General features: G+C 69.0%; 53 protein-coding genes, 4 tRNA genes, 3 rRNA genes and 1 pseudogene. 20 read left to right on the plus strand and 41 right to left on the minus strand.

Features of this window, described 5'->3' with window-relative positions:
• The 12 genes from AC5YDV_RS01930 to AC5YDV_RS01985 form a co-directional block, all read right to left on the minus strand.
• Positions 1-362, minus strand: a 362-nt coding sequence (locus AC5YDV_RS01930) for a hypothetical protein (protein WP_496192324.1), incomplete at its 3' end; no start/stop codon positions are given.
• Between the two features lie 219 nt (positions 363-581).
• Positions 582-698, minus strand: a 5S ribosomal RNA gene (gene rrf, locus AC5YDV_RS01935).
• Between the two features lie 125 nt (positions 699-823).
• Positions 824-3929 (minus strand): 23S ribosomal RNA (locus AC5YDV_RS01940).
• Positions 3930-4298: 369 nt separating this feature from the next.
• Positions 4299-5811 (minus strand): 16S ribosomal RNA (locus AC5YDV_RS01945).
• The 16S, 23S and 5S rRNA genes sit together here, the layout of an rRNA operon.
• Before the next feature lie 571 nt (positions 5812-6382).
• The gene (rplA, locus tag AC5YDV_RS01950) at positions 6383-7087 is read right to left on the minus strand and encodes a 50S ribosomal protein L1 (protein WP_496182061.1); all 705 of its coding nucleotides are present in this window, start codon (positions 7085-7087) and stop codon (positions 6383-6385) included.
• Between the two features lie 81 nt (positions 7088-7168).
• On the minus strand, positions 7169-7600 hold the full coding sequence (rplK, locus tag AC5YDV_RS01955) for a 50S ribosomal protein L11 (RefSeq protein ID WP_496182060.1): 432 nt from the start codon (positions 7598-7600) through the stop codon (positions 7169-7171).
• Between the two features lie 94 nt (positions 7601-7694).
• Entirely contained in the window at positions 7695-8510 is an 816-nt protein-coding gene (gene nusG, locus AC5YDV_RS01960) for a transcription termination/antitermination protein NusG (RefSeq protein WP_496182059.1), read from the minus strand.
• Between the two features lie 31 nt (positions 8511-8541).
• Positions 8542-9054 carry a preprotein translocase subunit SecE gene (gene secE, locus AC5YDV_RS01965; protein ID WP_496182058.1) on the minus strand — a complete coding sequence of 171 codons (513 nt, stop codon included), beginning with the start codon at positions 9052-9054 and terminating at the stop codon, positions 8542-8544.
• Between the two features lie 52 nt (positions 9055-9106).
• Positions 9107-9179, minus strand: a tRNA-Trp gene (locus AC5YDV_RS01970).
• Positions 9180-9313: 134 nt separating this feature from the next.
• On the minus strand, positions 9314-10405 hold the full coding sequence (locus AC5YDV_RS01975) for a UDP-N-acetylmuramate dehydrogenase (RefSeq protein ID WP_496182057.1): 1092 nt from the start codon (positions 10403-10405) through the stop codon (positions 9314-9316).
• Positions 10398-10811, minus strand: coding sequence for a MaoC/PaaZ C-terminal domain-containing protein (locus AC5YDV_RS01980; RefSeq protein ID WP_496182056.1), 414 nt, complete (start codon positions 10809-10811; stop codon positions 10398-10400). Before AC5YDV_RS01980 ends, AC5YDV_RS01975 begins: the two co-directional genes overlap by 8 nt.
• The gene (locus AC5YDV_RS01985) at positions 10808-11239 is read right to left on the minus strand and encodes an FAS1-like dehydratase domain-containing protein (protein ID WP_496182055.1); all 432 of its coding nucleotides are present in this window, start codon (positions 11237-11239) and stop codon (positions 10808-10810) included. Before AC5YDV_RS01985 ends, AC5YDV_RS01980 begins: the two co-directional genes overlap by 4 nt.
• Before the next feature lie 33 nt (positions 11240-11272).
• Here AC5YDV_RS01985 and AC5YDV_RS01990 point away from each other — a divergent pair, with 33 nt between their 5' ends.
• Positions 11273-12487, plus strand: a complete 1215-nt coding sequence (locus AC5YDV_RS01990; RefSeq protein WP_496182054.1) for a glycosyltransferase — start codon at positions 11273-11275, stop codon at positions 12485-12487.
• Between the two features lie 79 nt (positions 12488-12566).
• Here AC5YDV_RS01990 and rpmG read toward each other — a convergent pair whose 3' ends face one another.
• The 4 genes from rpmG to AC5YDV_RS02010 all read right to left on the minus strand — a co-directional run bounded on the left by rpmG (position 12567) and on the right by AC5YDV_RS02010 (position 13165).
• The gene (gene rpmG, locus AC5YDV_RS01995; protein ID WP_496182053.1) at positions 12567-12737 is read right to left on the minus strand and encodes a 50S ribosomal protein L33; all 171 of its coding nucleotides are present in this window, start codon (positions 12735-12737) and stop codon (positions 12567-12569) included.
• A gap of 39 nt (positions 12738-12776) precedes the next feature.
• Positions 12777-12849 (minus strand) — tRNA-Met (locus tag AC5YDV_RS02000).
• A gap of 26 nt (positions 12850-12875) precedes the next feature.
• Positions 12876-12948, minus strand: a tRNA-Thr gene (locus AC5YDV_RS02005).
• A 135-nt stretch (positions 12949-13083) separates the two neighbouring features.
• Positions 13084-13165, minus strand: a tRNA-Tyr gene (locus tag AC5YDV_RS02010).
• A 71-nt stretch (positions 13166-13236) separates the two neighbouring features.
• On the opposite strand from AC5YDV_RS02010, the gene AC5YDV_RS02015 reads away from it, so the two are divergent.
• The 5 genes from AC5YDV_RS02015 to AC5YDV_RS02035 are packed head-to-tail and all read left to right on the plus strand — an operon-like array spanning position 13237 to position 16236.
• Entirely contained in the window at positions 13237-13728 is a 492-nt protein-coding gene (locus tag AC5YDV_RS02015; RefSeq protein ID WP_496182052.1) for a YajQ family cyclic di-GMP-binding protein, read from the plus strand.
• Positions 13725-14192: a hypothetical protein gene (locus AC5YDV_RS02020; protein ID WP_496182051.1), complete on the plus strand. Its 468-nt coding sequence runs from the start codon at positions 13725-13727 to the stop codon at positions 14190-14192. The genes AC5YDV_RS02015 and AC5YDV_RS02020 overlap by 4 nt, the downstream gene beginning before the upstream one ends.
• On the plus strand, positions 14185-14823 hold the full coding sequence (locus AC5YDV_RS02025) for a DUF2461 domain-containing protein (RefSeq protein WP_496182050.1): 639 nt from the start codon (positions 14185-14187) through the stop codon (positions 14821-14823). Before AC5YDV_RS02020 ends, AC5YDV_RS02025 begins: the two co-directional genes overlap by 8 nt.
• Positions 14824-14844: 21 nt before the next feature.
• Positions 14845-15402, plus strand: coding sequence for a hypothetical protein (locus AC5YDV_RS02030; RefSeq protein ID WP_496182049.1), 558 nt, complete (start codon positions 14845-14847; stop codon positions 15400-15402).
• A 9-nt stretch (positions 15403-15411) separates the two neighbouring features.
• Positions 15412-16236 (plus strand): exodeoxyribonuclease III, encoded by an 825-nt coding sequence (locus AC5YDV_RS02035; RefSeq protein ID WP_496182048.1) that lies wholly within the window; start codon positions 15412-15414, stop codon positions 16234-16236.
• Positions 16237-16269: 33 nt separating this feature from the next.
• Here the strand turns inward: AC5YDV_RS02035 and AC5YDV_RS02040 are convergent, their stop codons facing one another.
• Positions 16270-17211: an enoyl-CoA hydratase/isomerase family protein gene (locus AC5YDV_RS02040; RefSeq protein ID WP_496182047.1), complete on the minus strand. Its 942-nt coding sequence runs from the start codon at positions 17209-17211 to the stop codon at positions 16270-16272.
• The gene (mptB, locus tag AC5YDV_RS02045; RefSeq protein WP_496182046.1) at positions 17208-18746 is read right to left on the minus strand and encodes a polyprenol phosphomannose-dependent alpha 1,6 mannosyltransferase MptB; all 1539 of its coding nucleotides are present in this window, start codon (positions 18744-18746) and stop codon (positions 17208-17210) included. The genes AC5YDV_RS02040 and mptB overlap by 4 nt, the downstream gene beginning before the upstream one ends.
• An 89-nt stretch (positions 18747-18835) precedes the next feature.
• On the opposite strand from mptB, the gene AC5YDV_RS02050 reads away from it, so the two are divergent.
• From AC5YDV_RS02050 to AC5YDV_RS02070, 5 genes are read left to right on the plus strand one after another with little or no spacing between them, the layout of a single operon-like run.
• Positions 18836-19219: an NADH-quinone oxidoreductase subunit B gene (locus tag AC5YDV_RS02050; RefSeq protein ID WP_496182045.1), complete on the plus strand. Its 384-nt coding sequence runs from the start codon at positions 18836-18838 to the stop codon at positions 19217-19219.
• Positions 19212-19763, plus strand: a complete 552-nt coding sequence (locus AC5YDV_RS02055) for an NADH-quinone oxidoreductase subunit C (protein WP_496182044.1) — start codon at positions 19212-19214, stop codon at positions 19761-19763. Before AC5YDV_RS02050 ends, AC5YDV_RS02055 begins: the two co-directional genes overlap by 8 nt.
• A gap of 14 nt (positions 19764-19777) precedes the next feature.
• Complete coding sequence (locus tag AC5YDV_RS02060) at positions 19778-20074, plus strand: 4Fe-4S binding protein (protein WP_496182070.1); 297 nt, start codon at positions 19778-19780, stop codon at positions 20072-20074.
• Positions 20075-20133: 59 nt separating this feature from the next.
• Positions 20134-21984, plus strand: a complete 1851-nt coding sequence (locus AC5YDV_RS02065) for a 2-oxoacid:acceptor oxidoreductase subunit alpha (RefSeq protein WP_496182043.1) — start codon at positions 20134-20136, stop codon at positions 21982-21984.
• Positions 21984-23012 carry a 2-oxoacid:ferredoxin oxidoreductase subunit beta gene (locus tag AC5YDV_RS02070; RefSeq protein ID WP_496182042.1) on the plus strand — a complete coding sequence of 343 codons (1029 nt, stop codon included), beginning with the start codon at positions 21984-21986 and terminating at the stop codon, positions 23010-23012. The genes AC5YDV_RS02065 and AC5YDV_RS02070 overlap by 1 nt, the downstream gene beginning before the upstream one ends.
• Here AC5YDV_RS02070 and AC5YDV_RS02075 read toward each other — a convergent pair whose 3' ends face one another.
• Positions 23013-24281 (minus strand): glycosyltransferase, encoded by a 1269-nt coding sequence (locus tag AC5YDV_RS02075; protein WP_496182041.1) that lies wholly within the window; start codon positions 24279-24281, stop codon positions 23013-23015.
• 137 nt (positions 24282-24418) lie between these two features.
• Between AC5YDV_RS02075 and AC5YDV_RS02080 the strand changes: the two genes are divergently transcribed.
• On the plus strand, positions 24419-27457 hold the full coding sequence (locus tag AC5YDV_RS02080) for a S8 family serine peptidase (protein ID WP_496182040.1): 3039 nt from the start codon (positions 24419-24421) through the stop codon (positions 27455-27457).
• Positions 27458-27528: 71 nt separating this feature from the next.
• Here the strand turns inward: AC5YDV_RS02080 and AC5YDV_RS02085 are convergent, their stop codons facing one another.
• A complete protein-coding gene (locus AC5YDV_RS02085; RefSeq protein WP_496182039.1) occupies positions 27529-28005 on the minus strand; it encodes an HD domain-containing protein in 477 nt (158 codons plus the stop codon).
• A 231-nt stretch (positions 28006-28236) separates the two neighbouring features.
• On the opposite strand from AC5YDV_RS02085, the gene AC5YDV_RS02090 reads away from it, so the two are divergent.
• The gene (locus AC5YDV_RS02090) at positions 28237-28965 is read left to right on the plus strand and encodes a type 1 glutamine amidotransferase domain-containing protein (protein ID WP_496182038.1); all 729 of its coding nucleotides are present in this window, start codon (positions 28237-28239) and stop codon (positions 28963-28965) included.
• An 87-nt stretch (positions 28966-29052) separates the two neighbouring features.
• On the opposite strand, the gene AC5YDV_RS02095 is transcribed toward AC5YDV_RS02090, so the two are convergent.
• Genes AC5YDV_RS02095 through AC5YDV_RS02110 form a run of 4 tightly spaced genes read right to left on the minus strand, consistent with a single transcriptional unit; the run spans position 29053 to position 35622 of the window.
• Positions 29053-30195 carry a Wadjet anti-phage system protein JetD domain-containing protein gene (locus AC5YDV_RS02095; protein ID WP_496182037.1) on the minus strand — a complete coding sequence of 381 codons (1143 nt, stop codon included), beginning with the start codon at positions 30193-30195 and terminating at the stop codon, positions 29053-29055.
• A complete protein-coding gene (locus tag AC5YDV_RS02100; protein ID WP_496182036.1) occupies positions 30192-33530 on the minus strand; it encodes an ATP-binding protein in 3339 nt (1112 codons plus the stop codon). Before AC5YDV_RS02100 ends, AC5YDV_RS02095 begins: the two co-directional genes overlap by 4 nt.
• Positions 33530-34165 (minus strand): DUF4194 domain-containing protein, encoded by a 636-nt coding sequence (locus AC5YDV_RS02105; protein WP_131168528.1) that lies wholly within the window; start codon positions 34163-34165, stop codon positions 33530-33532. The genes AC5YDV_RS02100 and AC5YDV_RS02105 overlap by 1 nt, the downstream gene beginning before the upstream one ends.
• Positions 34162-35622, minus strand: a complete 1461-nt coding sequence (locus AC5YDV_RS02110) for a DUF3375 domain-containing protein (RefSeq protein ID WP_496182035.1) — start codon at positions 35620-35622, stop codon at positions 34162-34164. The genes AC5YDV_RS02105 and AC5YDV_RS02110 overlap by 4 nt, the downstream gene beginning before the upstream one ends.
• A gap of 170 nt (positions 35623-35792) precedes the next feature.
• On the opposite strand from AC5YDV_RS02110, the gene AC5YDV_RS02115 reads away from it, so the two are divergent.
• Entirely contained in the window at positions 35793-36947 is a 1155-nt protein-coding gene (locus tag AC5YDV_RS02115) for a Fic family protein (protein ID WP_496182034.1), read from the plus strand.
• Between the two features lie 46 nt (positions 36948-36993).
• Complete coding sequence (locus tag AC5YDV_RS02120; protein WP_131168522.1) at positions 36994-37407, plus strand: hypothetical protein; 414 nt, start codon at positions 36994-36996, stop codon at positions 37405-37407.
• Positions 37408-37482: 75 nt separating this feature from the next.
• On the opposite strand, the gene AC5YDV_RS02125 is transcribed toward AC5YDV_RS02120, so the two are convergent.
• Positions 37483-39219, minus strand: coding sequence for a DNA/RNA helicase domain-containing protein (locus AC5YDV_RS02125; RefSeq protein WP_496182033.1), 1737 nt, complete (start codon positions 39217-39219; stop codon positions 37483-37485).
• Entirely contained in the window at positions 39200-39529 is a 330-nt protein-coding gene (locus AC5YDV_RS02130) for a nucleotide pyrophosphohydrolase (protein ID WP_496182069.1), read from the minus strand. The genes AC5YDV_RS02125 and AC5YDV_RS02130 overlap by 20 nt, the downstream gene beginning before the upstream one ends.
• Before the next feature lie 56 nt (positions 39530-39585).
• On the opposite strand from AC5YDV_RS02130, the gene AC5YDV_RS02135 reads away from it, so the two are divergent.
• Positions 39586-40290 (plus strand): hypothetical protein, encoded by a 705-nt coding sequence (locus AC5YDV_RS02135; RefSeq protein WP_496182032.1) that lies wholly within the window; start codon positions 39586-39588, stop codon positions 40288-40290.
• A gap of 23 nt (positions 40291-40313) precedes the next feature.
• Here AC5YDV_RS02135 and AC5YDV_RS02140 read toward each other — a convergent pair whose 3' ends face one another.
• From AC5YDV_RS02140 to AC5YDV_RS02150, 3 genes are all read right to left on the minus strand, one after another.
• Positions 40314-40730: a hypothetical protein gene (locus AC5YDV_RS02140; RefSeq protein ID WP_496182031.1), complete on the minus strand. Its 417-nt coding sequence runs from the start codon at positions 40728-40730 to the stop codon at positions 40314-40316.
• A complete protein-coding gene (locus AC5YDV_RS02145; protein WP_496182030.1) occupies positions 40730-41350 on the minus strand; it encodes a nucleotidyltransferase family protein in 621 nt (206 codons plus the stop codon). The genes AC5YDV_RS02140 and AC5YDV_RS02145 overlap by 1 nt, the downstream gene beginning before the upstream one ends.
• Positions 41351-41431: 81 nt before the next feature.
• Positions 41432-41566 carry a hypothetical protein gene (locus AC5YDV_RS02150; RefSeq protein WP_496182029.1) on the minus strand — a complete coding sequence of 45 codons (135 nt, stop codon included), beginning with the start codon at positions 41564-41566 and terminating at the stop codon, positions 41432-41434.
• A 40-nt stretch (positions 41567-41606) separates the two neighbouring features.
• Here AC5YDV_RS02150 and AC5YDV_RS02155 point away from each other — a divergent pair, with 40 nt between their 5' ends.
• The 4 genes and pseudogenes from AC5YDV_RS02155 (at position 41607) to AC5YDV_RS02170 (ending at position 45475) form a co-directional block, all read left to right on the plus strand.
• The gene (locus AC5YDV_RS02155) at positions 41607-41732 is read left to right on the plus strand and encodes a hypothetical protein (protein ID WP_496182028.1); all 126 of its coding nucleotides are present in this window, start codon (positions 41607-41609) and stop codon (positions 41730-41732) included.
• A gap of 16 nt (positions 41733-41748) precedes the next feature.
• Positions 41749-42102 (plus strand): annotated as a pseudogene (locus AC5YDV_RS02160) (DEAD/DEAH box helicase); the annotation flags it as partial.
• 100 nt (positions 42103-42202) lie between these two features.
• Positions 42203-43738: a helicase-related protein gene (locus AC5YDV_RS02165; protein WP_496182027.1), complete on the plus strand. Its 1536-nt coding sequence runs from the start codon at positions 42203-42205 to the stop codon at positions 43736-43738.
• Positions 43739-43798: 60 nt separating this feature from the next.
• Positions 43799-45475, plus strand: coding sequence for a nuclease-related domain-containing DEAD/DEAH box helicase (locus tag AC5YDV_RS02170; RefSeq protein ID WP_496182026.1), 1677 nt, complete (start codon positions 43799-43801; stop codon positions 45473-45475).
• A gap of 34 nt (positions 45476-45509) precedes the next feature.
• On the opposite strand, the gene AC5YDV_RS02175 is transcribed toward AC5YDV_RS02170, so the two are convergent.
• From AC5YDV_RS02175 to AC5YDV_RS02230, 12 genes are all read right to left on the minus strand, one after another.
• Positions 45510-45839, minus strand: coding sequence for a NifB/NifX family molybdenum-iron cluster-binding protein (locus tag AC5YDV_RS02175; protein ID WP_496182025.1), 330 nt, complete (start codon positions 45837-45839; stop codon positions 45510-45512).
• Positions 45840-46034: 195 nt separating this feature from the next.
• Entirely contained in the window at positions 46035-46706 is a 672-nt protein-coding gene (locus AC5YDV_RS02180; RefSeq protein WP_496182024.1) for a DUF2202 domain-containing protein, read from the minus strand.
• Positions 46707-47018: 312 nt separating this feature from the next.
• A complete protein-coding gene (locus AC5YDV_RS02185) occupies positions 47019-47699 on the minus strand; it encodes an ATP-binding protein (protein WP_496182023.1) in 681 nt (226 codons plus the stop codon).
• 138 nt (positions 47700-47837) lie between these two features.
• Positions 47838-48761 carry a MerR family transcriptional regulator gene (locus tag AC5YDV_RS02190; RefSeq protein ID WP_496182022.1) on the minus strand — a complete coding sequence of 308 codons (924 nt, stop codon included), beginning with the start codon at positions 48759-48761 and terminating at the stop codon, positions 47838-47840.
• 123 nt (positions 48762-48884) lie between these two features.
• Positions 48885-49202, minus strand: coding sequence for a hypothetical protein (locus tag AC5YDV_RS02195; RefSeq protein WP_496182021.1), 318 nt, complete (start codon positions 49200-49202; stop codon positions 48885-48887).
• Between the two features lie 117 nt (positions 49203-49319).
• Positions 49320-50630, minus strand: coding sequence for an ArgE/DapE family deacylase (locus tag AC5YDV_RS02200; RefSeq protein WP_496182020.1), 1311 nt, complete (start codon positions 50628-50630; stop codon positions 49320-49322).
• 96 nt (positions 50631-50726) lie between these two features.
• A complete protein-coding gene (locus tag AC5YDV_RS02205; RefSeq protein WP_496182019.1) occupies positions 50727-51332 on the minus strand; it encodes an NAD(P)H-dependent oxidoreductase in 606 nt (201 codons plus the stop codon).
• Positions 51329-52162 carry an ABC transporter permease gene (locus AC5YDV_RS02210; protein ID WP_496182018.1) on the minus strand — a complete coding sequence of 278 codons (834 nt, stop codon included), beginning with the start codon at positions 52160-52162 and terminating at the stop codon, positions 51329-51331. The genes AC5YDV_RS02205 and AC5YDV_RS02210 overlap by 4 nt, the downstream gene beginning before the upstream one ends.
• Entirely contained in the window at positions 52159-53313 is a 1155-nt protein-coding gene (locus AC5YDV_RS02215; RefSeq protein WP_496182017.1) for an ABC transporter substrate-binding protein, read from the minus strand. The genes AC5YDV_RS02210 and AC5YDV_RS02215 overlap by 4 nt, the downstream gene beginning before the upstream one ends.
• Positions 53306-54124: an ATP-binding cassette domain-containing protein gene (locus tag AC5YDV_RS02220; RefSeq protein ID WP_496182016.1), complete on the minus strand. Its 819-nt coding sequence runs from the start codon at positions 54122-54124 to the stop codon at positions 53306-53308. The genes AC5YDV_RS02215 and AC5YDV_RS02220 overlap by 8 nt, the downstream gene beginning before the upstream one ends.
• Positions 54100-55182, minus strand: a complete 1083-nt coding sequence (locus AC5YDV_RS02225) for an acyl-CoA dehydrogenase family protein (RefSeq protein WP_496182015.1) — start codon at positions 55180-55182, stop codon at positions 54100-54102. The genes AC5YDV_RS02220 and AC5YDV_RS02225 overlap by 25 nt, the downstream gene beginning before the upstream one ends.
• A complete protein-coding gene (locus tag AC5YDV_RS02230) occupies positions 55179-55736 on the minus strand; it encodes a DUF4242 domain-containing protein (RefSeq protein WP_496182014.1) in 558 nt (185 codons plus the stop codon). Before AC5YDV_RS02230 ends, AC5YDV_RS02225 begins: the two co-directional genes overlap by 4 nt.
• Positions 55737-56037 lie beyond the last annotated feature (301 nt).

The raw sequence follows: 56037 nt of genomic DNA on the forward strand, positions 1-56037 counted from the left end.
ACGGAAAGCCGGCCGATCACCCTCACGACGCGGACGATCCTCACCCGAGCGGAACCCACCCCGGCGATCGTCGTTGTTACGGAACCCGCCACGCTCACCGGACGGACGATCCCCGTCCCGACGGAAAGCCGGCCGATCACCCTCACGACGCGGACGATCCTCACCCGAGCGGAACCCACCCCGACGGTCATCGTTGTTACGGAACCCGCCACGCTCACCGGACGGACGATCCCCGTCCCGACGGAAGCCTTGGCCGCTGCCCTGAGGCCGATCACCGAAGGACCTGCCCCGATCCGAGCCGCTCCCTCGCGGCACTCCCTGCGGACGATCCTGGCCACCACGCCCGCGGGGGCCCTTGTCACGGTTCTTATCGATCACCGGACAAGTCTGCCGTTGTCTCACTCACAAGGCAAAGAATCACAGCAACCAGGCCACGGACGGAACCTCTCGAGCGCCTGCAGGTCCGGCTCAAGACAGCACGCCACTGAGCCACCATCAGCCAAGGGGCGTGGGTGGGGATGAGTAAGGGGCCCTGACACATCGTGTCAGGGCCCCTTGGTTCACCCCTTTTCGGGGGGTGTGTTCGGCGGTGTCCTACTCTCCCACACCCTCGCGAGTGCAGTACCATCGGCGCTGCAAGGCTTAGCTTCCGGGTTCGGAATGGGACCGGGCGTTTCCCTTGCGCAATGGCCACCGAAACAATCTGTAATTGTCGTCCCACACCTGGGTGTGGGGGGAAACAACCAACTGTTTGCTGGTCAAGATATCGTATAGTGGACGCGAGCGTTAGCAGATATTGTTGGGTCTCGTCACTGTTTGGTGTAGTGACAAGCCCTCGGCCTATTAGTACCAGTCAGCTCCACACATTACTGTGCTTCCACATCTGGCCTATCAACCCCATGGTCTGTAGGGGGCCTTACCCACTCAAGGTGGTGAGAGTCCTCATCTTGAAGCGTGCTTCCCGCTTAGATGCTTTCAGCGGTTATCATTTCCCAACGTAGCCAACCAGCCGTGCCCTTGGCAGGACAACTGGCACACCAGAGGTTGGTCCGTCCCGGTCCTCTCGTACTAAGGACAGCCCTTCTCAAGACTCTAACGCGCGCAGCGGATAGGGACCGAACTGTCTCACGACGTTCTAAACCCAGCTCGCGTGCCGCTTTAATGGGCGAACAGCCCAACCCTTGGGACCGACTCCAGCCCCAGGATGCGACGAGCCGACATCGAGGTGCCAAACCATGCCGTCGCTATGGACGCTCGGGCAAGATCAGCCTGTTATCCCCGGGGTACCTTTTATCCGTTGAGTGACGGCGCTTCCACACGCCACCGTCAGATCACTAGTCCCGACTTTCGTCCCTGCTCGACATGTCTGTCTCACAGTCAAGCTCCCTTGTGCACTTACACTCAACACCTGATTGCCAACCAGGCTGAGGGAACCTTTGGGCGCCTCCGTTACCTTTTGGGAGGCGACCGCCCCAGTCAAACTACCCATCAGGCACTGTCCCTGAACCCGATCAGGGTCCGAGGTTAGATAACCAGAACGACCAGAGTGGTATTTCAACGATGACTCCACCATCACTGGCGTGACAGCTTCAAAGTCTCCCACCTATCCTACACAAGTCGTACCGATCACCAATACCAAACTATAGTAAAGGTCCCGGGGTCTTTCCGTCCTGCTGCGCGTAACGAGCATCTTTACTCGTAATGCAATTTCGCCGAGTTCGTGGTGGAGACAGCGCCCAAATCGTTACTCCATTCGTGCAGGTCGGAACTTACCCGACAAGGAATTTCGCTACCTTAGGATGGTTATAGTTACCACCGCCGTTTACTGGGGCTTAAGTTCACCGCTTCGCTTGCGCTAACAGTTCCCCTTAACCTTCCAGCACCGGGCAGGAGTCAGTCCGTATACATCGTCTTTCAACTTCGCACGGACCTGTGTTTTTAGTAAACAGTCGCTTGGGCCTGGTCTCTGCGACCCTCACCGCTACCCTGCGCAAGGCAGTTGACGGATCAGGTCCCCCTTATCCCGAAGTTACGGGGGTATTTTGCCGAGTTCCTTCACCACGATTCTCTCGATCGCCTTGGTATTCTCTACCTATCCACCTGTGTCGGTTTGGGGTACGGGCGGCTCACAACTCGCTCACGAAGCTTTTCTAGGCAGCATAGGATCACCCACACCAGGGACAAGTCCCCAGTGCCATCACGTCTCAACCACACAGCACACGGATTTGCCAATGTGCCGGCCTACACGCTTAGCCCACGACAACCATCGCGTGGGATGGGCTACCTTCCTGCGTCCCTCCGCAGCTTGCCTACTACCGGCTCAGGTCACAGACTCAACCAACCAGACACCCCGAAGGGCACCACGGAAGGCCTCGCGTGCTTAGTATCACCGGCCTCGACACGGGCGTTGCTTCGCCGGTACCAGAATATCAACTGGTTGTCCATCGACTACGCCTGTCGGCCTCGCCTTAGGTCCCGACTCACCCAGGGCAGATTAGCTTGACCCTGGAACCCTTGGATATTCGGCGGACGGGTTTCCCACCCGTCTTTCGCTACTCATGCCTGCATTCTCACTCGTGTGCACTCCACGACTGGGTCACCCCGCCGCTTCACAGCACACACGACGCTCCCCTACCCAACCACACACCTGGCCCGAAGGCAGGTACACGCATGATTGCCACAGCTTCGGCGGACTGCTTGAGCCCCGCTACATTGTCGGCGCAGAATCACTTGACCAGTGAGCTATTACGCACTCTTTCAAGGGTGGCTGCTTCCAAGCCAACCTCCTGGTTGTCTTCGCAACTCCACATCCTTTTCCACTTAGCAGTCCCTTAGGGGCCTTAGCTGGTGATCTGGGCTGTTTCCCTCTCGACTATGAAGCTTATCCCCCACAGTCTCACTGCCGCCCTTCACTTACCGGCATTCGGAGTTTGGCTGATTTCGGTAAGCTTGTGGGCCCCCTAGACCATCCAGTGCTCTACCTCCGGCAAGAAACAGGCGACGCTGCACCTAAATGCATTTCGGGGAGAACCAGCTATCACGGAGTTTGATTGGCCTTTCACCCCTATCCACAGCTCATCCCCTCGGTTTTCAACCCAAGTGGGTTCGGTCCTCCACGACGTCTTACCGTCGCTTCAACCTGGCCATGGATAGATCACTCCGCTTCGGGTCCAGACCCGGCGACTCAAACGCCCTATTCGGACTCGCTTTCGCTACGGCTCCCCCACACGGGTTAACCTCGCCACCGAGCACTGACTCGCAGGCTCATTCTTCAAAAGGCACGCCGTCACCCCACAAAGAGGCTCCGACGGATTGTAGGCGGTCGGTTTCAGGTACTATTTCACTCCCCTCCCGGGGTACTTTTCACCTTTCCCTCACGGTACTTGTCCGCTATCGGTCATCAAGGAGTATTTAGGCTTGACGGGTGGTCCCGCCGGATTCACACAGAATTTCAGGGGTTCCGTGCTACTTGGGGTAACGACAACGAGGCAAACACATACGCCTACACGACTGTCACGCACTCTGGTACACCCTCCCAGGTGTTTCAGCTTCATGTTTGCTTTATCACTCGATGGGAGATCAGCAGCCCTCCCGAGTCGGCCCCACAACCCCCAACGTGCAACGCCTGCCAGCTATCACACACGCCAGGTTTGGCCTCTTCCGCTTTCGCTCGCCACTACTCACGGAATCACAATTGTTTTCTCTTCCTGTGGGTACTGAGATGTTTCACTTCCCCACGTTCCCTCCAACACCCCTATATATTCAGGATGAGGTCGCCCGACACAACTCGGGTCATTCGAGGTTTCCCTATTCGGAAATCCACGGATCAAAGCTCGTTTACCAGCTCCCCATGGCTTATCGCAGGTTACAACGTCCTTCATCGGCTCTTGATGCCAAGGCATCCACCGACCGCCCTTAGTAGCTTGTCACCAAACAAAAACGATCAACAAAATCTACAAAGATGCTCGCGTCCACTATACAATTCTCAAACAACAAACAAACACCAGAACCCAACCCCCAAACTGGGGACCAAACCCTGGCATCATCGTTGCGACACCCACCAAACCACGGCGGAAGTCCCAGAACCCAACAACGTGCCACCGCCCCCACCAGACTCCGAACACCCCACCCGTTCCACACACCACACGGTGCAGTACTAGACACGAAGCGCTCATCCCTGGCCGGGACTCGGTCAACACCATCCACAATTCAGTCACCCCGCCCCGCACACCACACTCGGATGTGAACGAGGACGACCCCCCACCCGTGACGGTGGATGAGGCACAGAGGCTCCCTAGAAAGGAGGTGATCCAGCCGCACCTTCCGGTACGGCTACCTTGTTACGACTTAGTCCTAATTACCGATCCCACCTTCGACAGCTCCCTCCACAAGGGTTGGGCCACCGGCTTCGGGTGTTACCGACTTTCATGACTTGACGGGCGGTGTGTACAAGGCCCGGGAACGTATTCACCGCAGCAATGCTGATCTGCGATTACTAGCGACTCCGACTTCATGGGGTCGAGTTGCAGACCCCAATCCGAACTGAGACTGGCTTTACGTGATTCGCTCACCCTCACGGGATCGCAACACTTTGTACCAGCCATTGTAGCATGCGTGAAGCCCTGGACATAAGGGGCATGATGACTTGACGTCATCCCCACCTTCCTCCGAGTTGACCCCGGCAGTCTCCCATGAGTTCCCGGCATAACCCGCTGGCAACATAGGACGAGGGTTGCGCTCGTTGCGGGACTTAACCCAACATCTCACGACACGAGCTGACGACAGCCATGCACCACCTGCACACCAGCCCGAAGGAAACAACATCTCTGCTGTCGTCTGGTGCATGTCAAACCCAGGTAAGGTTCTTCGCGTTGCATCGAATTAATCCGCATGCTCCGCCGCTTGTGCGGGCCCCCGTCAATTCCTTTGAGTTTTAGCCTTGCGGCCGTACTCCCCAGGCGGGGCACTTAATGCGTTAGCTACGGCACGGAGAACGTGGAAGTCCCCCACACCTAGTGCCCACCGTTTACGGCGTGGACTACCAGGGTATCTAAGCCTGTTCGCTCCCCACGCTTTCGCTCCTCAGCGTCAGGAAATGTCCAGAGAACCGCCTTCGCCACCGGTGTTCCTCCTGATATCTGCGCATTCCACCGCTCCACCAGGAATTCCGTTCTCCCCTACATCCCTCAAGTCTGCCCGTATCGAATGCAAGCACACAGTTAAGCTGTCTGTTTTCACATCCGACGCAACAAACCACCTACGAGCTCTTTACGCCCAATAAATCCGGACAACGCTCGCACCCTACGTATCACCGCGGCTGCTGGCACGTAGTTAGCCGGTGCTTCTTCTCCAGGTACCGTCAAATTCGCCCCTGGTGAAAGCGGTTTACAACCCGAAGGCCGTCATCCCGCACGCGGCGTTGCTGCATCAGGCTTCCGCCCATTGTGCAATATTCCCCACTGCTGCCTCCCGTAGGAGTCTGGGCCGTATCTCAGTCCCAGTGTGGCCGGTCGCCCTCTCAGGCCGGCTACCCGTCAAAGCCTTGGTAGGCCACTACCCCACCAACAAGCTGATAGGCCGCGAGTCCATCCCCCACCGAAAAAACTTTCCAAACACCCCCATGCGAAGACATCTGAATATGCGGTATTAGCAAGAATTTCTCCTCGTTATCCCACAGTGAAGGGCAGGTTACTCACGTGTTACTCACCCGTTCGCCACTAACCACCAAACAAGTTTGATGATCCGTTCGACTTGCATGTGTTAAGCACGCCGCCAGCGTTCGTCCTGAGCCAGGATCAAACTCTCCATCGAAAAACTGGAAAGCAATCACACTGACAAACCAACCCAAAAGTTGGCAATCAATCAATCACTCAAAGTGTCAGCCAAAACTGACAACGAGGACACACAAAAACCAAAGGTTATGTGTGCAAAAAATGAACCACAACACCCCAAAAGATGTCATAGCCACTGGCATTGACCTAAGCACGCTGTTGAGTTCTCAAACTTCCGACACACACCCCAAACCACTCAGGAACAAGCCTTCGCGGCCCGAAGGGCACTCGATCCACTCTAGAGGGTTCCACCCGCCGAGTCAAATCGGCCGGCGTCACGCCCCCCAACTCCGTCACCGAGCAAGCCCACTGCGGGCCAGGTCTTCGTTGGAGTCGGCCTCCGTGCCGGTCCGGGACTGTCGTCCCGCCCTCCGAAGGCTTGGTATACGTTACGCGGTGTTGAGGCAACCGTCAAGTTGGCAGGTGCGCGCCTGCCCGGACGGCGGACGCCGGCACCATCACCCCTTGTCATCAGGACTTGGACGTGTCCAACACGCACGAAGGCCCCCGTCCGGGCTCGGACGGGGGCCTTCGGTGACGAGGGAGCGGACTCAGGCCTCTTCGGTGGGCTTGAGGCGCGCGGTGTCAACAGCGATGCCGGGACCCATGGTGGACGCGACGGTGATCTTCTTCAGGTACTTGCCCTTGGCCGCGGACGGCTTGAGGCGCATGACCTCGTCCAGGGCCGCGAAGTAGTTCTCCGCCAGCTTCGCCTGGTCGAAGGACGCCTTGCCCACGATGAAGTGAAGGTTGGCGTGGCGATCCACACGGAACTCGATCTTGCCGCCCTTGATGTCGGTGACGGCCTTGGCCACGTCCATGGTGACCGTTCCCGTCTTCGGGTTCGGCATCAGGCCACGCGGGCCCAGGACGCGGCCCAGCTTGCCGACCTTGCCCATGAGGTCAGGGGTCGCGACGACGGCGTCGAAGTCCAGGTACCCGCCCTGGACCTTCTCGATCAGCTCGTCCGCGCCGACCTCGTCGGCACCCGCCTCGGTGGCCGCGGCGGCCCTCTCACCGGTGGCGAAGACGAGGACCCTTGCCGTCTTGCCGGTGCCGTTGGGGAGGTTCACCGTGCCACGGACCATCTGGTCCGCCTTGCGGGGATCGACGCCGAGGCGCATGGCGACCTCGATCGTCTCGTCGAACTTGGCGGACGCTCCGGTCTTGGCCAGGGCGAGCGCCTCCTCCGGGGTGTACAACTGCGCGGAGTCGATGGCCTCGGCTGCCGCGCGGTAAGCCTTGCTGCGCTTCATGTCTGGTTCCTTTCGTCCAGCCCGTCAGGGCTGTTACCAGGTGTGGTGCGGGCCGCGCAGGCCCTGCCACGGGGAAAGAGGTCAGCCCTCGACGGTCACGCCCATGGAACGAGCGGTGCCCTCGACGATCTTCATCGCGGCGTCCACGTCGTTGGCGTTGAGGTCGGGGAGCTTGGTGCTGGCGATCTCGCGAACCTGGTCGCGGGTGATCTTGCCCACCTTGTCCTTGTTGGGCTTGGCGGAGCCGCTCTTGAGGCCGGCGGCCTTCTTGATCAGCTCGGCGGCCGGCGGCGTCTTCGTGATGAAGGTGAACGTGCGGTCCTCGTAGATGGTGATCTCCACGGGGATGACGTTGCCGCGCATGGATTCGGTCTGGGCGTTGTACGCCTTGCAGAACTCCATGATGTTGACGCCGTGCGGACCGAGGGCGGTTCCGACCGGAGGGGCAGGGGTGGCCGCGCCCGCGTTCAAGGCAACCTTGACGAGAGCCGCCACCTTCTTCTTGGGAGGCATGTTGGGTCCTTGCTACTTGGTGGTACGGCCGGGACGCCGCACCGGGATGGTGTTGCTGGCCCCGAGGGTACGGGGCCGGTGCGAACGACTTCGCTCAGACGTCCTTCTGGACCTGGGCGAAGGTGAGGTCCACGGGGGTTTCCCGCCCCAGGATCTCGACCAGGGCCTTGAGCCGCTGGTGGTTCGCATTGATCTCGGTGATGGTGGCGTGCACGCCCGAGAAGGGGCCCTGCACGACCATGACGGAATCGCCGACGTTGAAGTTGACGGCCTCGACCTTGCGCTTCTTCGGCGTAGCCTGACCCGTCGCCTCGGCGTTCGCCTTGGCGAAGGCGGCGGGTGCCAGCATCTTGGTGACCTCGTCCAACGACAGCGGGACGGGGTGGCTCGCGTGCGCCACGAACCCGGTGACCGACGGGGTCTGGCGGACCGCCGACCACGAGGCGTCCGTCAGTTCCATGCGGACGAGCACGTAGCCGGGCAGGACCGTTCGGGTCACGACCTTGCGGGTGCCGTTGCGGGTCTCCACGACGTCCTCGGTTGGGACGACCGACTCGAAGATGTAGTCCTCCATGCCGAGGGTCGTGATGCGCGCGTCGAGGTTCTGCTTCACACGGTTCTCCATCCCGGAGTACGTGTGAATGACGTACCAGTCGCCGAACTGGCCGGCGAGCTTCTCGCGCAGCGCCGCGACGATGGCCTCTTCGTCGGCAGCCCCGGACTCATCGACCTCGTCCTCGGGCTCATCGTCCTCACCCAGGTTGAGGACGATCTCGTCCTCAACGGTGTCGAGGTCGGCACCGAAGTCGAGGTTGAGCTCGACGTCGTCCTCGGGCGTCGCGTCCATCGGACCGAGGTCGATCTCGACCTCATCCAGTGTCACGTCGTCGTCGTTCACGTCGTCAGCCATGCGTTGTAGTCCACCTTCCGTTGGTTCAGTGTCAGCCGAACAGCCTCAGCAGCGCCCAGCCGAAACCGAGGTCGAGCAGTCCAACGTACGCGATCACGATCAGCACGAACACCAGGACGGCCCAGAAGTACTGCTGGACCTGAGTCCACGTCGGCCAGACGACCTTCTTCAACTCCTCGACCGACTCCCCCGCGAACTGCACGGGGCCCGTCCGACGAGTCGCAACAGTCTGTGCCCCGGAGCGTCTGCGCGGAGTCGCCCCGCCCTTGGTCGCAACCTCGGGCGTCCTGCGCACGGGGCGCGAGCTACGAGCCTTCTGTGCCACCGTCTCAGCGGCGGTCAACTGGGCCGGATCGTCGACCTCGACCTCAGCGTCGTCCACGGACGGCACCTCGGCTGCAGCCAGCTCCTCGGCCTCGGTCTCGTCGGACGCCACCTCGTAGGAAGCGGGCTCGACCAAGTCCTCTCCGAGGAGCTCCCCGGGCAGGTTCTCCAGATCGTCAGAGGACGCCAAGGACTCGCGGGAGTCATCATTGGGTGCCACTGCACTTCCTCACATCTGCTGATCGACGCCTGTCAGGCCCCGGTGGACCCAGCAGGGCAAGAGGGACTCGAACCCCCAACCTGCGGTTTTGGAGACCGCTGCTCTGCCAATTGAGCTATTGCCCTTCAGTGACCCTCACCGTAGCGTGCGCACCAAGGCGCGCTCCACCACTGGTCAGTTCCACCAAGGTCAAGAGTGTACGAGGTTTCACCCCCGACGTCGAACTGGGCGCGGCGACGCCTCCTGCGCACCCGTGCCCTCAGGGCACGGACCGGTCCAGCGACACCCCCACGAAGACCGGCTCGGGGACCAAGGTGATCCCGAACCGCTCCCGCACTCCGTCGCGCACCTCGCGGGCCAGCCGCACGATGTCGGACGCCGTGGCCCCACCGCGGTTCGTCAGGGCCAGCGTGTGCTTGGTGGACAGCGTGGCCGGCGGTGTCCCGTGCCCCTTCATGAAACCGGCGTGCTCGATCAGCCACGCGGCGCTGGTCTTCACGAGCCCCTCCCCCGCCGGGTAGCGCGGCGCGTCCTCGGGGAGGAGCACGGCGTCCGCCTCGGCCAGGATCGGGTTGGTGAAGAACGAGCCGGCGCTCCACGTGTCGTGGTCGGCGGCGTCCAGCACCATGCCCTTGCCGCGCCGCAGGTCCAGGACGGTCGCACGGACGTCCTCGAGCGGAGCGCGTCCGCCCGCGGCCACCCCGAGCCGGCGCGCCAGCTCGCCGTAGCGGATCGGGGCGCCCATCGAACCCTGCAGGAACTGGAAGGTCACCGACACCACGAGGTACCGGCCGGGTTCGGCCTTGAAGCGGCTGTTCCGGTAGGAGAAGTCGCAGTCGACATTCGGGAAGGTCTTGTACTGGCGGGTCCGGCGGTCCCAGGTCCGGACGCTCCAGATCGTCTGGGCGACCTCCTGTCCGTACGCCCCGACGTTCTGGATGGGCGTCGAGCCCACCGCGCCGGGGATGCCCGAGAGTGCCTCGATGCCGACGAATCCCTGCCCGATGGTCCAGGCGACGAAGTCGTCCCAGTTCTCGCCGGCCTGGACCTCCACGAGGATCCCCCCGCAGGAGGCGCCGTCGGTCACGGGACCCGCGGCGTCCGCGTCGATCTCGCAGAACGTGCCGCCGTCCGTACTGACGCCCGTGGTGGCGACGTGGACGACGACACCGTCGAAGCCCTCGTCGGCGACGACGACGTTCGAGCCGCCCGACAGCACGAGGACGGGCTCGCCCCCCGCGTCGGCGTCCGCGACGGCCCGGACGAACTCGTCGGTCGTGGTGGCCTCGACCCAGCGTCCGGCCGGACCACCCACCCGCAGCGTCGTGTGGTCAGCGAGCACCTCAGCCAAGGCGCACCTCCGCGTTCGCGGCGCCGAGCACCTTGGTCTCGCCGAGCAGCGCCTCGATCGCGACGGTGGCGACGCCGTCGGCCACCTTGGTGACCCGTCCGTTCACCGTCACGGTCGCGCCCACGCCGTCGTCGGGCACCGGCACCGGCTTCGTGAACCGGACGCCGTACGCCATGACCCGTGTGGGACCCGCCCAGTCCGTCACCACGCGCAGCGCGCGCCCCATGGTGAGCATGCCGTGGGCCAGCACCCCGTCCAGGCCGATGGCACGGGCCGCGTGGTCGGAGTGGTGGATCGGGTTGAAGTCGCCGGACGCCCCGGCGTACCTCACCAGATCCGTGCGGGTGAAGGTCAGCTCCACCGACGGCAGGACGAGGCCGACCTCGACGTTCTCCAGCGCGCTCATGCGGACGCCTCCTCGGGCCAGGTGTGGAGCAGGGTGGACGTGGACGTGCAGACGTGCTCGCCGCCGGTGGTCTCGATCCGCGAGGAGACGGTGATGAACGCCGTGTTGGCGCGTGCCCGGACCTTCTCGACCCTCAGCATCGAGACGACCTCGTCGCCGGCGCGCAGGGGGCGGACGAAGTCGAATCGCTGGTCGGCGTGGACGAGCCGGGAGAGCTTGATGTCGAGTTCCTCGTCACCGAACAGTCCGTCCCACGACGACAGCGCCACCACGATCGCGAAGGTGGGCGGCGCGACGGCGTCCGGCCCGCGGTAGGCGGGGTTGTCGTCGCCCAGGGCGTCCGCGAACTCGGCGATCTTGCCCGCGGTGACCGTGTAGGGCGCCGTGGCCGGGTACGTCCGGCCCACGTGTGCTTCGGTGATCGGCATGGTCGCAGGCTATCGCGCGGGTAGGGTCACGGCGTGAGCCTGCGCCTGTTGTTCGTGTCCCTGCACACCTCGCCCGCGTCCTCCCCGGGTGCCGGGGACGCCGGCGGCATGAACGTCGTGGAACGCCACCAAGCGCGGGCGCTCGCCGCCCTGGGACACCGGGTGGACCTCGTGACGCGGCGGTCCGCGCCGGACCAGGAGGACGTGGAAGACCTGGGCGGCGGGGTCCGGTTGCTGCACCTGGACGCCGGGCCGGCGGAGGACCTGGCCAAGAGCGCCATCGACGCGCACATCGAGGAGTTCTCCGCGGGCCTGGGCCGACTCGAGTCGTACGACCTGGTGCAGTCCCACCACTGGATGAGCGGGGTGGCCGCACTGCCCGTCGCGCGGGATTGGGGCGTGGCGCACGTGCAGAGCTACCACTCGGTCGCGGCGCACCCCGGATCGCCGCTGTCGGAGGGCGAACCCCCCGAGTCGCTCGAGCGGGTGGCCGGCGAAGCCCTCATCGCACGGGAGTCCGACGCCATCATCGCGGTCTCCACCGCGGAGGCACGGACGATCGTCGAGCGGTGCGGGGCGGACCCGACGCGGGTCTCGGTGATCCCGCCGGGCGTCGACCTGCAGCTGTTCCGGCCCGCCCTGCCGGCCGAGCGCCGGCCCGCCTGCCCGCGGTGCGGTTCGCGCGCCGGGTACGTCCTCATGGCCGCCCGGTTGCAGCCCCTGAAGGGCGGGGACCTCGCGATCCGGGCGTTGGCGGAGTTGCCGGCCCCGGTACGTCCCGACCTCGTCGTCGCCGGCGACGTCTCGGCCGACTTCGCCGACTACCGCGCCGAGGTGGAGTCGTTGATCGACACGTTGGGCTTGCGCAACCACGTGCACTTCGTGGGGGCCCAGTCCCGCGAACACCTGGCGGAACTCATGAGGCACGCGCAGGCCCTGCTCGTGCCGTCGCACTCGGAGACGTTCGGGCTGGTCGCGCTCGAGGGCGCGGCCTCCGGGGTGCCGGTGCTGGCGTCGTCCACCGGCGGGCTGCGGGAGGTGGTCGTGGACGAGGAGACGGGCTACCTGCTGACGTCCCGCGATCCGGTGCTGTGGGGGCGGACGCTCGCGGGGCTGCTCGCCAACGAGCCCCTGCGGGCGCGCTTGGGCGTGATCGCGCGGGTCCACGCGCGGAGGTTCGACTGGTCTGACATCGGCGTCCGGTTGGGGACGTTCTACGAGCGGGTCGCCGCGGCGCACGCGGTGTGAGGCACCTCTGAGCCAAGTCAGGCACCCGGCAACGCAGAACGGGCCGCCCCTTGAGGGACGGCCCGTTCGTGAACTGGGTTCAGCGGGTCTCGCGGTGCGCCGTGTGCGTCTTGCACTTGGGGCAGAACTTCTTCAGCTCCAGGCGATCCGGGTCGTTGCGCTTGTTCTTCTTGGTGATGTAGTTGCGCTCCTTGCACTCAGTGCAAGCCAGCGTGATCTTGGGGCGGATGTCGCCAGACTTCTTGGCCATGAGAGCCCTCCTTGCTAAATCGAATGTCGATCGGTTCGGTAGCGGAGACGGGACTCGAACCCGTGACACAGCGATTATGAGCCGCTTGCTCTACCACCTGAGCTACCCCGCCAAGGCCTTCGGCGAACCGACGACCAGAGCCCCCATGCGGATTTGAACCGCAGACCTCGTCCTTACCAAGGACGCGCTCTGCCAACTGAGCTACAGGGGCAAGACAGCGTCGTACAACTTACAACATCGGGGGGTGATCCCCAAATCAGTTGACGCCGCTCCAGCATCGATCGTCGCTCCCCCGTAGGGCGGACGGCGTCCGAGACTGCTCGACCCGGCCGAAGCCGGGTCGAAGTGGCAGGTGTAGGGTTCGAACCTACGTAGGCAATGCCGACGGTTTTACAGACCGCTCCCTTTGGCCGCTCGGGCAACCTGCCGTGCTGATCGCTCAGCGGGTAGCTACTCTAGCAACCCCTACGGCCACAGATCCAAATCGAGAGGTGCGCACATGGCATCCGACAGTTCGTTCGACGTTGTCAGCAAGTACGACGCGCAGGAGGTCGAGAACGCGATCAACATGGCGGCCAAGGAGGTCGGGCAGCGCTTCGACTTCAAGGGCACCGAGTCCTCGATCCGCAAGTCAGGAGACCTCATCGAGATCGAGTCGAGCGGCGAGGAGCGCGCGAAGGCCGTCCTCGACGTCTTCCAGGGCAAGCTCATCAAGCGCGGCATCTCCCTCAAGGCGCTGGATGCCGGCGAGCCCCGCCTGTCCGGGAAGATGTGGAAGATCACGGCGTCCATGAAGTCGGGCATCTCACAGGAGAACGCCAAGAAGCTCGCGAAGCTCATCCGCGACGAGGGCCCCAAGGGCGTCAAGACCCAGATCCAGGGCGACGAGATGCGGGTGTCCTCGAAGTCGCGCGACGACCTGCAGGCGGTCCAGAAGCTGATCAAGGAAGCCGACTACGACTTCGCGGTTCAGTTCACGAACTACCGATGAGGCGGACGCCGTTGGTCCGGCTGGCCGCCGGCGTGGCGGTGGTGGCGTTGGCGTCCGGTTGTGCGGGGCCGACGCGCTCGACGCCCGGCCCCGCACCGACGCCGTCGGGCACGGCGTCCCTGCCCGTCGGGATCACCCCGACCATGACGACCTGGGGCTCCAGGGTGGAGCTCCCCGGCGTCGGCACGGCCGTCTTCACCAAGTCCGGGTCGGACGCCGAGGTGGCACTCACGGCGTCCGTCGCCGGGGTGCGCCTGGGGCTCGCGCGCGGGGCGCGCCTCGAGGGCAAGGTCGCCTTCGCGTGCAGCGCGATCGTCGTGTCGGGAGCCAGGGAGGACGGCGCGGTGGGCGCGGGCCGGACGGCGATCGTCCGGTATCCGGGCTGTGCCACCGGCGAGACCTTCGCGTGGAACTACATGGTCGACGGTGAACGGACGCTCTCGATCGGCGTCCAGGATGGCTGAGGTGGCGTTCTCCGGATTCCCCGAGGAGGCGCTCACGTTCTACGACCGCCTCGAGCTGGAGAACACGCGCGAGTTCTGGCAATCCGCCAGACAGACGTACGAGGACGCCGTCCGCTCCCCCATCACCGCCCTCGCCGAAGAACTGGCCGACGAGTTCGGCGAGGCGAAGATCTTCCGGCCGTACCGGGACGTCCGTTTCCGCGCGGACAAGACCCCGTACAAGACCCACCAGGGGGCGTTCGTCCGGGTGGGCGAGGCGTTGGGCTACTACGTGCAGATCTCGTCGGCCGGCGTCCAGGCGGGGGCGGGGTTCTACGCCGCGTCGTCCGAGGGCTTGGCCGCGTTCCGCTCGGCGGTGGCCGGTCCGGCGGGGGACGTGTTCGAGCGGCTGCTGGCCCGGGCGGTCGAGGACGGCCTGTCGATCGGGGGAGACACCCTCAAGACGGCGCCGCGCGGCTACGACCGCGACCACGAGCGGATCCACCTGCTGCGCCACAAGAACCTCACGCTGATGCGCGACCACGGGTGCGCGCCGGTGATCCACACGCCGGAGATCTCCGGGTTGGTCCGCGCAGACTGGCGCGCAGCGCGTCCGGTCGTCGAGTGGCTGGAAGAGACCCTCCCCGCCTGAGGCTCTGGCAGGCTGGGAGGCATGACGAACCCCTTGAACCTTCCGCTGGCGGTGTCGATCGGCGTGGGCACCTTCGCGTGGTACGCCCTGCCCGACCTGGTGCGCTCGCGCGCCGCGCGCACCGTCCTGAAGGGCGGCCTGCTGGCCGGCGCCGGGGTGGTCTGGGGGCTGACGAGGCCCGCGAGCGAGCCCCGGCAGGGCCCGGACGCCTTCGACGAGGTGCTGGCGGCGGTCAACGCGGAGCCGGCGACGTGGCTCGGCCTCGGCGTCGTGGGCGTCGGGGTGGCGACCACGGCGACTGCGTGGGGTGAGAAGGCGGTCTTCCTTTTCGGTGAGCGCCGTCGGGCTCGCGGCACGTCCTGGGCGCACACGCTGCCGGCTCTGGGGTGGGGCGTTCTGGCCGGGCTGTCGCTGCTGCCGTCCCCGGGTTCGCTGGCGCGCCGGTCGGTGAGCCCCGACCTCGCGGGCGCGCAGCTGGGTCCCGCAAGACAGAGTGAACTTGTGCCCCGACTGCGGGGCACAAGTTCACGCCATCTGTGGCAACTGGGACGGCGAGGACTGTTCCCACCGGCTGGGTAGCCTGTCGCGGTGCTTCGCATCGCCTCCTACAACGTCAACGGCATCCGGGCCGCGCAGCGGCGCGGCTTCGAGGACTGGCTGGAACGCCGGCGTCCGGACGTCGTGGCGATCCAGGAGATGCGCTGCCCGGCGCCCCTGGTGCCCGAGGGCATGTTCGGCGACTACCACCACGCCTACCACCCCGGGAACCTGCCCGGCCGCAACGGCGTCGCGATCGTCTCCCGGGTCGCGCCGACGGCCGTCCGGCAGGGGTTCGGCAGCCGGGTCTTCGACCACGAGGGTCGCTACATCGAGGTCGACCTCGACCTTCCGGATGCCCCGCCACTGACCGTCGGCTCCGTGTACGTGACCAAGGGCTCGCCCATGGTGGGGCCGGCCGCCGACCTCGCGCGGTACCGCCGCAAGATGCGGTTCATGGCGTCGTTCCGGTCGTACCTGGTCGGGGCGCGGCGGACGGCGCGGCGCAACGGACGCGAGTTCCTGGTCATGGGCGACTTCAACGTCGCCCACCAGCGGACGGACCTCAAGAACTGGCGTGGAGCCAACCAGAAGGAGGGCTTCCTGCCCGAGGAGCGGGAGTGGTTCGGCACGCTCCTGGGTGAGCGGACGCTCGTCGACGTGGTGCGTCGCCTGCACCCGGATGCCGAGGGCCCGTACTCGTGGTGGTCCTGGATGCCGGGCGCCTTCGAGCGCAACGCGGGCTGGCGGATCGACTACCACCTGGCCTCCCCGGGGCTGGCCCGTGCCGCGGTCCAGGGCGGCACGGACCGGGAACCGACCTCCGAGGAGCGCGTCAGCGACCACGCGCCCGTGGTGGTGGACTACGCGGTGTGACGCGCGCGGACGCGCACCGAGGCGGCGGAGGGGTCAAGCCTCGAAGCAGGCGAGGACCTCGGCGCGGGTGACATCCTCGATGCGCGCGTGCTGCCACTGCGGGTTGCGGTCCTTGTCGACCAACTGCGCCCGGACGCCCTCGGCGAAGTCGGGGCGGGGGATCAGGTGGCGGGCCAGGACCATGTCCTGGGCCAGGACCTCGTCGACCCCCGACATCGTCTCCGCGCGGCGGATGGCCTCCAACGTGACGGCCACTGAGAGTGGGCACCGCTTGCGGAGGTCGGCCCCGGCAGCGCGCGCGGCGGGCTCCGGGTGCCCCTCCAGTGCGCGCACGATCGCGACCGGGTCGTCCGAGGAGTAGCACTCGTCGATCCAGGACTTCCACCCGTCCAGCACGGACGCCGGCGCCGGACCGTCCGTCTCGTCGACCTCGTCGGCCAGGCCGACGCGGACGGCGTCCCGGCCGTTGATCGGGTTGCCGGTCAGCGCCACGTGCGTACCGAGTTCCCCCGGGGCGTGGGAGAGGTACCAGAGGATGCCGACGTCCGGGATGAAGCCGATGATCGTCTCGGGCATGGCGAAGACGGAGTCGGGGTACGCGATGCGCCGCGAGCCGTGGGCGGAGACGCCGAGTCCGCCTCCCATGGTGATGCCGCGCTGGTGGGCGATGTAGGGCTTCCCGAAGGCCTTGATCGCGGCGTTCATGGCGTACTCGGTCGTGAAGAACGCCAGGTGGTCACCCCCGGTCAGGATGACCTCGCGCAGGGCCCGGACGTCGGCGCCGGAGCACAGGCCCCGCTCCCCCGCCCCGGAGATTTCCACGCGCACGATCGAGCCGTCCTCGGCCCAGTCGTCCAACGCGGCATGGATGCCCGAGAGCATGGCGGGCGTCAGCGCGTTGATGGCGCGGGGACGGTTGAGGACGAGGTGTCCCACCCCGTCGCGGGCCTCGACGATCAGTTCGGTTTGGGTCATGCGGATGTTCCCTCCTGGACTTGGCGGACGGTCTCTGCCTCGTGGGTCGACCCCACGGGCTCGGCGGATGGGGTGGTGTCGGCGCCCGGCCGGCGGCGGCTGCGGCGTCGCAACACGCGCCAGACGAGGCCGGCCGCCAGCGCGGCGAGGGCGAGGGCGACGGCGTCGTTGCGCCACGCGAGGTTGCCGGCGCCGTAGACGAGCAGGACGGACGTGACGATCGCGGCCGTCCGCAGCGTCCGGGAACTCGTGCGGGCCAGCGGCAGGAACACCGCGCCCCAGAGCAGGTACCAGCTGTGCAGGGCAGGGCCGAAGAACGCGTAGGCGAGGTAGGCGAAGGCCAGGAAGGTGATGGGGCGCGTCCGCAGGTGGCGGAACGCGAGCCACGCCATCAACCCGAGGGCGACGATGAGCGACAGCGTCGTCGTGACCGTGGGCGTGACGGCCGCGGCGCTCCCCAGCCCGAGGGCCAGCAGCCCCTGCTGGAGTGCCCAGCCGACGAGGCTGATCGGCGCCAGGGTGACGATCATGCCGGGGACGCCGACGGCCCCGAGCCAGCCGAAACCCAACCCGGTGAGCAGGGAGATGCCCGCGAACACGCCGATCACCCCGCCGAGGACGATGAGCAGGCGCGGCAGGAACCGGGCGACGTCGCGCCCGCGCCAGGACGCCCACCCGGAGCCGATCACCGCCACCGGCAGCGCCGCGAGCAGGGCGGGTTGCTTGACCGACATCCCGACGCCGACGGCCAGGATCGCCGCCCAGAACCAGCCCCGGTAGGCGCAGTACACGCCCAGCACCACGAGCCCGAGCATCAACGCGTCGTTGTGGGCCCCGCCGACCAGGTCGATCACCAGCAGCGGATTGATGGTCGAGAACCAGGCCGCGCGGCTGGGGTCGGCGTCCATCTGCTGGGCGATGCGCGGCAGGAAGTGGACGATCAGCGCAACGCCGACCAGCGCGGGCAGCCGCTGCAGGACCGCCGAATAGTAGGGGTTGAGCCCCGCGAGGTCCACGAGCCAGTGCGAGATGGTCAGGGACAGGGGTCCGTACGGGGCGGGGGTGTAGCGCCAGAGCCAGGCGACCTGGTCGGCGAACGTTCCGGGCAGGACGGACGGAGTGGCCTCGTACGGGTTCAGCCCGTTGTGCAGCAGCCATCCGTGCGCGGCGTAGCTGTAGGCGTCGTGGCTGAAGATCGGCGGGGCCACCAGCAGCGGCAGCGCCCACCAGGTCAGCACCGCCCAGTGCTTCACGTCGGTGTAGACCGAGGGGCGCAGCTTGTACCAGGCGACGATCAGCAGGGCGACGGCGCCGATGACCAAGGCGGTCGCGAAGGCCCGCGCCAGCCAGGAGTCCAGGCCGAGGGCCCGCATGAAGGGCCAGTACGGGGACGCCTGCGGGAGGTAGGCCGGAGACAGGGCGCCGAGCGCCAGCAGCACGGTCCCCACGAGTCCCATACGGACCGGGCGGAGCCGGAACGCGGCGAGCAGGTCGGTCCACCGGGCGGCGAGCGCCGAGCGCAGGGCCTCGACCACGGCACCTCCCTCACCGTCCCGGGGCCGCCGGGGGTCGACGGCCCAACGGCCACAGCGTAGTGGGGAGCCCCGTGTGGCACTCTTGCCCCGTGCGCTACTACGACTGGTTCTCCGACGGCTCGGTCGTCGTGGGTGCAGTCGGCCTGGCCTGCTGCGTGGTCGAGACCGAGGCCGCGATGCTCGGGCGTCCCGAGGTGACGGGCGTCCCCGCCGGCGCGCGAGTCGTCCTCGCCGTCGCGGGCACCGTGACGGACGCCGTGGCCCCGGTCGTCCGCGCGATCGTGGAGGCCCATCCCGGGGCGTCCGTGGTGTCGTTCGGCGCGTGCGCGTCCGCCGGCGGCCCCTACTGGGACTCCCCCGTCGTGACCAAGGGCGTCGACCAGCTCGTCGAGGTCCACCACTACCTGCCGGGCTGCCCACCCTCCCCGGCCGCCCTGGAAGCGCTGCTGGAGCAGGAGTACCACCATGCCTGACGAGGTCCGGCGGGTGGGGCTCGGCGAGTGGCACGGCGCCGTGGCGTCGGCGCTGGCGTCCGGGGCGACGTGGTTCGACTGGCTGGGCGGCGTGGACGAGGTCGGGCGCGAGGACGCGATCCGCGTGATCGTGCGGCTGGCGCCGGATCCGGACACCGAGGGCGTCCGTCTCGAGGTGCTGGTGCCGCGCGACGGCGGCGCGCTGGCGTCCATCAGCGACCTGGTCGCCGGCGCGAGCTGGCACGAGCGCGAGGTGGCCGAGTTCCTGGGGATCCGATTCGAGGGCGGGGACGACCGTCCGCTGCTGTTGCGCCCGGGAGCTGTCGGCCATCCGCTGCGCCGGGACGCCGTTCTGGCCGCGCGGGTCGTCCGGCCGTGGCCGGGCGCGAAGGAGCCCGGCGAGACCGTGGCGGCCGGACGCCGGCGGATGGTCCCGCCCGGGGTGCCGGATCCGGAGGTCTGGGGCGAGCGTGTCGGGGAGCCGGCGAGCCCCGAGGAGATCGCGGCGTCCGTGCAGGGCGGCCGTGTGCGGAGGCGACGATGACCCACAGCCCCGCGGTGCCGCACCGCTCCATCGAGCTCATCCGCGAGAACTGCACGTCCTGCATGATCTGCGTCCGGGAGTGCCCGGCCTGGTGCATCGCGCTGTCGAGCCACTCCGAGCCGCTGGACGGATCCCCGCCCGGGCCGCGGCAGCGCACGCACAACGTGCTGGACGCCTTCTCGATCGACTGGTCCCTGTGCCTGTACTGCGGCATCTGCATCGAGGAGTGCCCGTTCGACGCGCTCGTGTGGAGCGAAGCCCTGCCGACACCCTCCTCGACAGCGGAAGGCCTCGTGGCGGAGCTGAGCTGACAAGCCAAGCAGCGACTACGCTGGTGCGGAGCTCTTGAGTCCAGAAAGAAGCACTGCTTGTGACTGACGTCCAAACACTTGACCGGGTCGTGATCCGGTTCGCCGGAGACTCCGGCGACGGCATGCAACTCACCGGCGACCGGTTCACGTCCGACTCGGCCACGATCGGCAACGACTTCGCGACGTTGCCGAACTTCCCCGCCGAGATCCGGGCACCCCAGGGCACGATCGCGGGCGTGTCGAGCTTCCAGCTCCACTTCGCCAACGCCGACATCAAGACGCCGGGCGACAAGCCCGACGTGCTGGTCGCGATGAACCCGGCCGCCCTGAAGGCCAACCTGCCCGACCTCACACGCGGCGGGGTGATCATCGCCGACACCCACGAGTTCACCAAGCGGAACCTGGCCAAGGTCGGTTACTCCTCGAACCCGCTCGAGGACGGCTCGCTGGCGGACTACCAACTGCACGCCATCGACCTCACGGGCATGACCGTGGCGTCCGTCGAGCAGTTCAAGCTGGGCCGCAAGGAGGCCAGCCGGGCGAAGAACATGTTCTCCCTCGGGCTCCTGACGTGGCTCTTCTCCCGTCCGGTCGAGAACACGCTCGCGTTCCTCGACAAGAAGTTCGCGCGGGCGGCCAACATCCGTGACTCGAACAAGGCGGCCTTCCTGGCCGGCCACGCGTACGGCGAGACGACCGAGACGTTCGCGCACCGCTTCGAGGTGGCCGCCGCGCCGGTCCCGCCGGGCACATACCGCCAGATCAGCGGCAACAAGGCGATGGCGCTGGGCCTGATGGCGGGCGCCTCGAAGGCCGGCCTTCCGCTGTTCCTGGGCGCGTACCCCATCACCCCGGCGTCCGACGTGCTGCACGAGCTGAGCCGCGCGAAGGACCAGGGCGTCACGACCTTCCAGGCCGAGGACGAGATCGCAGCCGCCGGTGCCGCGCTCGGGGCGTCCTACGCGGGCGCGCTCGGGGTGACGGTGACGTCCGGGCCGGGCATGGCGCTCAAGTCGGAGACCATCTCGCTGGCCGTCATGCTCGAGCAGCCGCTCGTCGTGGTGGACGTGCAGCGCGCGGGTCCGTCCACCGGCATGCCGACCAAGACCGAGCAGGCCGACCTGCTGCAGTCGCTGTACGGACGCCACGGCGAGGCTCCGGTCCCCGTGGTCGCGGCCCAGTCCCCCGCGGACTGCTTCGCGACCGCCGTCGAGGGCATCCGGATCGCGCTGACCTACCGCACGCCGGTCATCGTCCTGTCGGATGGCTACCTGGCCAACGGTGCCGAACCGTGGCTGATCCCCGACCTGGCCTCGATGGACGCCATCGACCCGAACTTCACCACCGAGCCGAACGGCCCGGACGGCTCGTTCCTGCCGTACCTGCGCGACGACAAGCTGGCGCGGGCGCTGGCCGTCCCGGGGACGCCCGGGCTCGAGCACCGCGTCGGCGGCATCGAGAAGGCGGACGGCACGGGCAACATCTCCTACGCGCCCGACAACCACGAGCGCATGGTCGCCCTGCGGCAGGCCAAGGTGGACGGGATCGTCGCCGACATCCCCGACCTCGTGGTCGACGACCCCTCGGGCGAGGCGAGGGTCCTCGTGCTCGGCTGGGGTTCCACGTGGGGCCCGATCGGGGCCGCGGCGAAGCGCGTCCGTGACAGCGGTCGTTCGATCGCGGTGACGCACCTGCGCCACGTCAATCCCCTGCCCGCCAACACGGGGGAGGTCCTGCGCTCCTACGACCGCGTGATCGTCCCCGAGATGAACAGTGGCCAGATGGCGATGATCCTGCGCGCGAAGTACCTCGTCGACGTGCAGTCCTACAGCCGCGTGCGGGGGTTGCCGATCAGCCCCGCCGAACTGGCTCCCCACCTGATCGACGTCATTGACGGAAAGGACGCCTGATGTCCACCGGACTCGCCGGGATCCCCTTGGCTCTTGAACCCCTGAACCGCAAGGAATTCGTCTCCGACCAGGAGGTCCGCTGGTGCCCCGGCTGCGGCGACTACGCCGTGCTGGCCGCCTTCCAGGGCCTCATGCCCGAGCTGGGCATCAAGCGGGAGAACACCGTGATCGTCTCGGGCATCGGGTGCTCGAGCCGGTTCCCCTACTACGTGAACACCTACGGCATGCACTCGATCCACGGCCGGGCGCCGGCGATCGCGACGGGCGTGGCCGTGGCCCGTCCCGACCTGGCCGTGTGGGTGATGACCGGTGACGGCGATGCCCTGTCGATCGGCGGCAACCACCTGATCCACGCGCTGCGCCGCAACGTGAACATCACGATCATGCTGTTCAACAACCGCATCTACGGCCTGACCAAGGGCCAGTTCTCGCCGACGTCGGAGGCGGGCAAGGTCACGAAGTCCTCGCCCGTCGGCTCGGTGGACCACCCGTTCAACCCCGTCACGCTGGCGCTGGGGGCCGAGGCCTCGTTCGTGGCCCGGACGATCGACTCCGACCGCAAGCACCTCACCTCGGTGCTCGAGGCCGCGATCAACCACCGCGGCGCCTCGCTCGTGGAGATCTACCAGAACTGCCCGATCTTCAACGACGACGCGTTCGCCGGCCTGAAGGACGTCGACTCCCCGGCGCTCATCCCGTTGACGCACGGGGAGCCCGTGGTCTTCGGCGGTGGCCAGCTCTGCGTGGTGCGGGGTGCGTCCGGACGCCTGGAGATCAAGGCGACGTCCGACGTGGCCGCGTCGGACATCCTCGTGCACGACGCGCATTCGGGGGACGCTTCCCTGGCCTTCGAGCTGTCGCAGCTGACCGACACGCAGAACCTGTCGGCGTCGCCGATCGGCATCTTCCGCAACGTCGAGCGGCCCGTCTTCGACGACGAGGCCCGCAACCAGGTTTCGATGCCGGCCGACCGCGAGGCCGCCCTGCAGCGGCTGATCGCCGGTCCGGACACCTGGACGATCGTCTGATCACACCGGCGGGTGGGGCTGGCTCTCTCGGAGCCAGCCCCATCGCTGCATCCGGGCCAGGGTCGCGCCGACGCCGTCCTCGCCGCGGACGACCTCACCGACCTCCTGGGCGCGGCGTCGGGCGTCGGCGTCCGTGGTGAGCAGGCGGATGAGCCGGCCCAGGCGTCCGACTGTGAGGCGGTGGACGCTGACCGGCTCCGGGCCGAGCCCCAACCGGTGCACCCGCCACGCGTGGTAGGGCTGGTCGACGCCGAACGGGACCATCGCCTGGGGCACGCCTGCCGCCAGCGCGGCGTGGGTCGTGCCGGCACCGCCGTGGTGGACGACGCCCGCCATCCTCGGGAACAGCCAGGCGTGGGGCGTGGGTGGGATCGCCCAGACCTGGTCGTTGAGCTGTCCCGGGGTGTGACCCCGAAGGGTTGGCGTCACCACGCGCCGCCCGGACGCCTTCGCCGCGCGGACAATCACCTCGAGGTCGTCGTCCGTGGCGAACCCGGTGAAGGAGCCGTAGCCGACGTGGACCGGCGGCTCGCCCTGGAGCCAGTCGTCGAAGGCGGGGTCCGGTGCGAAGACGGACGCCCTGGGCGCCCACCAGCCCGTCTGGACGGCGTTCGCCGGCCAGTCGGGGGCCGGCGGGACGAGCACCGGACTGGCGGCCACGATCACGGGGTGGGCGTCGGCGTCCGCCGTGACGTCGGCGGTGGACGCGTGCGGGAGCGCCAGTCGGCGGCGGACCTCGGCCGTCAACGGGCCGCCCAGGGCGGTCGCGAGGCGCCACCCGAAGACGGAACCGCGGCGGTCGTGACGCGCGGCATCCGTGTAGTAGGAGTGGGCGACGTTGCTCTCGGGGTGCACGGTCGGCAGTTGGCCGGTGAACGCCACCGTCACCATCCGGACGCCGCGGGCGCGGGCCAGCGCCGCGACGCTCCCCCGGGTGAGGATGCCGGTCAGGACGGTGTCGCCGGGGGTGATCGTGTCGACGAGGGCGTCCGCGAAGGCCGACGCGAGGCGTCCGGTCCAGCGGTGCAGCAGCCAGAGCTGGCCGAACTGTGCGGCTGCGATCCGGCGGCTCCGGCGGCGGTCGTCGAGGGCGTCCGCGACCGAGCCGCGCACGCCGACGAACTCGGCGCCTGAGGGGGCCGCCAGCCCGGCGAACTCCTGCAGCGCCACCACGCGGACGCGCTCGCCGCGCGCCACCAGCCGAGTTGCCAGCGCTGTCAGTGGCTGGACGTCTCCGCGGGACCCGAGCCCGACCAGCACGATCGTCATGGGGTCCACCCTGTCCGGGGCGGGGGCCGTGTGGCAAGGCGAAACCGGCCCAAGGTGTGGACGTGGCGCCTGTGGACGCATAGCTTTCCTCCAACCGCGCATCTCGGCGCGGCACCCCCTGTCCAAGGAGCGGCTCGATGAAGAGATCCGTGCGGCGACGAGTCCCATTGCTGGCTGTCGCAGTCAGTGCCCTGTCCCTGACCCTGGTCCCCGCGAACGCGGTTGCGGCACCTGACCCAGAAGCCCGTCCACCTGCCGCGAAGGTCGAGGCAAACCCCGCCAAGGCCGGCACGTACATCGTGCAGCTCGCGGAGCCGCCCGTCGTGGCCTACTCCGGCGGCGTCTCGGGTCTCAAGGCGACCAAGCCCGCCAAGGGCGAGAAGGTCAACCCCACCAGCGCCGCCGTGAAGGCTTACGCAGACCACCTCGCGAAGCGACAGGACGCCGCGCTGCAGGCGGCCGGGGGCGGCAAGAAGATCTACTCCTACACCTACGCCTACAACGGCTTCGCCGCCGACCTCTCCGCCTCGGCCGCCGCCAAGATGGCGAGCGTGCCCGGGGTCCTGGCGGTCACCCCCGACGAGAAGCTCCAGCTGGACACGGCGTCGACTCCGGCATTCCTCGGGCTCACCGACACCGGCGGGCTGTGGGATCGGTTGGGGGCACCCCAAGATGCTTCGAAGAAGGTGGACGGCGCCGGTGAGGACGTAATCGTCGGCATCGTGGATGGCGGCATCTGGCCCGAGCACCCCAGCGTCAGCGACCGTGACACGGATGGCAAACTGGCGTACCAGCAGGTCCCGGGCTGGCACGGCAAGTGCGTCCCGGGCGAGGAGTTCGACGCCTCGCTCTGCAACCAGAAGCTCATCGGGGCCCGCTACTACAACGCCGGTTGGGGAGGCAACGCGGGCATCGACGCCCAGCTCCCCCACGAGTTCAACTCGCCTCGCGACTTCGGCGGACACGGCACCCACACCGCCACCACGGCCGCCGGCAACTACGGCGTGTCGGCCACGGGGGCGGCCTCCGTGTTCGGCACGGTGAGCGGCATCGCCCCGCGGGCCCGGATCGCTGCCTACAAGGTGTGCTGGCAGACCCCGGCCGGTGGTTCCTGCTTCGCCACGGACAGCGTCGCCGCCATCGACCAGGCTGTCGCCGACGGCGTCGACGTGCTGAATTTCTCGATCAGCGGCTCGCGGACCAACGTGCGCGACGCGGTCGAGATCGCCTTCATGTACGCGGCGGACGCAGGCATCTTCGTCGCCGCCTCGGCCGGCAACAGCGGACCGGCGACGTCGACGGTGGCCCACCCCGGTCCTTGGTTGACCACCGTGGCAGCCGGGACGCACAACCGCGACGGCAAGGGCTCGGTGACGCTCGGCAACGGCACCACCTACCAAGGGGCGTCCGTGGCGACCCCCGTCGGCCCCGCGCCGCTGATCGACTCCGCCGCGGCTGGGAAGGCTGGGGCAGACCCCACCCAGGTGGCCCTCTGCTACTCCTCGGCCGATGGAGGCAACGTGCTCGACCCGGCCAAGGTGGCGGGCAAGATCGTCGTCTGTGACCGCGGCGCCACGGCCCGGGTGAACAAGAGCCTCGCCGTGCAGGAGGCCGGAGGCGTCGGCATGATCCTGGTCAACACATCAGTCACTTCCATCAATGCCGACTTCCACTTCGTCCCGACCGTGCATCTGGCTCACACCGACCGCGCGGCCGTCAAGGCTTATGCCGCCACGGCGGGGGCAACGGCCACCATCAACCAGGCCACGATCGTGGACGACGCCGACGCCCCGTTCACGGCGTCCTTCTCCTCGCGCGGTCCGCTGCAGGCGGCGGGCGGCGACCTGCTCAAGCCCGACCTCATCGCGCCCGGGCAGGACATCCTCGCGGGCGTCGCGCCCCCAGGAAACGCCGGTCGCCTGTTCGACCTGTACAGCGGCACGTCCATGTCCAGCCCGCACGTGGCCGGCCTCGGCGCGCTGATGAAGCAGGCGCACCCCGACTGGTCGCCGATGGCCATCAAGTCCGCGCTCATGACGACGGGCTACGACCTCCTCGATGGGGGCACACCGGCCCCGAACACGAACCCGGTCCTGATCTTCCGTCAGGGCGCCGGGCACGTGGACCCGAACAAGGCCGTCGACCCCGGCCTCGTGTTCGATGCGGGGTGGAACGACTGGCTCGCCTTCATCTGCGCCACGCAGCCGCAGGGCCTTGATGCCGTGTGCACCCAGCTCACGGCGTTGGGCTACTCCATGGACGCCAGCAACTACAACAGCCCGTCCATCTCGATCGGAGCCCTGGCCGGCCGGCAGACGGTCAAGCGCACGGTCACGAACGTGTCGGACGCCACCGCGACCTACACCGCCACCGTCTCCGGGTTGGTCGGGTTCACGGTCGCCGTCAGCCCTGCCTCACTGGAGTTGGAGCCGGGCGAGAAGGGCACCTTCGACGTCACGATCACCCGCACGACCGCCGCGCTGAACGCCTACTCGGGCGGACAGCTCACGTGGTCGGACGGGACCCACACCGTTCGGATCCCCATGGTCGTCCGTCCCGTGGCGCTCGCCGCACCGGCCCAGGTCTCCGGGACGGGTGGCCCGATCAGCTACAACGTGGCGTTCGGCTACAACGGTACGTTCACCGCCACGCCACGCGGCCTGGTCCCGGCGACCGTCACGCCCGGGACCGTGGCCGACGACCCGACCAACGGCGCCTGCTCACTCACATCCCCGAACGCGCAGTTGATCCCGGTCAGCGTTCCGGCAGGGACGACCTACGCCCGCTTCTCGTTGTTCGACGAGGACGTGAACGCGGGCACCGACATGGATCTGTGCGTCTTCCAGGGCACCACCTTGGTGGGGAACAGCGGCTCGGGAACGTCCGCCGAGGAGGTCAACCTGCTCACCCCGGCGGCCGGCGCCTACACCGCGGTCGTCCACGGCTGGGGCGTCGTCGGGTCGTCGCCGTTCAAGCTGCACACGTGGCTGCTCGACGGCACGGACGCCGGCAACATGACCGTCTCCGCGCCGGGGTCAGCGACACTGGGGGAGACGGGGACGATCGGGCTCACGTTCACCGGTCTGGCACCGGAAACGCGCTACCTGGGGTCGGTCGTCTACGGTGGTGCAGCCGGCATGCCGAACCCGACGATCGTCCGGGTCGACATGCCGTAGCAGGCAACAAACCCGGAGGGGCGGTGGCGCGAGCCACCGCCCCTCCGGCGTGTCGGCACCTCGGGCTTGTCTCAGGACCCTGCGTTCGCTCCTGCGCCATGGACGACGCGATCCAGCATGGCCGCCACATGGCGATACTTCTGGACGAGCCGCAGGTGGGTTTCGTCAGGCAGCCGCTCCAACCGCGCCGGGTCCGCGTTGTCGGCGAGGTGCGCCCTCTTCACCAACACGGCCAGTGGGTTCGCCGCGACGCGCATGAAATAGGCGTCGCCCTCGCCGGGGCGCCGGGACAGCGCGTCCACGGCGGCGACGACTTCCTCATCGAACCGCTCGGCCAGGTCGTCGATCGTGGTGTCGGTGTCCTCCACGATGTCGTGCAGCCACGCCACCGTCAGCGCTTGGGCCGGCGCACCGGCCTCCTGAACTCGCACCACCACGCGCTCCACGTGGTGGATGTAGGGCGCGCCCGACTTGTCCGTCTGTCCCGCGTGCGCAGTCCTCGCCAACGCCTCTGCCTCGTCCGTGGCCGCCCGTCGTAGGTCGATCATGCGAGCCGTCCTTCCGCGATTGGTCCTTGCCGTCCTCGTCGTCGCAGGCGTCGCCGGAACCGTTCCGCAGCTGACTCTGCCCCTCGATCATGGCGGCACCTTCGCGCCCGGGTCACCTCCTCGTGGCCCTCCGTCCCTAGGGTCGGCTCCCCTCATGCCGGACTCGGCCTTCTTGTGGGTTTGACCTTGGGTCCCGTGGGGCAAGGTGGAGGACAACGAGAAGGAGTCCTAATGGCCCGCAACACCCGTACCCCTGCCCGCATCCTCATCGTGACGACCAGCACGCCCGCCTACGAGACGGCCGGCTACCGCACCGGCCTGTGGCTGAGTGAGCTCACCCACTTCTACGACGTGGTCGTCGAGGCCGGCCACGACGTCACGATCGCCAGCATCGATGGTGGGCTGGTGCCGCTCGACCCGGAGAGCCTGTCGCTCCCCATGCTCGCGATGGGCGGGACGAAGCGCCGCTACCGGGACGCGTCCTTCATGGACCTGCTCGACCAGACACCGACCCTCGAGGACGTCGCCGACCAGGACTGGGACGCGGTCTACCTCACCGGCGGGCACGGCACCATGTTCGACTTCCCACACCACGAGGTGCTCGGGTCGATCCTGGCCACGACCTTGGAGGACGGCGGCGTCATCGCGGCGGTGTGCCATGGTCCGGCGGGATTCGTCGGGGCTCGGCTCAGCGATGGTTCACCGCTGGTCGCCGGACGCCACGTGACCGGTTTCTCGTGGCCCGAGGAGAAGCTCGCGAAGCGCGACAAGGCCGTACCGTTCCGTCTGGACAAGGCGCTGAAGGCGGAGGGGGCGAAGTACACCCAGGCGCTCCTCCCCATGGCTGAGAAGGTCGTCGTGGACGGCGTGCTGGTGACGGGCCAGAACCCCACCAGCGCCGCGGGTGTCGGCAAGGCCGTCGTGAAGCTGCTGAAGAAGAACCGCGTCGCATCACGCTGACGCCGCGATCAAACGGCGCCGCCGATCGACAGCGCGTGCACGTGAGGTGCCCCGCGGCTGCGCTGGTGACTCGTCAGGCGTGGAGACTCACCGTGCCGTCCATGCGCTCGCGAGCTCCGCGGCAGCGGCGGCCCGCGGAATGCGCTCCTGCTCCAGGCGCCGATCACCCTGCCGTACCAGGGCCAGCGCGTCGAGCTCCGCCACTGTGAGGTGGCCGATCACCCCGCGGAAGGGTTGCGGCTCATCGACGGCGAGATGCTCATGCGTGCGCCACGTCCCGGCGTCCATCAGGACGGACTCGACGCGCGGCAGCGCTTGGCGCAACTGGCCCAGGATCTGGAAGCCGTAGGTGTCGAGGTCGCCCCAGTACGCAACGTCAGCTCGGGCGACCCACGGCACCTCGGCGAGCACGGGGGCGGCGAAGCCCATGCCGTGCAGGGCCACGGTGCGCGGGAGTTCGGGCAGCGTGCCGAGCGTGGTGGCGTTCTCGCAGATGAGCACCCGAGCGGGTTCGACGTCGAGGGCCCGCAGACCAGCCAGGTCGACGGAGAAGTCCGGAGGCCCCGGCAGCAGGGTCGGGTCGAGCGCCCTGACCCGGAACCGCACCGCCACGCGGCGCAGCCCGGTGCCCTCCTCGCCGGCGATACCGCTGACAAGGGCTTCCACGAGCGCGCGGTGCCGCTCCAGCCACTTGGTGTGGACGCCGACGACCGGCAGCTCGCGCTCCCACAAGCCCGTGGAGGGGTTGGCCACGATCCACGCCACCACGGCGAGGAGCCGGACGACATCGGCTTCATCGAGGGCGCCCAGCCTGCGGGCCTGGGCGCGGATCGCGTCGGTCAGGTCGGCGTCCGGCCAGACCTCGCGCAAGCGGGCGACCCCCTCGAGCCCGCGCTGCCACGTTTCGGACTGTCCGGAGAGCCGTGCCAAGGCCGCCGGCGTGCCTGTGGCGCGTTCGGGGAGCCGTTGGGTGCCGAAGTTGGTCCACGCTCGCGTCGACCACTCGACGTGGATGCCGTCGGTCCGCTCGAAGCGCTGCCACGCCTGCACCCAGGCGGCCACGGCGTCCGGGTCGCTTGCCATGACCGACTCCGTGGGTGGGTGCAACGGACGCCAGCGCACGGCCCCCGCTTCCGCGTCCGCGTCGGTGACGGACGCCGCCAGCCACGCCGGCCAGTGCGCGCGCCACTGCTGCGCGGCCCAGCCGCGGAAGTCCGCGACCGACCTCACAGCAACGCCTCCTGCAGATCCTGCTGGTCCTGCGTGAAGGCCTCGTCGTCGGCCTCGAAGGGCAGTTCCTGCACCTGCGATCGTCGTCCGGAGTCGTTCGTCACCATGACCACACCGCCAACGTAGTCGTCGATGGTCTGCAGCATCTTCATGGGCGTGGCCAACAGCAGCTGGAACCCGAACTTCTTGAACACCTCCAGGCCCGCCTGGGTGAACGTGTGGTCGGCCTTGTCGAACGCTTCGTCGATCACGACCAGCGCGTAGGTCGGCTCGGACTGCCCGCTGGGCGCGAGCTGGAACCGCAGGGCCGCCGCGAGGCAGAACGTGACGAGCTTCTGCCGCTCGCCTCCCGAACGCCCACCGGACCCGGTGAAGACGTCGAGTTGCTCACCGGATTCACCCACCACGCGGGCCTGGAAGTGGACGTGCTGGCGCGTGTCGAGGCAGCGCTCGCGCCACGCCCGATCCGCCGGGTCGGAGGAGCCCAGCCGGTCGAGGATGCCCTTCATCAGCGTGAACCGCCGCTCGGCCACCACGCGCTCCTCACCCCCGTTGGAGGCGAACACCGCACTCGCCGACCCCGAGATGATCTCGTTGAGGGTGGACAGGAAGGTGTCGACGTCGGGCAGCGCCCTGTCCTTCACCTCGATCTGCAGGTGCCCGCCGGGGGTGAATTCGGTGAGCCGCAGCGAACGGTTCACCTCGTCGACCCGCAGCCGGATCGCCCGTCGCGCGCCCTTGATCTTCGTTGACAGCTGGCTGATGTTGTTGCGCGCCTGGCTCTGCAGCAGGTCGAAGAACCTCTGCTCGAACGTCGGCAACCCGTCGCGTTCGAGCACCGTGAGCCGCTCGAGGTACTCGGGCAGGTAGCCGATCTCGTCGGCCCAGTCGGCCGACTGCGACGGCCACCCGTCCCGGTAGCCGGCCATCTGGCGGGTGATCCTGCGGGTGAGGGTGGCCCGCTCCCGTTCCAGCGTGATCGTGCGGTCGCTGAGTTGCTGGCGCAGGAGCACCTCGAGTCGGTCGGCAGGAGCGTCGAGCTGACGGGCGCGCTCGGCCAACTGGTCGGCGATGACCTCCGGCACGGGCTCAGCGGCGGCGAGTGTGGCGTCCAAGTCGTCCAACCTCGTTTCCAGGCGGCGCACCTCGCCCTCCACACGGTCGCGGCGGGACGCCAGCGTGCGGCGCGCCTCCTCGGCCTGCGCGACAGCCTCGTCGGCCCGCGCGAGCGCCCGCTCGAGGTCGGGCAGGTCGGCGTGTTCGAGCCGCAGGCGGTCGATCCTGTCGCGGGTGGTGGCGAGCTGGGCGTTCAGGGCGGCCACGTCGAGGTCATCCCAGTCGATGCCTTCGAGCCGGGCGAGGGCCGAGCGCAGGGCCTTGCGTCGCTCGTCGCCCCGGCCCAGCTCTTCGACCGCCCGTTCGGCCTCGGCCACCGCTCGCGTCGCCTCGGCGAGGTGGGCCTCGAGCTCGGCCTCCTTCGCCTCCGTCGAGAAGCCGAGCACCCAGCGGCTGCGATCGTCGACGTGGCGCCGGTCGTCCTTCTCGTGGAGGCTGAGCGAGTGCTTCACCTGACCCGCGCGGGTGACCGCGCGGTCGTGGTGGCGGAAGTCATGCGGGTGCTCCACGCAGGCGTAGTCGAAGCGGCGCCGCAGTCGGTCGGCGAGCCACCCGGCGTGCGGGCCTTCCGCCAACTCCAGCTTGGCGAGCAGGGACACCTCATCGGGCTCGACGTCGGAGCCCGGCGCCACACCCTCGCCCACCCGCTCGTACACCAGCCGCGTGCCGAGGAACGACGCGTCGACCACCTCGGACGCCGCCAGGTAGTGGGCCTCCGGCACCACGAGCGTGCGCGCGAACGACCCCAGGACGCGCTCGATGGCGCCGCGCCACCCGGCCTCAGCAGCCCGAACCTCCACCAGCTCGCCCACGAACGGCAGCAGCGACGTCGGCACCTGCAGCCGCTCGGCCAGCAGTTGCCGGGCCTCCAACAGCTTCTCGTCGAGGTTCGAGCCGTGCCGGCGCAGGGCCGCGAGCGCGGTCTCGATCCCGTCACGCTTCTCGCGAGCACTGCGGCGACGCATGGCGGCGTCCAGTTCGGCGTCCTTGCGCTCGCGCTCCTCGGCCTCGAACCGCTCCGCCGCAGCTTGGACACCCGTCTCGAACGCGCCCACCGCGTCGGGGCCGGCGGGCCACTCCAGCCCCACCACGGACGCGCTGCGCGCCAGCTCATCGACCCGCGCCTGCGCGCGCCCGAGTTGGCCCTGGATCGACTCGACCAGTTGCTCCAGCGTGCCCAACTCGGCTCCTGCCGAGCCGTCCAGGGCCCGCTGCGCCTCTGTGCGGACGCCCTGCAGCTCCGACAGCCGACCCTCGGCGCGCTCCAGTTCCGCCTCCAGCCCGACGAGTCGTGGCCGTTCGCGAGCGAGTGAGGCCTCGGCGTCCGACTTGGCCCGGGCGGTCAACCACGTGACCAGGTGGGCCTCCTCCTCGGCCAATTGGGCCAGCGCGCTCTCGGCGTCCGCGTGGTGGTCGGCGAGGCCGCGCAACGGGGTGAGCACCTCGACCTGGCGGCGGGCGTCCACCACCGAGGTGTGCGCCAGAGTGAGCTCCTCGAACTGCTCGACCGTCTCGGAGCTGAGCTGGAAGGTGTCGGGCTCATCGAGCATGAAGTCGCGGAACAACGAGTCGAGGTTCGTCAGGTTCTTCGCCGACTGGGTCTTGTGCAGCAACAGCTGGGCCTGCTCGCTGCCGAGACCCATGCGCTTGCGGAACTTCGCCGAGAAGCCGGTGTAGGCGTCTTGGCTGAAGATCTCCCAGTGCGGGAAGGCCTGCTGCACGCGTCGGTTCTCGATGCCGTCCTTCGCGTAGGACTGCAGCGACAGCAACTCGACGGCCTCTGGCGCCATGATGAACATCGACCGCACGTCGGCCGGGTTGGTCGACCCCGCTCGCAGGTGGAACAGCCGGATGAGCGTGGTGCGGGTGCCGTGCCCGTCGTCGAAGGTCAGCGCGACGCCGCTCCAGTTGGGCCCCTTGCGCAGGAAGGCGGTGCCCACCTCGCCGGTCGCCTCGTCGGTCTCGCGCTTGTAGGCGCCGAGGATGTAGGTGACCAGGTTGCGCTCGCGGTCACCGGTCTCGGTACCCTGGGCGGCCGCGTTGAACTTGAGCTTGGCGGGCCGCACCATCAACGCGGCCATCGCGTCGAGGATCGACGACTTGCCGGCCCCCGACGGACCCGTGAGCAGCAGTCCGCGGCGGGGGACGGCGAAGGACCGCGCGCCGTCGAACGTGCCCCAGTTGACGAGCTGGACGCGGCTGAGGCGGTGCTGGCCCATCACGCCTCCACCAACCGCGCCAGGTCGTGGGTGATGACGGCCACCTCGTCGGCGCCGAACACCAACGCGAGGATCGGCGAGATCTCCCACCGCTCCTCGTCGTCGGTCGGGAGCAGCACGGAGTTCTTCTTCATCTTGTTGATCGACGCGCCGATGCGGTCGTCGAACCCCTTCTTGTCGCTCAACTCGGCCGGGCGGTAGCTGCGCAGCTGGTCTTCGATCTCGTCGCGGCCCACGAACGTGCGCGCTGCGGTGCCCTGCCCGGCGAGCAGGCGCCGGCGCAGGAACAGGACCAGTGCCGTGTCGAGCAACGTCAGCGGGTGGCTGCGGACCACGCGGGGGGCGTCCTCGACCGCGAGGTTGCGGACGAAGGCGATGCCGGCGTCGGTGTCGACGACCAGGTCGAGGTACAGGTCGGCCAACCGCGCGCGGACCAGCTGCTCATCGCGAACCAACGCCGACCACAGCCGGCCCTCCCCCTCGGAGCCGCGCAGGTACGGCCCCCGGATCAACTGCAGCAGCACGCGCCGGGTGGCCGGGGACAGCTCACCGTGGTCGACGACCTCGTCGGCCACGACGTCGTCGAACTCGTCGGGGGTGTCGGCCGCGCGACGCGGGACGGGCTGCATCGTCATGCTTCACTCCAGTGCTGGGGTACCTCACTGAAAACGTAGCGGGGCGCACTGACATTCTTCGTGCGGCCACTCGGCGACGTCCACGACCACGTCTCGTGCTCGGGTGTGGCGATGGCATGGTCCGTAGCCAGGAGCAACATGCCGACGATGGACGCCAACCCCTGCGTCGCCGGGAACCGGGCCAACACCTCGCCGGCCGTCGCCGTCGGTGTGTCGGCCAGCGTGGCCGCGATGTGGCGCTGCAGCTCGGGGAAGTCGATCTCCGTGAGGCGGACGAGCGCCCGGAGGTGTTCGATGTCCAGCGGCGTGGTGGCGTGCTCGACCACCTCGGTCTGGGTGCGGAGGTCCGCGGGGTTGTGCAGCGCCCACGCTCCGATGGACGAGATCGGCACGGACGTGAGGTCGAGGCTGCGCCCGACCTCCTTGATCGGCGAGAGGCGCTGCAGTGCTGCGTAGGCGGCCTGCTCGGCGCGCTCAAGGGCGTCCGCGAGGCGCTTGTGCTCGCGATACTCCTGGGTCTCGACGAAGCGGCGCAGGCTGCGGGAAAAGCTCGTCAGGGTCTGGCGCACCTGGGCGCTCTCCTGCTGCAAGGTGGTGAGGAACTGCCGCAGGAAAGCGGCGTCCGACCCCGCGAGGGCTTGGGTGAACGAGCGCTGCAGGACGGCGTCCACGGCCTCGTCGAACGCATCGGTGAGGGCCGGGTCGAGCAGCAGGCGGTGGAAGGCGGCGAAGGTGCGGCCGGCGTCCGACTCCTCGATGACGTCGACGCCGGCGAACACCCGCGCGAGCACGGACCCGCGCGACCCGTCGTTGGTGATGATCTGCTCGCGCAGGCCTTGGTTGAGGCGGTCGAGGTCGTCGGCGACCTTGGCGAAGTCGCCGGGCACCTCGCCCGCCAGGCGCAGGATCTCGCGGAGGCGTTCGGTCGCCTCGATGTCGCTCATGGGCTCGAACTCGCCGGACTCGACGCGGGCGATCTCGGCGTCGAGGCGGTCGCGCTCGGCGCGCAGCGAGTCGAGGCGGCTCGTGGGCTCGGGGTCGGAGTCGCGCGCGAGCCCGGAGAGGAGGTCTGCGAGATTGCTCAGCCGCGACGACGTGACCGCCGACTGCGGTTGTTCGACCGCCGTGACGAACCGGACTGCGTCGGCGGCGTCCCGGGAGAGCTCGACGGTCTCCTCGCGGCTCTCGGTCGGACGCCGGATGAGGATGCCGTCGCGGATCCACGCGGCAACGTACTGCTGGGCGGTCTGCGGGAGAGCGAAGCCCGCGTCGCGCAGCTCGTCGAGGTCGTCGGCGACGCCCGCGACGAACTCGGCGTAGGTGAGGATGCGGTGGTCGGCGAAGCGGCCCGAGAAGATCGCGACCATCGCCGGCATGAGGTCGGCGCGCAGCAACTTGAGTCCGGCGGACTGGCTGGCCCTCTGCGCCGTGACCGCGCTCCCCGTTCGTCCGGCCATGGGGGCAGTGTAGGGGCGGACGCCGTGCGCGCCGGTGAAGTCCCCTGCCAGGTCAGCGGCAGCTCGGAGTGTTCGCGGGTTCACGCCGACAGTTTCGCCTCGGGCTGCCATGGAAACGGATAACCGCGTATCCTTGCGTATGGATCGATCTGCGAAAGGATCTGAGGGGTATGGGCTGGCCAAGCGTGGGGGTTGAAACTTTGGATTGGCGCGACTCGTGGCGTACGTACGAGGCCGCCGTCGTCCCTGCCATCGCTGGATTGGAGGTCGAGTCCTCGCTCGACCCCGGGACGGCCGCCCGCGTCGGCGCCGCGCAACAGTCGATCACCGCGTTCGACGCGGAGATGACCGAGCAGTTCGGACCCCTCGAATTGGGCACCATCGACACCGTCCTCCTGCGTTCGGAGGCGTCGTCGTCGTCACAGATCGAGCACCTCACGGCATCGGCCAAGCAACTCGCGCTCGCCGAACTCGGCGTGTCGAAGAGTGTCAACGCGCGGCTCGTCCGCGCCAACGTCGCCGCCATGGAAAGCGCCGTCACCACTGGGGAGTTCAGCACCGAGACCGTCGTGGCCATGCAGCGCGACCTCCTCGGCGAGACCGGGTTGCACGTCGGCGTCCGTCACGAACAGGTCTGGATCGGAACGTCCGGGTCAAGCCCGATCGGCGCCGCCTTCGTTCCGCCCCACCACGATCGCGTCCAGGCGAACCTGACCGACCTGTGGCAGTTCCTGACCCAGGACGCCCGCCTCCCCCTCGCCCACGTGGCCGTGGGCCATGCCCAGTTCGAAACGATCCACCCCTTCGTCGACGGGAACGGGCGGGTGGGTCGAGCGATCGTGCACAGCTACCTGCGCCAGCGACGCCTCACCAGCCACGTGACCGTGCCGATCTCCGCAGGACTACTCGCAGACACGGCCGGCTACGTGCGCGCGCTCACCGCGTACCGAAGCGGTGACCCCTTACCGATCGTGGGCGAGTTCGCGCGAGCTGCGCTCGACGCCGCTGCCGTCGGTCGTGAACTTCTTGCCGAGCTCCGAGACATCAGGGGGACATGGGAAGAGCGGCTCGCTGCACGGCGCGACTCGGTCGCGTGGCGCATCGCCGACCAACTCGTCGGCCATCCCGCGGTCACGGCCGAACTTGCCGCCACGCGCAACGGCGTGTCCGCGGCGGCGACACGCAATGCCATCGCCGCGCTCGTGGATGCGGGCATTCTGGTCAAGGCATCCGTCGGACGCCGCAACCAGGTCTGGGTGGCCGAGGAGATCACCTCGTGCTACGACCGCCTCGCCGTGCTCATGGGCCGCCGTCAGGCTTGGTGACCGCGTAGCATCGCGCTGACGCCCGACCCAGCCAAGGAGGTCCCGCATGGTGAAGCTGCCGGATGTGTCGAAGGGCAAGGCCCTGCTGGCCACCCTCGCCACGATCATCACGCCGAAGGTGATGGAGCTTCTGCAGGATCCGGCACGCGCCGAGCAGGCGAAGCAGTTGCTGGAGCGACTCGCGGCCGCCACAAAGCCGCGGACGGCCGACGCGCGGCTCGCTGCCAAGATCGCCGCCGTTCGTGCCCACGTTGACATGTTGGAGCCGGGTGATGTCGGGTACGCCCAGCGCGACTCCCTGCGTGCGCAGCTGAGCGGGTTGGAGAAGAAGCGCTCCTTGGTCATGGGTGCCTACACCGGACGCGAGCGGTCACGGCAGCTCAAGGGGATCTCCAAGCAGGTCGACGACGTTCTCGCTCAGTTGCTGCAGGCCGCGGACGGGACGTCCCATCCGTCGTAGGGTCGCCTGCGGGTGGCAGGCGGCACCCCAGATGCCCATTGTGCGCCCAGGGAACTCGGTGCGGCCGCCGCCGGCCTATCCAGCCTTGCCCGAGTTCGCGCTGAAGAACGGACGGAGATGCTCCCGCAGAGCGGGATCGCAGACGTACACGAAGGTGCCCCGCATGCCGCGCGTGAGCAGGACGGCATAGATGTTCGTGATGTACGTCAACAGGTCGTCGTCGGTGACCTGGCGCCCCAGCTTGGGGTTGTTCTCCTTGCCCTTCTTGTCGTGGTAGTTCGCACGGTCGACCACGATGCGTGCGGACGCCTCGTCGTAGCGGAGGTCCGGCCCGATGATGACGCCCGCGTAGTTGAGGTCATAGCCCTGCACGGTGTGGATGGAGCCGACCTCGAGCACGGACCCGGGCGCGTTGATCCAGTCCTTGTCGGTGGCGTTCCAGCGCAGCGCCAACCTGTCGACGGTGATGTCGAACGCGCCCTTGTCGGACTTGCTCACCCAAGGCCACGCGAAACCGGCGACCAGCCGAGCGAGCCCGACCTCGGCGTCCAAACGCAACAGCTCGGCGCGCATGTCCGCCGGGTCATCGAAGAAGCGCAGGTCGTACCCATCGAAGGAACGTGGCTCGGGCGGGAGAGCGCTGAGGGCTCGACGAACGTAGTCGATGTAGTCCGCGCCACCGGCGACGCGCATCTGGGAGAGGAGGGGGTAGTACCGCCCCTGGCTCTTGGCCTCCCCGATGACCGCGTCGACCGTCTCCTTGGCCAGGTCGGCCGGACGGACTGACTGCAGAGGGTCGAACAGCAGCACCTGCACGCGGCTGCGAGCGACGATCCAGTCCAGTTGGGTCTTGGCGGGGTCGTCGGCGTGGAAGAGCCTCTCGTTGATCCGTCGGAAGTCCTCGTTCCGGACGCCCGAGGACTGGTTGGCCCTCAGGTTGAGCCGGTGTGCCTCGTCCACGATGAGCACGTCGTAGACGTGCTCGCTCTTCCCCACGTCGAACGGGGTGAGCACCATGTCCGCGCTGAGGCCCGGCGTTGACCTGAAGACCTTCTTGATCGAGTCCCGGAGCGACTGCTGAGGCACGACCAATCCGATCCGGACGCCGTCGAGGAGCTCAGCATGCCCCTCGGTGAAGAATTCGGAGAACATCGAGTCCGCGTCCGGCTCGTCACTCGGATTCAATTGCCGAATGTCCTGGAGCAGCTTCATCAGGTAGATCGCCACGATGGTCTTGCCGGTGCCCGGGTCGCCCTGGACGACGGCGCTGCCACCGGTGCCCTGCTCCAGGTCCTCGAAGAGTCCCTCGACGATGTCCAGCACCGCGATGGCCTGATCGTGGGTCAGCGCCTTGTACGGCGACAGCTTGAACAAGTCGCTGTTCTCTATCTCCCGGATCGTCCGGGTGAACAGGCCCTTGTCCTTGAGCGCGTCGAAGATGGCATCGAAGGTGGCCTGGTAGGTCTGTCGGTCGTAGTAGTCGGCGTTCGTGATGCCCTCGTTGCGGTTGAGCACCTGATAGGTCCCATCGCCGGCGAGCAGCTTGATCAAGGTCGACTCGAGGTCCAGACAAACGGACTTGTTGAACGTTTCGTCCAACACCACCCGGAGGAGGTTCAACCGCTTCTTGGACGGCGAGTCGGCATGACTTCTCATCCGTGAGGCCAAGTTGAGTGTCTCGCCGACGTAGACCTCCTGGTCGCCGTTCAGGACGTAGACGACCGGCCAGTTCGTGTACTGCCGGTCAAGGCTTGCCCACCTCGGTGGCTGGCCCGGTACGAAGTCGAGCTCGTCAATCCTGAAGGTCGCCATACTTCGTGCTCCGGCCGCGGGCCTTTTCGGTGGGGTACTTCTGGCGTGTCACAGCCAGCTTGTCAAGGACGATGCGCCCGGGATCAAGGTCGAGCCTGTCGGCGAGCAAGTAGCAGTAGGTCAGGACGTCAGCCAGTTCTTCGGTGACCTTGGCTGGGTCGGCATCCGGGTTCCACTGGAAGCACTCCAACAGTTCCGCCGCCTCGATCGAGATGCTCTTCGCCAAGTTCTCCGGCGTGTGAAATTGAGCCCAGTCGCGCTCGGCGACCATGCCACGCAGGGCGTCTGTCACCGCATCAGGTCCGCTCATGTCGTCCACAAGCGCAGGCTACCCAAGGTCGACGGGGCGTGCCGCGGGATGAACCCGTGCCGATCGAAAGCGACCCTGTCAACGAGTTGCCTCGAGAATTGTCAGCGGCGCCGGCGGAGGCCGACGAGGTGCTCGTCGAGGGCGCGCGCGTGCTGACCCCGGACCACCGCGCCGTCCTGGCCGTCAACGAGCGGCTGCGGTACGGACCACTCAAGGCCGGCTACCACGGCGGGGCCGCCCCGGCCGAGGTAGTCGTGCCGGTCGCGGTGCTCGCGCCAGGCACGGTGTCCCACGACCTCGTGGCCGCGCCGGTGGCCGAGCCGGTCTGGTGGGACCTGACGAACGCGGCGTCTCCTCCGGGGGCGGAGGCCTCGGTCAGCCTCGCGCCCGTCACTCCCCCGGCCGCCCAGCCGGACCTGTTCACCGAGCCCGCACCCGCGGCGTCCGGCGGGGTCGGTCAGGCGCTGCTGGCCAGCGAGACGTTCCGCGCGCAGAAGAAGCTGGTCGGACGCCTCGCCGTCACCGACGAGTCCGTCGCGAAGCTGGTCGACGGGTTGGTGTCCGCCGCCGACCGACGGCTGTCCTCGACGCGCGTGGCCCTGCTGCTGGGCGTGCCGGTCAACCGCGTGCCGATGGTGATGAGCCAGGTCGCGAAGCTGCTGAACGTCGAGGGCTACCCCGTCGTGTCGTCCGACCCGACCACCCAAGCGGTGTCATTGGATGCCGTCTTGCTCACGGAGCAGTACGGCGTCGGCCTGTGAGGTCAGGCCTGCCGCATCGTGCGTCACGCTTGGCGGAGCACCCCGTCCATCCCGTCAACCAGTCTCTCGGCCGCCTTCATCAGGTCACCGGCACGCGTCGCCGTCATCACGGCAGCCGAGTACTGGGCCTCAGTCTTGGCGTTGATCAGCCGAGACAGGTGCGGCGCAAGGCTCTGGCCCGGCTGAGTGGACCGAAGCAGATCCACCGCCTCCGCGTGGCTCACGCCAGCTGCGCGTTTCCCGAGCACCGCGCCACAGATGGCATCGCTGGCCGCGATGCCTGCCAGCACCGCGAGCGAAGCGATGGTGCTCGCGATCTGCGGGATGTCGTAGTCCTCTCCGAACTCGCTGACGAGGTCGGCTGCCTGCAGGAACGAGTGCGCCTGCTGCGCGCGGACATTCGCTTCGCTGCGCGTCATCGGGCGGGTGCGTGGAGCCATCACCGGGACCCTCCCAACAGTCGCTTGATCTCGATGCCGGTCAAGGTGCGCGCATCCGCGCGGAGTGACTGGGCGAACGGGTCACCCTGTGCCACCAGCCGGTCGAGCTCGTCCCTGCTCACCGGGAACAGCTGTGCCCGGTTTCCCGTCAGCTTGCGAACCTGCTCGGCGACCTCATCGAGAATGTCGGCAGCCTGCTCCGGTGACACCCCGGGCTCCCACACGACCAGGATGTCGATGTCCGACCCCGGCCCCGCCTCCCGGCGGGCGAAGGAGCCGAAGAGCGCTGTGCCCGCCGCGCGATCACGAAGAGCGGAATCGAGGATCTCGGCAACCCGCTCCTCCGTGGTCGCCGGGGCCGCGAGGATCTGCTCGAGCGGCGGCCACAGCACATGGGCACGGTTGAGGGTGTAGGCGTTCGCAGCGCCCACGGACTGTACGTCCAGCAGCCCGATGTCGACGAGTTCACGCAGGATTCGCTGGGTCGTCCGAAGCGATGCCACCCCGCTCAGCTGGTGGATGCGCCGGCCCGAGGCCGGTTCCGCGAGCACCGCGAGCCGGTGCAGGATCCGCGCCCGGTTCTCACCGAGGACGGCGTACTCCGGATGACTCAGGTCCATGGCTGCCCTCCTCCGCGGCACGGTGACTACATTCGTGGATCATGTGACTACCCTACAGCATCAAGTGACCCCCGATTCACATCACCGACCCCTCCACGGCGACCCACGTCCAGCGCAAGAGAGAGCCTTGCCGCGGATGACGGTCCCTTCCCTCACCAGCTTCTTGAGGAAGACGCGGGGTGACACGCCCACCCTGCCGCCGAGGGAGCCGGTCACGGCGTCCGCGAGGGTGCCGACGTAGGCGTCGTCGACGACAGTGCGGACGCGCGCCCGCGTCCACTACGCGCTGACCGTCGGCGAGGCCGAGCTGACCGAGGTGGAGCGCAACGCCGCGCGCGGGGCGTCCGCCCTCGACGCGATCGACCTCGATCTCACCGACTGATGAGCGGTCTCAACTGATGGCGGGCTTCGACCTGCTCCACCCCGTCGTGCAGCACCACGTCGTCAACACATTGGGGTGGAGTTCCCTGCGCCCGCTCCAAGATGCGGCGATCGAGCCGCTGCTCGCCGGGTCGGACGCGCTGCTGCTCGCCCCCACCGCCGGCGGCAAGACCGAGGCCGCCCTGTTCCCCGTGCTGAGCCGGATGGCCGCCGAGGACTGGCCCGGCACGTCGGTCCTCTACGTGTGCCCCCTCCGGGCGCTGCTGAACAACCCCGAAAGCCACGTCGACTCGTATGCGGCTTGGCTGGGCAGAAGGGCGGCGGTTCGCCACGGGGACACGTCACAGGGCGTGCGGCGACGGCAGTTGGTCGAGAGGCCGGACGTCTTGTTGACGACGCCGGAGTCGATCGAGTCGATCCTCGTGTCGGCCCGGGTGGATCTCCGCCACGGTCGGCAACGCCGCGGAGCTCATGGGGTGGCTCCAGGGCAGCAACCGCGCCGCCGGGCTGCCCGGGGTGGTCGTGGCACCTGCGACGCCCGGCGCCGCCGTCCGGCCGGAGATCGACGTCGATTACGTGGGCTCGCTGGGCAACGCGGCCACGGTGATCTCGCGCCTGCACCGCGGCGAGAAGCGCCTGGTGTTCGCGGATTCGCGCCGGTCGGTGGAGCAGGTGGGGGTACACCTCGGGGAGCGGGGCGTCGAGACGTTCGTCTCCCACTCGAGCCTGTCGGCGGCGGAGCGGCGGCGGTCGGAGGCCGCGTTCGCCGAGGCCCGGGACTGCGTGATCGTGGCGACCTCCACCCTGGAGCTGGGCGACGTCGGCGACCTGGACCGGGTGCTGCAGATCGGGTCGCCCTCGACGGTGGCCTCGTTCCTGCAGCGGCTCGGACGGACGGGTCGGCGTCCGGGGTCGGTGCGCAACGCCACCTTCCTGACGATCGACGACGACGAACTGCTCCGGGCGCTCGCGATGCTGCTGCTGTGGTCACAGGGGTACGTCGAGTCGATCACGCCCCCACCCGAGCCCGCCCACATCGCGGCCCAGCAGGTCCTGGCGCTCGCGCTGCAGGAGGGACGCATCGGCGAGGCGACGTGGCCCGAGTGGCTCGGCGGGTTGCCGCTGGCGTCCGCGGACGACTGGGCGCGCATCGTGGCGACGCTCCGCGAGCGCGGGGTGCTGGACGCCGACTCGGGGATGCTGTTCGTCGGCCCCGAGGCCGAGCGGCGGTACGGTCACCGGCACTTCATGGAGGTCATGTCGGTCTTCACCTCCGACCCGCAGGTGACGGTCCTGCACGGCCGGGCGGAGATCGGCACGGTCGACCCGATGGTCCTGGTCGCCAAGGTGACGGGACCGCGCCGCCTGGCCCTGGCCGGGCGCGCGTGGACGGTGGTGTCGGTCGACTGGTCCCGTCGGATCGCGCACGTGGAGCCCGCAGAGGGGACGGGGCTCGCTCGGTGGGTGGGGTCGTCGGCGCCCCTCAGCCGGCCGTTGGTGGACGCCATGCGCCGCGTCCTGCTGGGTGCGGAGCCGGTGGGCGTCGACCTCTCCTCGCGGGCGGTGGACCGGCTGGCCGCACTGCGGGACGCGTGGGCCGAGCGGGTCGATCCGGCTCGGACGGTGGTGCTCCACACCGCGGACGGGACGCGCTGGTGGACGTGGGCCGGCGGCCGCGCCAACGCCGTGCTGCACGCGGCCCTGGCCGACGTCGCCCCGGAGGTGCTGTCGCCGGACGCCACCTCCGACAACCGCTCCGTGGCCGTGCGTGCCGACGCCTCCGCGCCCGAGCTGGGGCGCGCGCTGGACGAGGCGCGCTCCCGGTTCGGGGACGACCTCGCCGGCGTCTCGCCCGAGGTCACCTCGCGCGCGATCCAGGACCTGAAGTTCGGGGACCTGCTGCCCGACGACCTGGCCATCCGCACGCTCGCAACGCGGCTCGCCGACCCGATCGGAGCAGCCCTGACGCTCGACCTGCCGCGCGTGGAGCGGTTCTCCTCGGACTGAGGCGGGTCGGCGCGCGAATCGCCCGTAGGCTGCCCCGTACCTGACGCGAAGGAGCTTGAGGTGGGTTCATCCGTCCAGCCGGTCTTCACCACGGCGTCCGAACGGGACGTCTGGCAGAAGGTGACAAGACAGCTCGGACCCGAGTGCACGGTCGTGCCCAACCTGCACATCGCCGACGAGTACAAGGACCACGAGGTGGATCTGCTCGTCCTCATGCCCGGCTCCGGGATCGTGATCGTCGAGGTCAAGGGCAGTCACGTGTGGGTGGAGGACGGCGAGTGGTTCATCCAGCGGGAGAACCGTGAGCGGATCTACCCCGTCGATCAGGCCCGCGATGCGCAGTACGCGCTACGCAAGTACGTCGAGGCCGACCCGCGCTGGGGCAGCCGGACACGCGTCCGGTGGAACCACCACGTCGTGCTTGCCCGCACCGAACTGGATGGCGGCTTCGCCATGCCGGACCTCCCCCGGTGGCAGGTCAGCGGCCAGAACGACCTGGACGCGATCGGCGTCCGCCTCTGGGACACCACCGAACTCCACCAGAAGGACGCGCGTCCGCCCACACACGACGACGTGAACGTGATCCTCGACATCCTGCAGGGCCGCTTCATGCCGGCACGCGACACCATCGCGCTCGCCGAGGACCGCGAGGAACGCGTCCAGCGACTCACCGCCGAACAGGCCCAGCTGCTCAAGGTCACGCGGCTGCTCAACCGCGTCGAGATCCGCGGCGCGGCGGGCAGCGGCAAGACGGTCCTCGCCATGCAGCAGGCCAGCGACCTGGCGTCCGGCCGCCTGCTCGGCGAACGCAGGAGCGTGGCCGTGGTCTGCTACTCCTACGGGCTGGGCACCTACCTCGAGCGCTCGCTGATGGTGGGGTCGCGCGGCAAGCGTCCGCGGTTCGTCGGCACCTTCGAGGACCTCGGCCGGCGCTGGGGCATCACCGACTTCGGCGGACGCGACGACTCTGACTTCTGGGAGGTCGAACTCCCCCGCCAGATGGCCGAGAAGGCGGCCCAGCTGACGCCGGAGCAGAAGTTCGACGCCATCATCGTCGACGAGGCCCAGGACTTCGCCGACGACTGGTGGCTCCCCCTGCTCGGCGCGCTGCGCGACGAGGAGACGAGTGGCCTGTATGCCTACAGCGACGAGCGGCAGCGCGTGTTCGCCCGCTTCGGGCGTCCGCCGGTCCAGTTGGTCCCGCTCGTGCTGGACCACAACCTGCGCAACACCCGCCAGATCGCCGAGACCTTCGTGCCGCTGGCGCCGACCGGCATGGAGATCCGCGGCGAGGACGGCCCCGAGGTCACCTTCGTGGCCTGCGCCACCGAGGACGCCCTCGACGTGGCCGACGACCGGGTGGAGGCGCTGTTCGACGAGGGGTGGTCCGCCGCCGACATTGCTCTCATCACCCTCGGGCAACGCCACCCCGTCCAAGCCGAACGACAGGAGACCCTCGGCCAGAAGGACTACTGGAAGCAGTTCTGGGAATCCGACGACATCTTCTACGGGCACATCCTGGGCTTCAAGGGCATGGAACGCCGTGCGGTCGTGCTGTGCGTGAACGAGTCCGGACGCCGTGACCGCGCGTCCGAACGGCTGTACGTCGGACTTTCACGCGCGACCGATCGCCTGATCGTCGTGGGCGATCCGGACGTCGTCCGGCGGATGGGCGGCGACGAGGTCTGTGCGCGCTTGGCGAGCAGCCAGCAAGGCACCCCGACTGTCGTCCACTGAAACCGTGCGTGCCGCCCGACTTTCGGGCTGAGTGCTACAGCGCGGTGACGGCGGCACGGGCATCGCCCGACGCGCCCTGCCGGACGCTCACCCCCAGTTTGGTGAGCATGTTCTGCATGGGATCGCCCATGTGCCGGGCGACGACGGCGGTGACCGCGTTGTCCATGACGAAGCGCGCCACGCGCGCGTGGTGGCTGCCCTCGGCGCCTTGGTCGTGGGAGATGTTCCAGTCGACGGTCTGGGTACGCCACGAGGTGATGGCCCCGTTCTCGACGGTGGCGAGGGCAACGGTGCGGGTCTTGCCCCAGCTGTGGCCGACCTGCCCGTCGTCGGAGACGGGGATGCAGACGATCTGTGTGTTCATTTCTTCCCTTCGGGTGGAGGATCGTGCGGGCGCCGCCGATCCAAGTTCCTCGGCGGACGGTCCCCCAGCTTCTCGCTCGTCTTGTGTTCAAGGGTGCCGCATTCAAATGCCATGGGTGCGTGGAGCCGGCAGGGCTCCGGGTTTCGTCCGTCGCCTTGCCGGCTCGTCACGTCATCATCGGCTCTCGGTGCTGCCCTATCGGCCGGCGCCGCGCCCCCAGCCCTGGCCCGCGCGGCCGCGTCCGTTCTCCACACCGGTGCCGTCCTTGACGCCGAAGGCGCCGCCGGAGGCCGCGTTGGTGAACGCCTCCAGGTGGTTCTCCGAGCCTGCCGTGAGCCGTTCGTAGACGACCTTCACGTCGGCGGGCAGGTCACCCTCGGCGAGAGCTTCCTTCAGGTCGGCGATGTCGGTCTCCTCGATGGTGACCCCAACCTTGTACGCCTCGATGAGGGACACATCAGCCTGGGCGATCAACTGGTCATACATCTCCTGCAGCTGGGGATCGGCGTAGACGCCGGGCTGCATGCCCGCGGACGGGTCGGTCAGCGAGTAGCGCTCCAGGAGCACGGCCACCGCGTCCTGGTGCTTCTGCTCGGCGCGGGCGATGTTGGTGAAAGGACGCGCCACGTCGTACTTGTCGGCGATGTAGGTGTAGACGTCCTCGGCGAGACGTTCCTCCTGGACCATGAAGACCAGGTCGGCTCTCACCTCCTCACTGATGGTGGACGCCGCGGCTGGCAGGTTGGCGCCGGGGCTCCAGCCAGCGGCGCCGGGGCCGGCGGCGTAGGCGGCACTGGCCGCGAACCCGAAGGTGCCGAGGACGGCGGTGCCGGCCAGAGCGGCGAAGGTGGTTCTCGTGCGGTTCATCAGAGTGCTCCTGGTCTCGAGGGGGACGGTGCGTCCCTGTGTCGAGATCCATCAAACGCTGCCCGGATTAAGGTCCCAGGCGCCGAGTCGTGAAGCTTCCATGACACCCGCCACGTTGTCTGGGAGGAGCCTGTGCAAGGGCCATGAGTGGGTCTATGAGGTCCCATCAGGCCGTCTGTCGACTTCCCATATACGGTCAGACAATTTCTGATGCATGGGGTCCGAAAGGCTCGCCCGTGTCGGTGAAGCAGGTGGCGAAGGTGGTCCACGTCATTGGCATCCTCATGGCGCGGGTACGAACGCCGCACGGACTCAGCCCTCGATCGGGAGCCTCACGGTGAACACCGTCCGCCACGGCCTCGACTCGACCGTGATCGTGCCCCCATGCTCCTGCGTCACGATGCGCCACGCCATGTCGAGGCCGAGGCCGGTGCCCTTGCCTTGAGGCTTGGTCGTGAAGAACGGCTCGAAGATGCGGTGGAGGGCGTAGGAGGCGAGCTCCACCTGCTCGCGGAGGCGTTCTCCCCAGCGTGTGGCGCGTTCGAGTTCACCGTGGCGCAGCGGTCCGTACTTGCCGGACACCACGAAACCCTCGCCCGGCCCCAAGGGGCGATAGCCCTTCGCCTGCAGTGCCTTCGCGATCGCGGGAGCCGCCTTGCCGAACGGCCCTCGCACCTCGGTGTCGAACGCGGCGCAGGGCACCGTGCCGGGAGCCAACGACTCCAGCCACGCCTGCATGGACGGCTGGGACAGGTCGGGCGCCGGAGCCCCGGGCCCGGGATGTTCGGCGATGTCCGCGAGCGTCCGCTCCGAGGGCATGTGGAAGGCCACCACCGGTGCCCCCGCCACGATCAGGTCCGCGCCCGCCAAGGCGTCCGGTGTCGCCTGCGCCGTCGACAGCGCCTCAGCTCCGTCCCCGATGCCCTTCGCGATAGCCTTCGCGATCGCAGCCGTGTTGCCCCACAGTGACTCGTAGACCACAACAGCCTTCACGGTGTCACGCTCCCTTAACGACGTCTTCACTCATGGTAGGCCCGGCGGGCGCTTCCGTCGGGGCGTAGATGACCCGGATCACCCCTGTCGGGAACATCCGAGCCCGGTCGCGACAAATCTGGGAGTCGCCGGTGCCACTCAGGCCCTGTGGAGGGCTGCCCAGACCGATTGGGCCGCACCCGACAGGGAGGCGGGCAGCAGCGCGGCCTTGTCGTTGGGATGAGTTCCGGCCCCCCTTCCCCCGACGAACACGAGGGGGTGACCGGGCTCGTCGGCCAGCAGGTCGACGACCTCGCTCGCTGCTGCGGCGTCCTGCGGTGTCGGGACTGTGAGCACGACGGCCTGCGGCTGGACGACCCGGGCGGCGTGCAGCCAGCTGTCCCGCGGGACGTCCGGACCGAGGTAGCGCACGTCGAGCCCCCGGCGGCGCAGCGAGGTGGCGAACGCGGCTGCCCCCAGTTGGTGCTCCGCCCCGGCGGGCAGGCCCACGAGGACCACGGGCGCGCCCCGGTGCGCGCCGGCCGCCTCGAAGCGCTGGCCGAGGCGTCGCAGGATGGCCGCTGAGACGAAGTGCTCCCCCGCCACGTCGATGCCGCCGTCCACCCAGGCCGCCCCGAGGTGGTGCAGGGCCGGGAACAGTTGGGTCTCGACGACGTGCTCGAACCCACCCCGGGCGAAGAGGTCATCCAACAGGTGATCGAGGAACGTGCTGTCCAGCGTCTGCGCCGCACGCACGAGCCCGCGCCCGACATCGGGGTCACCCACCACGTCACCCACGGGATCCCCAATCCCCAGATCACGACCGTCGGGGACGACCGACGCATCCGACCCAGCTCGGGACCGCTCGCTCGCGACCTGGTGGGCCGCGATGGACGCGGGCGCTCCCTGCGCGACGAGGTCCGCCATGCGCTGCAAGCGCGCCAGGTCCTGGTCGTCGTAGAGGCGGTAGCGCGATTCGGTCCGGTCCGGCTCGACCACCCCGTAGCGCCGCTCCCAGGTGCGAAGGGTGGCCGCGGGCACGCCGGTGATGGTGGCGACCTGCCTCACCGAGTACGTCCGCATCACACCCCTTCCGTCCAACGCGCCCTCACCAGGACGGGCGGTGTCCCGCCCATCATGCGACACGAGACCGGCGAGGCGGCCCCAAGGACGCCTCGCCGGTCTTCCATCGCCCCATGCTTCAGGTCAGTTGCACCAAGGGTAGACGAACAGGCTGTTGTCGCCGGCCCGGTGGTCGGCCAGGACGACCGACAGCGGGATCGGGTTCGGGACACCGGAGATGTCGGCGCCACTGCGCACCGTGACACCCACGGCGACGGCGGTCTCGATCGGCAGGCCGCCCTTGGCGACGGCGGAGAAGAGGCCCCTCTCCTTGAGCTCGGTCATGCCCGCGCGCATGCAGTCGGTGTCGGGGCGAGGGCCGCTCTCGGCGGCGGAAGCGGGGCTGGCGGCGAGCGCGGTGGTCAGGGCCATCGCGGCCAGGGTGATCACGGCCTTCTTCATGGTGGTCCTCCTCAGGTTGTTGGGGGCCGGCGCGGCCCTCTGCATCAACTGTGACCCAGTTGAACAACCTTTGTCAAGGGTATGGATAGGGTTTGCGTAACCTTCGCCGAACCTTGTTCACCGTCCGGATCGACCGCCTCCACCGGCCCGCTGGAGGCGTCCGCCGAGTCGATCGACAGCCAGGACGGCGAGAGCACGCGTGACCTCGAACATCTCGCTCAGGCTCACCTGCTCACGCGGGGCGTGCGCCAAGCGGACGTCCCCGGGGCCGTAGTGCAACGTCGGGATCCCCCCGATGCCCACGTACAGGCGCAGGTCCGAGCCGTAGGGAGCGGCCCCCAGGTCAGGACGGCGTCCCTGCGTGAGCGCCACGGCGTCCGCCATCTCGCCGATCAGCGGGTGGTCGTCGGCGAGGCGTCCGGGAGCGAACTGTCCCCCTGTCCAAGCGACGGTTGCGGGGTTGTCCCTCAGCCAAGGGTCGCGCCGGCAGGCGTCCGCGACCGCCTCCTCGAACTGGCGACGAGCGTCATAGGGGTCGGCGTCGATCGGGACGCCGAGGCGTCCCTCGGCGACCAGCAGGTCGGGCACGGAGCTGGCCCAGTCGCCGGCGCGGATCTTGCCGACCGAGATGCCGTAGGGCAGCGGATTCCCGGCATAGAGCACGTTCGGGTTCGCGTTGATCCGCTGCTCGAGCTCCCGCAGCGCGGCGTGGATCGGCCAGAACGCCTCGAACGCCGATACTCCCTCGTAGCGCGTCGAGCCGTGCGCAGCGCGTCCGGGAACGCGGATCTCGAACGTGAGCGCGCCCGCGTTGGCGACCACGATCCGCCCGCTGGTGGGCTCGGTGATCACGCAGGCCTCGCCGGTGTGTCCGCGCTTCATGGTGGCGAACGCGCCGAGGCCGCCGTCCTCCTCGCTGACCACCTGGTGCAGCGCGAACCGCTTCTCGAACGTCACCCCCGAGGTCGCCAGCGCCTTCGCGACCGCCATGTTCGCCACCACCCCCGCCTTCATGTCGCACGCACCGCGTCCGTGCAGCACGTCGCCGACGATCTCACCGCTGAACGGCTCCGCGTCCCACTTGCCGAGATCGCCGGTCGGCACCACGTCGACGTGGCCCTGCAGGACGAAGCCGATGTCGCCCTCGCCGGGCGTGACGCCGACCAGGCCGTAGCCCTCGCTGCGCTCCGCCTCGACGCCCGGGTAGTCGGGGTCGGCCTCCAGTTCGGCGAGGTCGAGCTTCCAGAGGTCGACGTCCAGGCCGAACTCCTCGAAGTCGCGCGCCATCCGGTTCTGCAGCTCCGACTCGGCGTCGGTGCCGGTGACGCTGGGGACCGTGACCATCTCCTGCAGGCGGGACACCATCCACGCCTCGTCGATCGCCTCCAGCACCTCTCGGTGCGCTCGGTTCAGTTCACGGTCGGTCATGTCACTCCTCACGCAGCCGGTTCGCCACTCCCGCGCCACTTTGCCACGGGTTCTGGGGTGCACGTTGGAGTGTCGGACCGCGACGCCGGATCCGGGTCAGGACCCCCGCACCGGCGTGAAGGCAGCCAACTCAGCGCCCGCGAGGGCGATCCGCTCGGCGAGGGATGCTGACGGACGGGGTCCGTCCCACTCGTCGGCCGTCACGTACAGGCAACTCGGCAACACGATCGCCCGCTGGTAGCCCAGCATCGGGCGCACGGCTTGGTCGAGGACCAACGTGTGCCGCTGGGTCCCGCCCGTCGCGGCGATGGTCACCGGGACCGAACGCAGCGCGTCCACGGGGAGGACGTCGAGGAACGACTTCAGCAGCCCCGAGAACGACGCGTTGATCGTCGGTGTCACGACCACCAGCGCGTCCGCCGCGTGAACGGACGCCACGGCCGCGGCGAGCGCCGGCGTCCGCTCACCGCCCAGCAGGGTCGCGGTGACGTCCAACGCGATGCGACGCAGCTCCACGTGTTCGACGGAACCTACTCGCCCGGCCGACCCCAGCGCCGCGAGCGCGGACTCCCCCAGCAGCCCCGCCAGACGCGCCGTGCTGGACGCCGGGGCGTGGCCTGCGCTGATGAGGACGATGCGCGCCGCCGCGGCCTCGTGGACCACGGCCACCGGAGGGATCACCGCGGCCAACGACGAGGTCACGACCGTCCCCGCTCGTCCCGGCGCTGCCGCGGCGTGGCCAGCACCCAGCGAGCCACGACGTCCAGGGCGAAGCCGATGGTGCCGATCACGATGATCAGCGCGGTGATGTGGTGGAACGCGAGTTGGTCCTTGGCGTTGAGCACCGCGTACCCCAGGCCCGACGTGACGCCGAGCATCTCCGCCGGGACGAGCACGACCCACCCCAGCCCGAGCGCCAGCCGCAGCCCCGCGAGCACGTTCGGCCGGATCGCCGGGACCACCACATGGCGGACGACCTCCCACCCGGTGGCGCCGAGGTTCCGGGCCACCTGCCGGTGGGCCGGCCGGACGCCACGGACCCCGTCCGCCGTCGCGGTCAGGATCGGCCACACCGCGGCCGCGGCGACGAGCGCCACGACGGGGAGGGTCCCGACGCCGAAGGCGATGATCGCCACCGGCGCCCAGGACAGCGGCGACACCATCTTCAGGAACAGCTGGACCGGACGCGTCGCGCTCTCCAGCCAGGCGAGCTGCCCGAGCGCCACTCCCCCGGCGACGCCGAGGACGAACGCCACACCCAGCCCGGCCAACAGCCGGAACACCGACGCGGCTGCGGCGTCCACCAAGGTGCCGGACGCCGCGAGCTCGGCCAGCCCGCGCACCGCGAGCGTCGGGGAGAACCCGGCGACCAGGGGGCGCGAGGCGAACGCGACGTCGGTGAGGAGCCACCAGACGCCGGTCGCCCCCAGGATCCCCGCGAGCGGGAGCCACCAGGCATTCGCGGCGGACGGCAGGCCGAACCGTCCCGGGCGAGGGCGGGCCAAGGGCAGGTCAAGGGTCGTGGCGCTCATGCGATCTGCTCCTGACGTGGGTTGATGGGGATGTTGGCGGCAGTGAGCGAGGTCCGGACGAACCGGTCGTCGACCAGCTCGGCGTGCACGCGGGCTGGGTCCATGGCGAGGAACGAGGTGTCCCCGTCGATGGCGGTGCCGCGCAGCAGCTCGACCAGCGACGCGGTGTAGCCGGCCTGCGGGAACGCGCTGAAGCCGAGCCGCTCGGGACGCCAGTCCGGGTGCCGGTTGACGGCGGCGTACGCCTCCGACGTCCGGGTGAAGACCTTGCTGATCGCCGGTTCGGGCTGGGGCAGGTACCCCGCGGTCGACAGCAGCGGACCGGCCCCGGCGCGGTTCGCGTCCAGCCAGGCCTGCGCCGCGACGACGCCGTCGGTCAGCGCCTGCACCGCGCGCGGGCGGGTCTCGACCAGGTCCTCGCGAACCGTGATCGCGCAGCAGGCGTGGTCGTGCCACACGTCCCCGAGGAACCGGTGGACGTGACCCGCGCCCTTCGCCTCGGCGACGGCGCTGAACGGGTCGGCGACGGTGAACCCGGCGATCGCCCCGGACGCCAGCGCCGGGACCATGTCGGCGGGCGCCATGACGACGAGCTCGACGGTCCCCGACGAGGCGGGGCGACCGAGCACCGGGCGCAGCCCCACCTCGGCCAGGATCCGCTGCACCAGAACCGAGTGCACCGACCACCAGGCGGGGACGGCGAGCTTGGCGCCCGAGAGCTCCTCGGTCCGGGTGATGTGGTTCGCGACGGTGAGGGTCGAGCCGTTCGTGTGGCCCCACGCGACGACCTTGAGCGGCACCTTCAGCCCGAGGCGGAGCTGGAGGGCGAACGGCATGAGCAGGTGGACGGCGTCCACCTCGCCGACGACGAGCGCCTGGGCGAGGGCGTCCCACGAGCGGAACAGGACGGGCTTGGCGGACGGCAGCCCCGCGGCGGCGAGGAACCCGCGCTCGTGGGCGACGAGCAGGGCCGAGGCGTCCGTGATGGGCAGATAGCCGATGCGGACCTCGCGGTCCAGCGCCGGGGTGAGCGCGGCGACGGCGGGTTCGGCGGCCAGCCACGCACCGCGTCCGGCCAGGGCGGTGAGGCCGACGGCGGCGCCGGCGCGCCCGGCGGTCCGGAGGACGGTGCGGCGGGTGAGGTCAGCCACGGCGGCCTCCGATCGGCGCGAAGCCCGAGAACTCCTCGTCGCCCTCTTCGAGGGAGCCGTCCGCGTCGTAACCCCGGCGCAGCACGGGCCGCAACGGGTGGACGAGCGCGGCCGTGGCGTCCGCGGCCGGACGATCGTTGGACCACGTGTGGCGGAGGCGTCCGTGCCTGTCGACGAGCACGATCGTGTCGCCCACGACGAGCGCCTCGTCGAGGTCGTGCGTGACCAGCACGGTGGTGAGCCCGCGCTGGGTCGCGGTCCGGCGGAGCCAGACCTGCAGCTCGTTGCGGGTCGCCGGGTCCAGCGCGCTGAAGGGCTCGTCGAGCAGCAGCAGGTCGGGGTCGATGGCGAGGGCGCGGGCCAGCGACGCCCGCTGGGCCTGTCCCCCGGACACCTCGTCCGGATAGCGGTCGACGACCCCGACCAGGCCGAGCAGGTCAACCAGGTCGTCCACCCGCGCCGGGCCGGACGCGCTGCGCGACCGGTTGGCCGCGAACCGCAACCCGAGCGCGATGTTCTCGCCGACGGTCAGCCAGCCGAACAGCTCCGGATCCTGGGTGACGACCCCCTCGACCACCGGGGCGGAGGTCCCGGACTCGGGGTCGATGTCGCGGCCGTCGAACGAGACCGTGCCGCGCAGCGGGGCGATCTCGCGGGTCAGCACGCGCAGCAGGGTCGACTTGCCCGCGCCCGACGGGCCGAGGACGACGAGCTGTCGTCCCCGGACCACGTCGAGCGTCAGGCCGGTCAGGACCGCACGTCCGCCGTAGCCGGCGTCGACGTCGGTCAGGCGAGCGAGGAGAGTTCCCACCGCAGGTGTCCTTCCGAGGGTGACTGGACGGGGAGGAAGGCCGCCTCGCGGAACCGCCGGTTGGCGGCGTTGGCGGCGAGGTAGCCGCGGCCCCCCGCGAGGGTGAGCTCGAGGCGCGTGACGCGCTGGGCCAGGTGGCTGGCGTCCAGCCGCACCTGCAGGAAGTCCCGCACGGGCGGGGAGGCGACGTCGGACGCCAGGGCCTGCCAGCGGTCGAGGAACTCCGCGATGTCGGCCCCCAGCTCGCGCGCGTCAGCGCCGAAGATGGCGTTGTCGGCCCGGTCCAGGGCCTGCTCGATCTCGCCCCAGCTACGGCGGATGAGACCCGCCGCGAACGAGGTCTGCAGGATGAGGAAGGACGGCTTCACGGCGTGGACGAACGCGCGCAGGTCGGTGCTCACCACCTGGTCCGCCGGGACGTGCACCCGGTCGAGCTTGAGCGTCCCGGACGCCGTGGCGTCAAGGGCGAGAAGCCCGGTGATGTGGCGGGCCGACAGGCCCGGGGTGCCGTGGCGGACCCAGACGACGATGCCGTCGTCGCCACCGCTCCCCTGGCCGGTGGTGGCCGGCAACACCAGCACGGCACCCTCGGTGAGGTTGCTGATCCACGCGACGAAGCCGTCGAGGAACCAGCCGCCCCGGCCGTCCGGGGTGGCGTCGATGCCCAGCTCGCCGACGCCGGCGTCCGCCTTGAGGGCCTGCGCCATGCCGGTCGCGCCGACGACCTCGCCCGCACGGAGCTGCGCGAGAGCCGCGACGTTGGCGTCCGTGCGGGGCGCTCGGGCGAGGTAGCCCTCGACGACCCGGTGGGCCCAGACCGCGAACGCGGTCGGGAGGCACTCCTCAGCCAGCGCGGCGATGGTGTCGGCGGACGCCCGGACGTCGCGGGCCTCGGGGCGCCCGGCGAGGAGGTCCTCGACACCCTGGTCGAGCAGTCCCGCGGCGGCGAGCGCCGGGATGTGCGCGATGGCGGGGGCGCCGGCGTCCACCGAGGCCGCGGCAGCGGCGACCTCGCGGGCCACGGCGTCCAGCGCGGGAGCGGTCGTGGTGGCGGTCATCGGCTGAACCCAGCGAGCGGCACTTGGACGTTCACCAGCGCGTGCAGGCGGTCGACCGGGGTGCTGACCACGTCGCGCGCGTGCTTGATGGCCGCCTCGTCCGGGCCGTTGTAGAAGCAGAGGCACTTGGCCATGTCCTCGCGGACGTAGGTGCGCAGGAACTCCACCTCAGGGACGTTCGCGTACAACGGGGTCTTGGCCGCCTTGCGGCTGAGGTAGGTGTCCATGTCGATGTGGGCGGGGATGTCCCACTCGACGAGGTAGCCGGCCTCGGGCTGGGCGGCCTTGATCTCATCGAGCTCGGCGCCGACGAGGCGTACCTTGGCGGGGTCGGAGACCTCGGCGGCCTCCAGGCCCTCGGTCGCCTCGGTGACCTGCCCGGAGTGCTCGGCCTCGATGATCGCGAAGATGCGCGCGCCGCCCTCGGCGATCTGCGCCTCGATGAGCTGGCCACCGGCGTTGCGGACGCGGTCGTCGAGCCGGGCGAGGGTGTTGAGGGCGGTGCCGGCGTCCTGGGCGGTGGGGACGACCTCGACGAGGAACAGCGTGGACATGGCTTCTCCTTGGGTGTGGTGCAGGGTTGCGGGGAGGTGGGTGCGTGCCCGTGTCAGGGCGCGCAGAACCGGACGCCTGGGTGGCGCCGGCAATCCGGGGAGGGGTGCGCGCGAGGACCCGCCCGTCAGGGCGCGGTCACGTCAGCGCAAAAAGGGGATTGAGCGACGCGTCAGGCGTCACAACAGCCGCAGGAACGCTTCATCGCGGCGAGACCGATGCTCGCGGCGGACAGGGCCAGGGTCGCGTTGCGCGACTCGGAAACCTGCATCATGGAAGTGTCCTCACGTGGGGCCGGGCAGT

It is taken from the genome of Propioniciclava sp. LT432, from assembly GCF_059515965.1.

What these genes read in the sequence shown, in the direction of transcription:
- rplA (WP_496182061.1), bottom strand. Translation starts at nt 7,087, where the DNA reads ATGAAGCGCAGCAAGGCTTACCGCGCGGCAGCCGAGGCCATCGACTCC.
- rplK (WP_496182060.1), bottom strand. Translation starts at nt 7,600, where the DNA reads ATGCCTCCCAAGAAGAAGGTGGCGGCTCTCGTCAAGGTTGCCTTGAAC.
- nusG (WP_496182059.1), bottom strand. Translation starts at nt 8,510, where the DNA reads ATGGCTGACGACGTGAACGACGACGACGTGACACTGGATGAGGTCGAG.
- AC5YDV_RS01980 (WP_496182056.1), bottom strand. Translation starts at nt 10,811, where the DNA reads ATGAGCGCGCTGGAGAACGTCGAGGTCGGCCTCGTCCTGCCGTCGGTG.
- AC5YDV_RS01985 (WP_496182055.1), bottom strand. Translation starts at nt 11,239, where the DNA reads ATGCCGATCACCGAAGCACACGTGGGCCGGACGTACCCGGCCACGGCG.
- rpmG (WP_496182053.1), bottom strand. Translation starts at nt 12,737, where the DNA reads ATGGCCAAGAAGTCTGGCGACATCCGCCCCAAGATCACGCTGGCTTGC.
- AC5YDV_RS02015 (WP_496182052.1), top strand. Translation starts at nt 13,237, where the DNA reads ATGGCATCCGACAGTTCGTTCGACGTTGTCAGCAAGTACGACGCGCAG.
- AC5YDV_RS02020 (WP_496182051.1), top strand. Translation starts at nt 13,725, where the DNA reads ATGAGGCGGACGCCGTTGGTCCGGCTGGCCGCCGGCGTGGCGGTGGTG.
- AC5YDV_RS02025 (WP_496182050.1), top strand. Translation starts at nt 14,185, where the DNA reads ATGGCTGAGGTGGCGTTCTCCGGATTCCCCGAGGAGGCGCTCACGTTC.
- AC5YDV_RS02030 (WP_496182049.1), top strand. Translation starts at nt 14,845, where the DNA reads ATGACGAACCCCTTGAACCTTCCGCTGGCGGTGTCGATCGGCGTGGGC.
- AC5YDV_RS02040 (WP_496182047.1), bottom strand. Translation starts at nt 17,211, where the DNA reads ATGACCCAAACCGAACTGATCGTCGAGGCCCGCGACGGGGTGGGACAC.
- AC5YDV_RS02055 (WP_496182044.1), top strand. Translation starts at nt 19,212, where the DNA reads ATGCCTGACGAGGTCCGGCGGGTGGGGCTCGGCGAGTGGCACGGCGCC.
- AC5YDV_RS02070 (WP_496182042.1), top strand. Translation starts at nt 21,984, where the DNA reads ATGTCCACCGGACTCGCCGGGATCCCCTTGGCTCTTGAACCCCTGAAC.
- AC5YDV_RS02075 (WP_496182041.1), bottom strand. Translation starts at nt 24,281, where the DNA reads ATGACGATCGTGCTGGTCGGGCTCGGGTCCCGCGGAGACGTCCAGCCA.
- AC5YDV_RS02080 (WP_496182040.1), top strand. Translation starts at nt 24,419, where the DNA reads ATGAAGAGATCCGTGCGGCGACGAGTCCCATTGCTGGCTGTCGCAGTC.
- AC5YDV_RS02085 (WP_496182039.1), bottom strand. Translation starts at nt 28,005, where the DNA reads ATGATCGACCTACGACGGGCGGCCACGGACGAGGCAGAGGCGTTGGCG.
- AC5YDV_RS02090 (WP_496182038.1), top strand. Translation starts at nt 28,237, where the DNA reads ATGGCCCGCAACACCCGTACCCCTGCCCGCATCCTCATCGTGACGACC.
- AC5YDV_RS02100 (WP_496182036.1), bottom strand. Translation starts at nt 33,530, where the DNA reads ATGGGCCAGCACCGCCTCAGCCGCGTCCAGCTCGTCAACTGGGGCACG.
- AC5YDV_RS02105 (WP_131168528.1), bottom strand. Translation starts at nt 34,165, where the DNA reads ATGACGATGCAGCCCGTCCCGCGTCGCGCGGCCGACACCCCCGACGAG.
- AC5YDV_RS02110 (WP_496182035.1), bottom strand. Translation starts at nt 35,622, where the DNA reads ATGGCCGGACGAACGGGGAGCGCGGTCACGGCGCAGAGGGCCAGCCAG.
- AC5YDV_RS02115 (WP_496182034.1), top strand. Translation starts at nt 35,793, where the DNA reads ATGGGCTGGCCAAGCGTGGGGGTTGAAACTTTGGATTGGCGCGACTCG.
- AC5YDV_RS02120 (WP_131168522.1), top strand. Translation starts at nt 36,994, where the DNA reads ATGGTGAAGCTGCCGGATGTGTCGAAGGGCAAGGCCCTGCTGGCCACC.
- AC5YDV_RS02125 (WP_496182033.1), bottom strand. Translation starts at nt 39,219, where the DNA reads ATGGCGACCTTCAGGATTGACGAGCTCGACTTCGTACCGGGCCAGCCA.
- AC5YDV_RS02130 (WP_496182069.1), bottom strand. Translation starts at nt 39,529, where the DNA reads ATGAGCGGACCTGATGCGGTGACAGACGCCCTGCGTGGCATGGTCGCC.
- AC5YDV_RS02140 (WP_496182031.1), bottom strand. Translation starts at nt 40,730, where the DNA reads ATGGCTCCACGCACCCGCCCGATGACGCGCAGCGAAGCGAATGTCCGC.
- AC5YDV_RS02145 (WP_496182030.1), bottom strand. Translation starts at nt 41,350, where the DNA reads ATGGACCTGAGTCATCCGGAGTACGCCGTCCTCGGTGAGAACCGGGCG.
- AC5YDV_RS02165 (WP_496182027.1), top strand. Translation starts at nt 42,203, where the DNA reads ATGGGGTGGCTCCAGGGCAGCAACCGCGCCGCCGGGCTGCCCGGGGTG.
- AC5YDV_RS02175 (WP_496182025.1), bottom strand. Translation starts at nt 45,839, where the DNA reads ATGAACACACAGATCGTCTGCATCCCCGTCTCCGACGACGGGCAGGTC.
- AC5YDV_RS02180 (WP_496182024.1), bottom strand. Translation starts at nt 46,706, where the DNA reads ATGAACCGCACGAGAACCACCTTCGCCGCTCTGGCCGGCACCGCCGTC.
- AC5YDV_RS02190 (WP_496182022.1), bottom strand. Translation starts at nt 48,761, where the DNA reads ATGCGGACGTACTCGGTGAGGCAGGTCGCCACCATCACCGGCGTGCCC.
- AC5YDV_RS02195 (WP_496182021.1), bottom strand. Translation starts at nt 49,202, where the DNA reads ATGAAGAAGGCCGTGATCACCCTGGCCGCGATGGCCCTGACCACCGCG.
- AC5YDV_RS02200 (WP_496182020.1), bottom strand. Translation starts at nt 50,630, where the DNA reads ATGACCGACCGTGAACTGAACCGAGCGCACCGAGAGGTGCTGGAGGCG.
- AC5YDV_RS02210 (WP_496182018.1), bottom strand. Translation starts at nt 52,162, where the DNA reads ATGAGCGCCACGACCCTTGACCTGCCCTTGGCCCGCCCTCGCCCGGGA.
- AC5YDV_RS02225 (WP_496182015.1), bottom strand. Translation starts at nt 55,182, where the DNA reads ATGACCGCCACCACGACCGCTCCCGCGCTGGACGCCGTGGCCCGCGAG.
- AC5YDV_RS02230 (WP_496182014.1), bottom strand. Translation starts at nt 55,736, where the DNA reads ATGTCCACGCTGTTCCTCGTCGAGGTCGTCCCCACCGCCCAGGACGCC.